Source organism: Sporosarcina luteola (assembly GCF_023715535.1).
Lineage (GTDB): Bacteria > Bacillota > Bacilli > Bacillales_A > Planococcaceae > Sporosarcina > Sporosarcina luteola_B.
Window position 1 is genome coordinate 1 of record NZ_JAMBOI010000004.1, and the last position, 57,671, is coordinate 57,671.

A 57,671-nucleotide genomic window follows, 5' to 3' on the forward strand; every position below is an offset into this window, starting at 1 on the left:
GTGATGCACCGTGGTCGTTGGAGTCAGACTAACGGATGGGCTCAATGGCACCATAGTTGATCGACCTTCTTCGCCAGCCATACAAAACTATACCCGTTCTGAAACAATTTTCATCCTCTGTGGTGCAACGTTTTTTGCTGCATGGATGGCTAACGGGTAGCTTTATTTGAAGATCGTTAAGCTACTTAACGGTTATTTTCTTGTTCAACTAACGGTGCAGTTTAGTACAAGAAGGGGTTATAACCTTCCTTGTTGAACAGTTGGATTTCGTATATGTGCAACTGGAAGATATGTAGTCAAACTTTAAAGCGAAAGGGAAGACAATACTATGGTAGATATTAAATCAATGAAAGAACGAAAGAAATTAAGGTTAGAAATTTTGGAAGAACTGTATAATCTTCATTTTTTTTCTCCTACACAAAATAATTGTTTGATTGTCAAAACGAATGAGTTATACGGGGAAAGAAATAGCGAAAAACACTTAGCTTATCATTATCTTTTGACATCTGGTCTAATTCATATAGAAATTTCAGGTGATAGTTCAGCTGTAAGTATTACATCTAAAGGTATTGATTATGTAGAATCTATTTATGAACAAAAATAACATTACAAAATAGATTTTAGACGCTAAAATGTGTTTATTTGACTAACGGGTGCTTTAGTTGAAGAAGATTTTTGCTACTCTAGGTGTACTATTATAAAATAGAAGGAATATAAAAGCTGTGATGGGGTGTGTACATTGGCTGAGATAATACCTTTCAAGACAAAGCAGCAGATTGAAACTTTGAAGGCGAAAAAGACTATCCGTGAATGGGAAAATTAATTAGAGTGGGAAGATGCTAACTGGCATAATGTAATAAATAAAGATGAAGACAAGGTCGATTTATCGAAGGAAGAGATTGACTGGCTAAATGACTGGTTGCAGAAGAACGATGAGTAGTTCAAGATACGAAGAGAAATTCTGAAGGATTTATTTAAACGCAACACAAATACAACACAAGATATTTAAAAATGCTGTAACATCAACGTATTTTGGCAGATATACACGTCTGCCTGGGACGTTGCTAAATGCGGTCTAAACCTCATGATATCAAGCCTTCTAGCGAAGTTTTAGAGCGGTCTATGAGCAGTCAAATTGCGAATTACAGACGCATACTAGCTACTTTCGTTAGGAGGTTTTTTGTGTTGAAAAACCGAGAAAGGGTTTAGGTAGACGGCTACCATTATCTCAGTAGAGCTTCTTGATATGAAGTGTAGTTTTGAAAATATGAAGGATTTTCACCTTTCACGGCGAATATTTTCGAGAAGGGGGATGCTTATGATAATCTATGATTTGGGGAATATTACCGACTGGTTAACTTCAATCGGAACAATTGGCGCGGTTATCGTTGCTTTGTATTTGGCGAGAAGAGACGATAAGCCACGCGCTAAGGTTAAATCGACAATGAGTTATGGGGTCAGCCATAACGGAGGTATTTCTAGATATCCATTATTCATAAACTTGGAGATTGTTAATATCGGTAAAATTCCAATTCACTTATCGGAATGCACAATACAAATGAGTAAATTTAATAATAAGAGAATGGCATTTCCAGATGGTAGTCAGAATGTAAAAATATTATTGAACCCCGGAGAATTTTATGAGCACAAGTTAGCTTATGAACCAATTTACAATTACCTCAAAAGTGAAGGTATCAAGAAGTTGAAAACTTACATGTTTTTTAAAAGTTCTCTTGGTAAGGTCTATAAAACAAAAATTATTTTACGTTCATAGCGCTTTTTTAGAATCGCTTTTTCTATTCCTGAAAATTAAAGGGGCAAGTGGTGATGTGAAGTACCGATTCATTTAAAAAAGAATTTCACCTTGCTTGGCGAATAGTGTCATAGGGGGGATGGAATTGTCAGGGTGGGTAACAGTACTTGTTGGAACATTTGCACCGACTATTGCGTTGGTTGGCTATCTAATGACTGTTTCAACTAATAAAAAACAAAGAATTATGGCATCTATTAGTGCTCAACGAACAGATTGGCTCAACGAGCTAAGGCATGCATTTGTAAAATACAATGCTGCGTGTCTAAGTTACGATTTGATAAGGTTTACTACATCCTTAGGACAAAACGAAGGAGTTAGCGTATGGGACGAATATCAAGCGGTCTTATCCTCTCAAAATCATATAACTTTGTTGCTGAACCCAAAAGAGCAATTTGTTAAAGAATTAATATTTGAGATCAATAAACAAACTGATTTGTTACTCGGGAGAAAAAAGTATGATAAAAGCCAGATTGATCTTACGAAAAAAAGAATAAACGATTTACAACAAATAATTTTGAAAGCCGAGTGGGAAAGAATACGGACTGAAACAAAAAAGGGAAGACAAGTTAAGACTTCAGAAATGGATTTAATCCTTAAGAATACTTCCTTAAGAATTAATAATGAAATATACAAAGAAGTTATTCTGAATGTAGAACAATAGTAATTTAGTTGACGCTATATTAGCGTCTTTTTCTATGCCTGAAAATCAAAGGAGGCTGATGGTGATGTGGAATGCCGAATTGGGAAGAGATCCAGAGAGAATGGGAAGCAACAGAGATAACCTTCAAAGACGCTAGCTGAAAAGCACGGTGTCAAAGAAGGGACATTGAAAAGTCGTCCTAGTCGTGAAGGATGGTTGAGGGATGCAAATATCGCAACTGCAAAAAGCAGAAGGGTTGCAACCAGTGTCAAGGACCATTCCATAGCCAGTAAGAATAAATCATCATCTAATGGCAAGAAAAAGAAGCAAGCAACCGGAGTGGCAACCCGAACCCGAAGAACCAATTTACGAAACGGAACAGGGCAGTAGTCACACATGGATTTTTTTCGAAGTTCGTTCCTGCCGAAACATTAGAAATTATGGACAGCTTGATCGAGCGTGATCCAGCTGATTTAATATAGGTCCAGATACAAATCCAGTATCCGGCAATCATTCGTGCACAGCAAATCATGTTTTTTGAAGATCGCGGCGACATGATAAAAGAGATCGAGAAAACCGAAACACAAAGCTATCATTATGTAGAGTCTGAAAAGCAGAAGTGGGAAATTCGATCCGTTTGGGACAAGCATACAATCTTCATGAATGCGCAAAACCGGAAGATGTCCGAGTTACACAATCAAAATTTCACTCACAAAATTGTAAGTTGAGTTTACAATTAATGCTTCGAAACTAAAACAACGTAAAATCATTTTACACAAATTTTACTCATCGGCAAGCAAGAATGCTGTTAAATCAATGTTTGTACGGGATAATAGAAGTCCTCCTGGGACGTATTTAATAATTTTCGATAAAAAGCGCTGCAACCGTTGTGACTTCAACGTTTGCGGCGCTTTTTATCGTTGTAGCGATCGCTTGGATGAAAACTTAGTGATCGGCAGATTAAAATGATTGAGTATCCTTCAGACTGTAACGTAAAGAGATTATCTTTCACATTACAAAAAGTAAGGAGATATAGAAAATGACTATGGAGAATCTGAAAAAGTTACAAGAAATCAGACTGGCACTTACTGCGAAATATTTTGAACGGGAGAACGAGGTTGAAGGGATTCTTGTCGCGCTGCTTTCGAGACAGCATATGCTCATGATTGGACCTGCGGGAACCGCAAAATCTGCATTATCTGTCGAGCTGGCGAAAATCGTACACGGAACAGAATACTTCCAATGGTTATTAACTAGGTTCAGCACACCTGAAGAAGTTTTTGGTCCGTTGTCGTTGAAAGATCTTGAAATAGGCATCTACAAGCGGAATACAGTTTCTAAAATGCCGGAAGCACATCTTGTTTTCTTGGATGAGATATTTAAAGCCAATTCTGCAATCTTGAACAGCTTGCTGACACTTATAAACGAAAGGATATTTTATAATAGCGGAACGCCGGAAAAGGCACCGTTACTTTCAGTTATTGGGGCTTCTAATGAATATCCTGAAGAAGGGGAAGGGCTGGAAGCTCTATTTGACAGGTTCTTACTACGATTTGAGTTGGATTATATTGCTGATCAAACGAATTTTATTTCGATGATGAAGGGAACTGGTGGGAATCAGGTTATGCCATCCATGACGATGGATGAATTGATTCAACTTCAGTTGTTGACGGATAGTGTTTCAATACCGGATGAAGTGTATGAAACACTCTCGGAAATACGTAATGAACTGCGTAACGAAGGGATACGCCCTTCTGACAGGCGATTTAAACAGTCACTTTCCGTACTTCAAGCGAAGGCGGTGATAAGCCAGAGACAAGTTGTGAATGTATCCGACATCGTCATCCTTGAAAATGTACTTTGGGAAACGGTGGACCAAAAAGATGTAGTGTCTTCCATTATCCGCAATCATTCACAAGATGTCGTTACGCAGGCCCTTCAATCCATACAAGAAGAGGCATACGAAGTGTTTTACACCGTCCTTCAGGATTCTACAACCGAGTATGGAATGGAAGCGACTCACAAGATGAAGGCCTTAGTGGAAGATTTGAAAAAACTCAAAAGTGATTATCATAGTCGGAAAGATGATATCGATGCATTACTTACTAAATTGACTTCGATGGAACATGAAATCTTGAATAACATTTTAGAACCTTGGTATTTTGAAGCTCGAAAGGAACAGAAGGAATCCGCTAGCACCTTCTTTAAAATGTGAATAGGAGTGTTCTACTTGAAGAGTCGTAATAGACGCACTGAAATTCGGTCGGTCCTGAACACGGACGCGTTCGATAAAAGACGTTTCAGAGAGATTTTCGATATGTCTTCAGGTCTTCAAAAGGTAAGAGCTGAAGGTGTACTGCCGATGTTCGATTCATTGCTGGCAGACATTTGGGCTTCGTTGTATAAGATGAAACCTGAGATTATTGAAGAGGGCCTAGACAGTGTTTTTAAGGTTAATAAATCACTCATGGAAAGAATCATGGCGGACGAAAACTTTGCTGCCTATCGAACCACCACCCGATTAGATGATTTGTCGTCAGCGATCGGCACGGTGAAATTCGGAGAGAAGATGAACCAATGGCTGATTGACCAAAAAAAGCAAGACGAAGAATTGGAAGAGCAGATGCAGGAAATTCTTGCGGTGCAAAGGCAACTCCAAAGGCAGGAGTGGCAAGAGGAGACGGGATATGGCAGTCGTGTAATCGAAGAGAAACTTACAGAGTTAATGGATAGATTTGATGAGAAATTGAAACAGATGCTCGAAAGTAATAGTAATAGCTTTTCACAAGCATTGGTTCAAGCGTTGCACGAAACAAAGCAGGTGAAGGAGGGTTTGAAATCATTGTTCAGCGGCACTCGAGCGGGCAGCGGGGATGCAGAACTGAAAAAAGTTCCTCTTCGAGACCAACTATCGCTAGCAGAGAAGATAGCTTCTGATAAAAAAATGAAAGAAATAGCAGACTGGGCTGGTCGATTCAAACAGGCAGCCCGTAAAAAACAAAAGGCCGATTATAACGAGGCGATGGAAAGAAGTGGAGTCACAATAGGTGGCAATATTGAACGGTTGTTGCCGATGGAGCTGGGATTTTACATGCATCCAATAACGAGGAACGACTTTCTTCGTCGGTTTGCAGAAGGTCAGACGATGCTATATGAACAGGAGGGAAAAGAGGTCCTTGGGAAAGGTCCAATCATACTTTGCTTGGATCAGTCGGGTAGTATGCAGCACCTTGATTCTCAAGCCAAAGGGTTTACGTTAGCCCTCATATCAATTGCCAGAAAGCAGAGAAGGGATTTTTGTTTGATTTTATTTTCAACGCGCTTGCAAGTATTTACATATGAAAAGGGGAAAATAAAGGTTTCAGATATGGTGAGTCTGGCACAAACTTTTTTGAGCGGCGGGACAGATTTTTCCTTGCCTCTTGGTAAATCGCTCAATGTTATTAACGATAGCCGTTTTAAAAAAGCTGATGTAGTGTTTGTGACGGATGGTGAAGACAGAATAAAAGGTTCATTCCTTGAAGAGTTCAATCAGAAGAAAAAAGAGAAAGCCTTTAATGTCCTATCCATAATTTTAGGTAGCAGTACAAACACTGCGGAACAGTTTTCCGATAAAGTTGTCATGGTGAAAGATTTTGAAGATGAGGGAAGTTATGCTCATTTGAAATTTAAAGGAGGCGCCTAAAAGAGACAGGGCGTGAACAAATCAAAACCGAATATCAAATTAAATTATTAATATAATATGAATTGTATGGTTGACAATTTATTTATATATGTTTATACTAATTTTCAATCAGTTGAAGTTATAAAAATGATTCTAACAACTACATACATCTCTTATTAAGAGTGGCGGAGGGAATAGGCCCGAAGAAGCCCGGCAACCAACAGATGAATTCATCTGAAAAGGTGCTACATCCTACAGGTGTTTTTAAGCCTGGAAGATAAGAGGAGGAATTTTTGCAGCCCTCTTCTTATGAAGAGGGTTTTTCATATTCATCAAAAGGAAACTAGGTTTTCGTAAATCTAAATCCGACTATACCAATATGAAAAATATCAATTAAGTTATTATGAATTTCAATATAAAAAACGAATTTAGGAGGAAATGGACATGAGGAAATGGATTGCAGGAGTGTTACTGGTAATCGGGGCATTGTTAATGATGACTGCTTGTTCAACAGGTGAAGGGAAGGAAAAGGGAGAGTTGAAGAAAGTAGTACTGGATTATGCATACTACTCACCAACTAGCCTTGCGCTGAAAGAATTTGGTTGGGCTGAAGAAGCGTTCAAGGAACAAGGGATTGAAGTGGAATGGATACTCAGCCATGGAAGCAATAAAGCGCTTGAATTTTTAAATTCGAAGAGCGTTGATTTCGGCTCGACGGCTGGCGCTGCTGCATTAATTGCTAAATCCAACGGTTCACCAATTGAATCGGTCTATATTTACTCAAAGCCTGAATGGACTGCGCTTGTTACAACTGGTGATTCAGACAACACATCAGTCGAACAATTGAAGGGCAAAAAAGTAGCTGCGACGCTAGGAACGGATCCATATATATTCCTTCTTCGTTCGTTGCAGGAAGTTGGGTTGTCATCGAAGGATTTGGAAATTGTGAATTTGCAGCACTCTGATGGAGCAAATGCTCTTCTAACAGGTCAAGTAGAGGCATGGGCAGGGCTAGATCCACATATGGCGAAAGTTGAAATTGACTCTGGCGCAAACTTGTTCTTGCGCGATCATGAAAAAAACACGTACGGAACATTGAATGTCCGATCTGATTTTGCCGAACAACATCCCGAAGCCGTGGAGACAGTGATTGAGGTATACGAAAAAGCGCGTAAGTGGGTCATAGAAAATCCCGAGGAGGCAGCCGACATCCTTGCGAAAGAAGCCGAAATGCAATTGGAAGTAGCGCAAAAGAGTTTAGAGCGCAATGATTTTTCTGATCCGATTCCAGGCTTGATGCAAATCAAAGCACTAACAGCAGCCGGGGAAGTATTGCAATCAGAAAATGTCATTAAAGGCAATGTTGATATTAGCAAAATAGTAAATGAAATGATTGTTGATCGCTATTCAAAAGCAGTGATCGAATGACTAAGGGGGAATAGACATGACGGTCAATATTGACGAGAAAGAATTGTTTGTAACGAAAGGAAAAAAGTCGGTCAAAATTAACATAGAGAGAAAGGTGAGGGGTCTTGCGCTCGGCTTGGTTATTCCTTTCCTTCTTCTGGTCGTTTGGGAAGCGGCTGTCCGTTTCAATTGGCTCGATGCCTATGTCTTTCCCGCTCCGACGACCATCTTGCAGAAGATTATCGAGTTAGCCCAAGAAGGTACACTTTGGGGACATGTCGGAATTACATTCTTTCGTGTCATGATCGGTTTTCTGGCAGGAACAATTGCCGCAGTTGTACTGGGATCCATCGTTGGTTATTTTAAATGGTTTGAACAGTTGATGGACCCATTAATCCAAGCGTTTCGATCGATTCCCTCTCTAGCCTGGGTTCCATTGTTCATCCTGTGGATGGGCATTGGTGAGTCCTCCAAGGTGATGTTAATCGCTGTCGGTGTGTTCTTTCCAATCTATTTGAATATCGTTTCAGGCATTCAAGGCGTCGATCGTAAATTAATAGAAGTCGGCAAGATTTATCATTTCACTCCGTTGCAAATTGTTCGTCGTATCATCTTGCCCGCTTCACTTCCATCATTTCTTGTCGGCTTACGCAGTGGTGTCGGACTAGGTTGGATGTTCATCGTAGCTGCTGAGCTAATGGGTGCCAGTCAAGGGCTTGGGTATTTACTTGTCGTTGGTCAGAATACGTACTCGCCGGAGCTCATTATTGCCAGCATTATTTTATTTGCACTGCTAGGGAAAGCGACTGATTCTCTGTTGAAAGCACTGGAAGCACGTGCATTGAAGTGGCAAGACAATCTTCAAAACCAATTATGAAGGAGGGGTTTCAATGTTGAAAGTGAAAGAGGCGACTAGGACATTCAATAACGGGCTTGCAGGATTTAATAACATATCATTTTCCATTGAGGAAGGGGAAACTGTTGGAATCCTGGGAACGAGTGGTTGTGGAAAGAGTACATTGCTGCGCGTTTTATCGGGACTTGATCAGAATTATGATGGGGCAATTGAAATTAGAGGTGCAGGGGACCAGCCAATCGGGATGATCTTTCAAGAGCCAAGATTGATGCCTTGGCTTACTGTAAAAGAGAATATTTTATTCGGAGCGAAAGATGAGAAGGAGAAACAAGCAACCATCCAGGAGTATTTGAATCTTGTCGGTTTGTCTGACTTCGACGCTCATTATCCGAAAGACTTGTCCGGAGGGATGGCACAGCGAACCGCAATTGCCCGCGCACTTATTGGAGAGCCCGATGTTTTGCTTCTTGATGAACCTTTTAGTGCATTGGATGCCTTCACGAAAATGCAATTGCAAGATTTATTGTTGAAAATCCAACAGAACCGTCTAACAACGATGGTAGTCGTTACACATGACATAGATGAAGCTCTTTACTTATGCGACCGGATTTTTATTCTCGGTGGCCAGCCCGGGACATTGCAAGCGGAATTATCGATTGATGTACCGAAACCGAGAGATAGAGGTGATTCGTTTTTAGCGGGGAAAAAAGCAGAAATCCTAGAGCTTTTACATATCGAGAAGGAGGTTATCTAATATGGCGAATGAGGAAGTGATTTATCCACAGGAAGGAAATTACAATATTACAGCTGAGCTTCCTTCAAGAAAAGACTTCAGATGGGAAAGTATCGAATCAAATTTTAGTTGGTCTGCTACCGGAAAAGTGAATATGGCGTATGAATGTGTGGATCGCCATGTAGTGGAAGGATACGGAGAGAAAGTCGCCCTGCATTATTTTGGAGAAAATGAAGAGTACACAGTAACGTATCGCGAATTGAAAGAGAAAACCGACCTATGGGCTGCTGTCTTGAAAAAGAAAGGGGTGAAAAAAGGAGATTTCGTCTTTATCTTTTTACCTAAACATCCAGATTGTCATATCGCGATGCTCGCTGCCATTAAACTTGGCGCTGTTGTTGGACCGCTATTTGAAGCGTTTATGGAAGATGCAGTGAAGGAGCGGATTGCCGATTGTGAGGGCGCTTATTTAATCGCTTCGCCGGAGTTGATCAAACGCGTGCCGCGTGCAGAATTGCCATCACTGAAAACGGTGTGGGTAACGGCAGAGCCCGAACAATGCCAGAATGATGAAATTTCGTTGTTTGAAGAGGCGCGAGTTGTCGAGGTTGAAGGAAATCTCATCGAGTGGGTGGATTTGGATCATGCGCTTAATATTCATTACACGAGTGGGTCGACAGGTCGGCCGAAAGGAATTATCCATGCTCATCGAGCAATGCTCCAACAATACATTACAGGCCGATGGGTGTTGGATTTGAAAGAAGAGGATGTCTATTGGTGCACGGCACATCCTGGCTGGGTGACGGGGACGGTGTATGGTGTTTTCGCTCCCTTGCTAAACCGAACAACTATTGTAATCCACGGCGGAAGATTCAATGCCGATGAATGGTATTCTGTGTTGGAAAAATCCGGTGTCACTGTTTGGTATAGTGCGCCGACAGCTTTCAGAATGCTGATGGCGGAAGGAGATGAAAAGACATCAACCTATGATTTATCGAAGATCCGGCATGTATTAAGCGTCGGTGAGCCGTTAAATCCCGAAGTGATTCGTTGGGGGATTAAAACGTTGTCAAACAGAATACATGATACATGGTGGATGACAGAAACAGGAGCCCAGCTTATTGTTAATCTACCCTCTGATAAAATAATTCCAGGGTCGATGGGTAGGCCGTTTCCGGGAATTGAAGCGGCAATTCTAGGAGATGAAGGTGAAAAGCTTGCGCCTGGAAAAGTTGGACACCTAGCTTTGAAGGCAAATTGGCCTGCATTAATGCGGGAAGTGTGGAAAGACCCAGCTAAGTATTCGACATACTTTCCGTTTGAAGGATGGTATATATCTGGTGATTTGGCGACAATCGATGACAATGGCTATATCTTTTTCCAAGGCCGAAGTGACGATATGATCAATTCCTCTGGAGAGAGAATCGGTCCGTTTGAAGTGGAGAGTAAATTGATTGAACATCCAGCTGTTGCAGAGGTGGGTGTCATTGGGAAACCGGACGCGGTTAGAGGAGAAATTGTGAAAGCGTTTGTCGTCTTACGGGAAGGCTTTGAAGCAAGTGATGAGCTGCTACAAGAATTACGTCTTTTTGTTCGAAGCGGGCTTGCCGCTCATGCTGCGCCGAGAGAAATTGAATTTCTTGATGAATTGCCGAAGACACCGATAAGTGGAAAAATCCTTCGACGTGAATTGAAAGCAAGGGAACTTCAAGAAGTAAACGTCTAATCAATTTAATAGTAGAGCTCTACAAATAAAAAACTAGAAAAAGATAAATGAGGAGGAAATATAGTCATGAGTAACGAGGAATTGTACAGAAAATCATATTTTAATCGTCTTGGGGAATTAAGTGATCTAGTTCCGGAAGCATTCAAGGCTTTTGCGCAGTTTGACAAACTTGCCCTATCTGAGGGTAAATTAACAAAGAGATTAAAAGAACTAATCGCCATTGCCGTAGCCCATACAACGGGATGTCCGTATTGTATTGAAGTTCATGTGAAAGCAGCGAAAGCAGAAGATGTTACGAAGGAAGAAATGTCGGAAGCGATTCTAGTCGCGACTGCATTAAAAGCAGGATCGGCTCTTGCTCATGGTGTGAATGCATTAAATGCATACGATCAAACTGGCGACGATGAATTATACAAAGCATCCTATTTTACTAGATTAAAGGAACTCTCAACACTGAATGGGGATGTATTTAAGTCGTTTGTTGATTTTGATACGAAATCAATGAAAGAAAGCATCCTAAGTGTAAAAGAGAAGGAATTGATTGCCGTAGCTGTAGCCCACACTACAGGATGTCCGTACTGTATTGACATCCATACGAAGGGTGCAAAGGATGCGAACGCTTCTAAGGAAGAAATAGCAGAATCAATTATGGTAGCAACTACATTAAAAGCAGGTTCAGCGTTGGCTCACAGTGTGAATGCGTTAAATGCATTTGATTCATAACACAGGGTATTCCCTTATAAGTTTAAAAGCGATGCAAACGTTGAAATAGTAACGTTTGCATCGCTTTTTCTTTATTAAATAATACATTTATAAATGATTGAATACCTGTCATGATATAATTTCCAAAGAAGATTATTTCTTATAATAGGAGATAGTATATGATAAATAAGCAATTAACCCAAAAAGAACATAAAATCGATACTGCAGCCTTATTGTTGACGGCTTTATTGACGGCAATTGCGGGGGAGTTTAAACTTATTCCTTTCAATGGAGAGTCTTTTCGTTTTGGTTTAGGGAGCATTGCTTTTTTCCTTCTCCTCCTCATACGTCCAACCGGATCTCTCCCGTTGACAGGGGTGGTGACTGGTTTGACTGTCGTTGTTTTTCGAACAGGTGTTGAAATGACGATGACGTCTGTTTCGTTTTCGGAGAGTTTCCAGCATCATTTACCTATTTTGTTGTATTATGTTGTCTTTGCGATGGGTTTTCATATTATCCCTTTTGACAAGTATCGCGACTCTCCGCTCATGTTAGGGGCTTGGGCTTCATTATTTGAGTTTGTCGGGAACGGTTCGGAAAGCATCATGCGTATAATCATGCTGGACCGGGATGGTCTATTGTTGAAAGACTTGGCGTTGATTGCTGGTGTGGCGATATTGCGCAGCTTTTTCGTTGTTGGCCTCTATAGTTCTATTATGATATCTGAGCAGAAAAAGCGTGTGCGGGAAATGCTCGGAATCGGTTCGAATTTGTATGCAGAGTCGTTATATTTACAGAAGTCGATGAATCATATCGAACAAGTAACGGCCGCCAGCCATGACTTATATCGGAAGTTGAAGCAGAAAAATCTACATGACCTGAGTGTGCAGGCGCTTGCCATTGCGCAAGAAATCCATGAAGTGAAAAAAGACAATCAGCGTATCGTAGCAGGATTGTCTAACATTACAAAAGAAAAGAGCGCTGATTTCTTTCTTTTGTCCAATCTGTTTGAACTTGTTATTACATCGAACCGGAAATATAGCGAGTTATTGAAGAGGACTGTCGATTTCCGATTAACGATGACAGTCGATTATGAAACGGATCAGCATATTCCGCTGTTGGCTTTATTAAATAATGTGACGGCCAATGCAGTTGAATCGATTGCACATAAGGGCGCTGTCGGCATTCACGTATTCGAAGAAGCGGATGATCTGTGCATCACGATCCGGGATACAGGCAAAGGGATTCGTAAAGAAGACATCCCCATACTTTTTGAACCGGGCTATACAACGAAGTTCAATGAGCAGGGCGTGGCGGCAACTGGCATTGGTCTATCCCATGTCCAACAGATTGTTCAGACGCTGCAAGGGGAGATCCATATTGAATCACTAGAAATAGGAACGGCTTTTCAAATACGGATTCCTTCCCATACATTAGTAATGAGGTGATCTATCGTGCGTTATTTTATCGTAGATGATGATTTGGCATGTCGGAAAATGCTTGAACAAATTATCATAGAAGAGGAGCTTGGCTATGTGGCGGGCGAGGCGGAAAATGGGGTGAAATCACTTGTGCCCATCATATCCACACAGCCGGACGTTGTTCTAATCGATTTTCTCATGCCTGAACTAGATGGCATTGAAACAATGGAACAATTGAAAAAGCAGGGATTCAGCGGCCAGTTCATCATGATCTCACAAATCGTCAATAAGGAAATGGTTGGCGAAGCGTATGAAAAAGGTGTGGAGTTCTTTATCCATAAGCCAATTAATCGTGTGGAGGTCCGAAGCATTTTAACGAAGACTAAGGAAAATTATCGGCTTCATCAATCACTGCAAACGATTCGGGAATCGCTAGCGGATATCGGATCGGCTGGCGAACAACCGATCAGACATAGTGTGAGTGAGGTTGTTCGTTCTATTTTAAATGATATGGGGATTGTCGGAGAGGCGGGCAGCGATGATATCGTAGCCATTATGGATTTGCTCATGCAGCAACAAGAGCGGCCTTCGCAGTTACCTCCATTAAAGGAGTTATACGAGGCGGCCGCCAGGAATCTGGAAAATGTTGATGTTACGAAAGAAAGCAAGGCGATGGAGCAGCGGATCCGCAGAACTATCGCAGCGGCAGTCAACAACCTAGCCTCGATGGGAGTAGTCGATTATACATCGCCTCAATTCGAATATTATGCTCCGCGCTATTTTGACTTCCAGGACATTCGCCTACGCATGAGACAAATAGAAGATGACCTCCCAGCTCCTTCTCGATTGAAAATTAATAGTAAGAAGTTCCTTCAAGTGCTCTATATTGAAACGAGCGAAAGGTATAAACGGAAATGAATATTTTTCCTTCAAATAAATAATAAAATATTTTGTCGGATTTTGTCGGATTCGATAAGTCGCCCTTACACTTGAAAAAAGTGAGAAAACGCTTTCATTGGTAGATAAGGGAGGCATATTTATGAAAAAGAAATTTAAATTTCCATTAGCGTATCAAATACTGGTCGGATTAATAGCAGGAATCATCGTTGGTGCGGTCTTTTATGGCAATCCGGCAATAGAGACGTATTTACAGCCGTTAGGTACTATCTTTATTAACATGATTAAGATGATTGTTGTGCCGATTATCGTTTCAACTTTGATCGTAGGTGTTGCAGGGACTGGCGATTTGAAGCAATTAGGAAAACTTGGCGGAAAGACAATGCTTTACTTCCAAGTGGTTTCATTAATCGCTATCCTCGTCGGCTTATCTGCCGCGAATATTTTTAAACCGGGTGAAGGCATTGATATGTCGACTTTGGCAAAAGGCGATATCGACTCCTATGTCCAAACGACTGAAAGTGTACAAAACGAAGGATTTATGGACGTTCTCGTCGGTATCGTGCCGAGCAATATTATCCAAGCGATGGCATCAGCCGATATGCTTGCGGTTATCTTCTTCTCTGTATTGTTCGGATTAGGTGTCGCTTCGATTGGGGAGCGCGGCAAACCCGTGCTGGCCTTCTTCCAAGGCACTGCAGACGCGATGTTCTGGGTGACGAACCTGATTATGAAATTCGCACCGATTGGCGTATTCGGTTTGATCGGTGTGACGGTTTCGAAATTCGGACTGGAATCGCTCGTGCCGCTTGGAAAATTAATGATTCTCGTTTATGCAACGATGATTTTCTTCGTTATCGTGGTACTTGGCGGAATTGCGAAGTTAGTCGGCTCAAGCATCTTCAGCATTATTAAACTGTTGAAAGATGAACTTATTTTGGCTTATTCTACATCAAGTTCTGAAACTGTGCTGCCGAAGCTCATGGAGAAGATGGAGAAATTTGGCTCACCGCGGGACATCGTGTCATTCGTTGTGCCGACGGGCTATTCATTCAACTTGGACGGGTCAACACTTTACCAAGCACTTGCGGCAATCTTCATTGCGCAAATGTATGGCATCGACCTGAGCATCATGGAGCAGGTTACATTAGTGTTAGTTCTGATGATAACTTCTAACGGTATCGCAGGTGTACCGGGCGTTTCATTCGTCGTATTGCTTGCGACGCTCGGCACAGTGGGGATCCCATTGGAAGGACTTGCTTTCATCGCGGGAGTCGACCGACTGCTCGATATGGGTCGAACAGTCGTCAACGTACTTGGAAACGCAATGGCTACGGTTGTTATGTCTAAATGGGAAGGCCGCTTCCGGACTGAAGACATAGGCAAGCATACGCAGGTTAACCCTGTTAGTGATTCGATCTAATTGGACAGGCAGTTCCGCCGCCCCATAATGGGGAGGGGGAGCTGCCTGTTTTATTATGGTTGTAGAAAGTATAGGCGGAATGAAACTTAAGTAAAGCCACAGCCGATTGAGGAGAATGAATGATTTCAGAAAATCCTTTGTGTGCATGTGAAAAGTTACGACTCTTAAAGAATTTTGGAATAGGGACAACTTTACTCGGAATACATTGATTCAGTATGTATGCATACAAGGGGGAGATTCGTATGTATTGGAACGAAGAGTATCAAAGCGGTGGTCCCAACATATCGCCAACGGAGTTTGTGGTGCGGTCATTGGAGGAAATTCAATTCTGGTCACGGATCATGAAAGAACATTCCTTATTTCTAAGGCTAGGGTTTCGATGCGAAGATACTCAGCTCATCGCAGAAGCGAATCATTTTTTTCAGCTATTTGAAAGGATTGAACAACAGTCGCATGCTTTTACGAATCAAACAGACCCCATGACTATCAGAAGGTTTAATTCGGAAGTCCAGATGGCAGCGGCGAATATTTACGCTTTTAAACGGAAGGTGTTAGGGTTGATCCTATCTTGCCAATTGCCCGGTGGGAACAACTTTCCGTTATTGGTAGACCATGTTAGTCGGGAAGCCAATTATTTCAGGAAGCGACTCATTGAGTTGAATGAAGGGAAATTAGTGCCACTTGCAGATTCAATCATCAAAGAGAATGTGTTCTTTTTACGAATTATGGCCGATCATGCAAAATTCATCGGTCATCTACTCGATCCTTCGGAAAGAAAGCTCGTGGACATTGCAAGGAATTTCAGCAATGATTTTGATGAATTGCTGTTCCAAGCTAGAGATTTAGACGGAATGAGACCGTATTCCCAAACCGTTCCATTGTTGGATCAATTCCTTGATCAAAATCGAGTGTCTGTCGTTTCCCTTCGCGATTTCAAAAAGACAGCAAGAGATTTAATTGAGGAATGTAAAATAAAGAGCATTATCCATCCATTATTAGCGGACCATGTTTATCGCGAAGCGGACCATTTCCTAACGATTATCGATTCGTTCGATGCGCATCTTACTGGGGCGAATGCATAAAAAATAAATAAGGAAGGCGTTAAACTTAGAAAGATCAAAGTTTAACGCCTTCCTTATTTTAGTCAAGCAATATAGTTAATTTCTATTATTACAGTAATCAATTACATCCATAAGTAACTGTATATCGGAACGTATTGTATGCTTTAAGCTATCAGGACATCTGTTTACATCACGTTGCAACTTTTGGATTTCCACTTCCAGTAAAAATAATTCTCTCATATTATTCACCTCTCTTCGATTATCATACCCAATTTCATTTTGGTTCAAACTATCTATTAATGTGAGTTTTGTAGGAATTTAAAACTAGTTATAGTATAATTACACGAATGGGCATATTCTATTTTTATTCATTGAGCAAGACTCTTTTACATAACGGTTGTATATAGTGATCACGAAGGAAGGGGGAATATAAATGGATAAACTGTTTGATGGAATCACGGTTGATGTGATTAATACGGTTCTAACTTTTAATCCCGATCCTATCTTCCTGCTAGGTGATAAGGGAGAAATACTTGATGTGAATATGGCGGCAACGGATTTATTCGGCTATACAGCATCCGAATGGGTGGACATTGATTTTCATGAGATAATTGCCCCGAGAAGTATTGGAGACACAGTTAAATCTTTCGCTAAAACATTGAATGGGGACTTTTGTTCATATAGTGTAAGTGCCTATGATAAAGAGGGGAATTTGCTTCATTTGCATGTCAAAAACCTTCCTATATGTGAAGCAGGTCAGCAACCAAACAAATTAATGATTTTCGTGAAAGATGTGACCGAACTAGTCAAAGCAAAGGATGAACTTCGAAAAACAGCGGAAAAGTTAATGTTTTTTTATGAGTCATCTGCCGAGGCAATGGATATTATCGACTTGGACGGAAATGTTGTACAGGTGAATAGAGCCTTCGAAGAAATGTATGGATGGAAGGCAGAAGAAATCGTAGGAAGACCAATGCCGACAATACCAGCTAAACAAAGAGAGCAAGTAAAAAGAGACCGTGCCCGTGTATTAAATAATGAGAGCATCCTTGGGCTCGAAGTGGAATGTTTGAAAAAGGACGGAACAATTATCCCGTTCAGTATAACGCTATCTCCGCTTCATGATGAACATGGTGAAATTATTGCTTTTTCCGGTATTTCTCGTGATATTTCAGAAAGGAAAAAATTTGAAGAGGCCTTGATCCGCAGCGAAGAAAAATACCGTTTAATTGCCGAAAATATGACTGATCTGGTGACAATCATAGATAAAGACGGGGTGATTGTCTATGCATCCCCCTCACTTACGCCTGTCCTAGGGTTTCCTTTGGAGTATTTCGAAGGGAAGAGTGCTATTGATATAGTGCACCCTGAAGACTTGCCGGCAATCCAAGAGCAGTTTTTTTCTTTATACCAATCAAAGGGATCCGCCGAAATGGAATTTAGGTATAGACATAAAACGAAAGAATGGATATGGCTGGAAGCAAAAGGTACGTATTTTGTAGATGAAAAGAACGGTGAAGGTTTTATATTGGTCGTCTCCCGTGTCATCGAAGAAAAAAAGATGATGCGCGATAAATTGACGCAAATGGCTTTTCATGATGAGCTTACAGGATTGCCGAATCGCAGACTTTTTCAGGAGATCATGGGTCAAACTTTAAAGGAAGCAAAGCGAAATAAAGAAAATTGTGCATTACTATACATGGATCTTGATAAATTCAAGTGGGTGAATGATCATTATGGCCATTCTGTCGGTGATGAGTTATTGAAACGACTTTCTAAGAGAGTGAGACGCTCACTTCGGGAGAGTGATGTGTTTGCACGTCTAGGTGGGGATGAATTCCTCGTGCTCCTTCCAGATACCGAAGAGAACGAAGCGATGGCAATCGGAGAACGAGTCCTGGAAAGCTTACAAGAGGCATGGCAAATAAGGGGGAATTCCTTTACAACCACTTCAAGTATAGGCATCGCCATGTTTCCGCAGGACGGAGCTACGATGGACGAGTTGATGACGAATGCGGACAACGCCTTGTACAGGGCGAAGGAAAATGGGCGCAACACATATATAACCTACTCAAGTTGATAGTAAGTTGAAAATAATGGCCTTTCATCAATCCAGAGGAGTGATGAAAGGCCATCCTTGTATTGGCGCTTACTGTTTCAAACGATTGAAATCTTTTTCAATCTACTTCATCTACTTCAATTATTTCGCGCTCATTTACTGGTTGAACAGGACGTTGGTTTTCAGGGAAAGTCTCCTGATAAGCTTGAATTTGTTCTTTTGACATTTCAATTGGATCTTCAAAAACAATCCATTTCACCTTCTCTGTGCAAGGTGGTGTCGTTAATGAGCCGTTGTAAGAATAAGTTGTTTGATCTGAAGGAAGTAAGGCATTTAAATCAATCGTTTCATTTAAGTCAATTTCATTCTCTGTTTCGTTCGTAGGAAGTATATCCCAAATAGCTGCAAGTGTTTCGTTTTCTTTTCCTTCTTTAATCATTAAACCGAGTACTGCAAGTCCACCGTCCGCATCTTGGTGTACTAGATGAAGTTCCATATCCATGGTTTCACCATTGATTTGATGCTCGCTTGGTGTATGGAAGTGGAATTGAGCAAGTTTGTATTCTGTTCCTTCGATGACAATGCTATTGTTTGGTGCTTCAGGATTAGCCTGCAAGGAATGTCCATTATTAATAAATGAAAACTGTGACGGCTTGTATTGAATGTTCAAGCTATCTAGTACTTCACTTGTTTTAACTTGCGAGGATTCGATATTGATTGGTGATTGCTCATTTCCTTTTGCACAGGCTGAGTATCCAGGATCCAAATCCCCCCAATTATCCGGGCCTGTTTCTTCATCGTAGGACCATTGCATGTTCTTTGAATCGTCTGACTCGGTTGTCTCATTTTCTGTTGTGTCAGTGACAGTTGCTTCCTCTTTTTCTGATGTAGCTGTTTCTGTTGTCTCTGTTGCCTGTTCGGAGCATGCTCCCAATAACAAGCCTAACGATACAACTACAAACGGATACAAAAATATTTTTTTCATCTTTGGGAATTCCCACCTTCCTTAATTTTTTTCTACGCTGTTACCAAGAAATACTATACTGAAAAAATCCGTCAAAACAAGACAATAATTACCAAAACGGATGAAATTCCCCAATACAGTTACTTGATACTAAACGTTTGCTAATTAAAAGGAATGGACGTGAGAATTATCCCTTGGTGCTTACTAACCAAGTTCCATTTCATGGTAACAATTAAATCGATAGATTGAAGCTGGTTTGAGGAAAAACATATTGAAAAAATTTCAGACATGAACATATATAACAAGGAGTGAATAATTCATTTCCGGTTGGAAAATGCTATATGGTATAGTGGATGGATGAAAGAAGGTGAATCCAGTGAGACATAGATATGGAAGGCTCATTAAAAAGGATAATATCGTCGTGTTTCCTGGCGCCTTGGAACGCCTGATCGAAAAAGGGCTCGATGCAATCGAAGATACAGACTATGCAGAAGCTGTAGAGGCATTTGGGCAAGCGTATCATTTCGATCCCGACAATACCCGCATATTGGCGCCGTACGCGGTTTCTTTATATGAAACGAAAGATTTTACTTTGGCGAAAGAAGTGGCAACGAAGTTATTACATAGCGGAACGACGGAATATCTGGACGCCATGGAATTATATTTGGCGATCAGCATCCAACTGCAAGATTATGAAGAGGTCGAGATGACGATCGAAACCCTGCTTGATGAAGATATCGTTCCGCCAAACATGCAGAAAAAGTTCAATTACTTACGGGAGTTGAATAGAAGACTATCCTCAAAATACATACGTGAGGAATTGGAACCTCGACAATTGGAAGCGTTCACCATGGAAGAATTCATGGATGGGACAACAGAAACACAACAGGGGATCCTTGCTTTATTTGAAAACAGGGAATTGGACAAGACGACAATAGATCTATTGTCGCAAATTGTCGAAGAGGAAAACTTGCACCCAATCGTTATCACATACGCACTTGTCCTTCTGCGTGAATCAGGTTTTGACGGGGAAGTGACGATCAGGAAGTTTGGCAGGACGAAACGAGTCATACCTGCAGAACTTGAGCTGCCAAGTCAGGATGAGCGTTCCGTCGAAGTGGTCAATCAAATCGGCGAGTTTTTTGAGAAGGATCCCTCACGCATGCAGATGGCTATCGACGCCAGTCTTCGTTACGGGATCATGGCCTACCCATTCTGCTGGGACGGATATACAACTTCCGAGGTTGCGGATGCTTATAAGCAATACATAGAAAGCATGTTCACGGGAGAGCCGGTCGATACAACGGAGCTGAATTCTTGGATCAGAACTGTTGACCAACAGACGGATAAGTGATGTGCAGTAAATCTGTTGAAAGATCGAAAGACTATGATATACTGTAAGGGTTGTAAATAGCGTATAAACGTGAGAAAATATACTTGTCATAATGATTCGGAGGGTATTTAAATGTCTGTTAAATGGGAAAAAGAAGAAGGCAATAAAGGAACACTCACAGTTGAAGTTCCTGCTGAGACAGTGGATGCAGCACTTGACGAGGCTTTCAAGAAAGTAGTGAAGAAAGTTCAAGCGCCTGGATTCCGTAAAGGGAAAATGCCCCGTAAAATGTTTGAAAGAATGTACGGCGTAGAATCGCTTTATAACGATGCGCTTGACATTATCCTGCCTGAAGCGTATTCAAATGCGCTTGATGAAGCGGATGTAGAGCCGATCGCACAACCGGAAATCGAAATCGATGAGATGGAAAAAGGCAAAACGCTTGTATTCAAAGCACATGTTACATTAAAGCCTGAAGTTAAACTTGGCGACTACAAAGGTCTTGAAGTGACGCGTCAGGAAACTGAAGTGACGGATGAAGAGATCGAAGCACAATTGAAGGATCGTCAAACAGCATTGGCTGAAATGGTCGTGAAGGAAGACGGCGCTGTTGAAAACGGCGACACAGTCAACCTCGATTTCGAAGGATTCGTTGATGGCGAAGCTTTCGAAGGCGGCAAAGCTGAAGGGTACGATCTCGAAATCGGTTCTGGTTCATTCATCCCAGGATTCGAAGAGCAAGTTATCGGTATGAAACAAGGCGAAGAAAAAGATGTCGAGGTTTCATTCCCTGAAGAGTACCACGCTGCTGAATTAGCTGGCAAACCGGCTGTATTCAAAGTGAAAGTGCATGAAATCAAGTCTAAGGAAGTTCCTGAGCTTGACGATGAGCTTGCAAAGGAAATCGATGAAAGTGTCGAAAGCCTTGAAGAGCTTCGTACTAAAATGAAAGAGCAAACAGCTCAAGAGAAGAAAACTGCATCTGAAACAGCAATGCGTGACGATCTTGTAGAAGCTGCAGCACGCAACGCTGAAATTGATATTCCTGAAGTTATGGTCGATTCCGAAGTGGATCGCATGATGGATGAATTCGGTCAACGCCTCCAAATGCAAGGGATGAACCTTGAATTGTATTTCCAATTCTCAGGGCAGGATGAAGCTGCATTACGTGCGCAAATGAGAGACGACGCACTCAGCCGCGTTCGCGTTTCCTTGACACTTGAAGCAATCGGAGCTGCTGAGGGCCTTGAAGTGACTGAAGAAGAAATCAACGCAGAACTAGAGAAGATGTCTGCGCAATTCGGTATGGACGCCGATCAAATCAAACAGACATTGGGCGGGACGAAAGTTCTTGAAAACGACTTGCGTTTCAACAAGACTGTTGAATTGCTAGTTGAAAATGCAAAAGTCTCTGAATAATTGTCGATGAAAAATACAAGGCGCGGGTTTCCGTGCCTTGTTTTTCATAGGTAAGGATTTGTGGGCAACTATAGAGGATAAGTTCTAAATAGTTGATAAAACCGGGGGAATCTTGTAAGATTGTCACTTGAATAGGGGTGAGCTTGATGTTCAAATTTAATGACGAAAAAGATAATTTAAGTTGTTCTTTTTGTGGTAAAACCCAAGACCAGGTGAGAAAGCTTGTTGCCGGTCAAGGTGTTTATATTTGTGATGAGTGTGTTGAACTTTGTGCGGAAATCGTCGAGGAGGAAGTTGGACTTGATGAGCACTTCGAGCTGAAGGATGTTCCGAAACCACGCGAAATCCAAGGTATTTTGGATGAATATATTATTGGTCAGGACCGCGCGAAAAAGTCATTGGCCGTTGCAGTTTACAACCACTACAAACGGATCAATACGAATAGTAAGGTCGACGATGTAGAAATCGCTAAATCGAATATCGTTCTCATCGGACCTACAGGCAGCGGTAAAACGTTGCTGGCACAAACATTGGCACGTATCCTTGATGTTCCTTTCGCGATTGCGGATGCAACTTCTTTGACGGAAGCCGGCTATGTCGGTGAGGACGTTGAAAATATATTACTGAAATTGATCCAAGCTGCTGATTTTGACATCGAACGTGCAGAAAAAGGGATCATCTACATTGATGAAATCGATAAAGTTGCCCGTAAGTCGGAAAATGCATCAATTACACGTGATGTATCCGGTGAAGGTGTGCAACAAGCCCTCTTGAAGATTTTGGAAGGCACTGTTGCAAGCGTCCCACCACAAGGCGGCCGCAAGCATCCGCACCAGGAGTTCCTACAAATTGATACGACAAATATCCTATTCATCGTCGGCGGTGCCTTCGATGGGATGGAAGAAATCATTAAACGCCGTACAGGGCAGAAGGTGATTGGTTTCGGATCGAATACCGAAGAGGAATCACGTGACGAAGCAACATTACTTTCTAAATTGATCCCTGAGGATTTACAGCGTTTTGGATTAATTCCAGAATTCATCGGTCGTTTGCCAGTTATCGCAACTCTGGAGCAGTTGGATGAAGCTACTCTGTATCAAATACTGACAAAACCCAAAAATGCCATTGTAAAGCAATACCAGAAGATGGTCGAATTGGATGGCGTTGCATTGCGTTTTGAGGATGATGCACTGATTGAAATCGCAAAGGAAGCGATTGATCGGAAGACAGGTGCCCGTGGATTGCGGTCGATTATCGAAAACATCATGTTGGATATCATGTATGAACTTCCGTCACTTGATGAAGTCACCGAATGCATCATTACGAAAGATTCCGTCCTGAAAAAATCAAGTCCAATCCTTTATCGAGAAGATGGTACCCAGATGGAGCTCGATCAAGAGAAGAATACGGCCTGATAAATGGAGGGGTAAAGCTGACTCCGACGATGCGAATCATTCGCTCATCGGTTGTCGGCTTTTTCCACCTTATAGAAAAATGACTAATGGACATACATAACTTATGGAGGTGACTTCCGCATGCCGAATCGAAAAAAGCTGAATGTGCCTTTATTGCCTTTGCGGGGGATGTTAGTGTACCCGACGATGGTTCTACATATTGACGTCGGGAGAGAGCGCTCCGTATTTGCGGTCGAACATGCCATTGCAAATGACAATCTCATCATGCTTGCTTCACAAAGAGAGACAAGTGTTGAAAATCCGGATGCCGATGATTTATATCGGGTCGGTCTTTTAGCTCATGTGAAGTCATTGACGGAATTGAACAATGGAACATATCGACTCAATATCGAAGGAATCGAACGGGCAGAATGGTCCAATTATGAAGAGGCGGACCTTTACCCTGTCGTGGATGTGAAGAGACTTCCGGATGACGCGGAATTAGATGCGGAAAGCATTGCACTTATGCGCATTTTACTTCCTTACTTCCAAAACTACACGAATTATTCCGCTAAAATTTCCCAGGAAACATTCGATTCCATTGCATCCATCGAAGAGCCGGGAAGGTTTGCAGACATGATCGCTTCCCATCTGCCATTGAAGCTGTCTGCCAAACAGGAAATACTTGAAATTACGGATGTTAAGAAAAGATTGGAATTCCTTATCAATAAACTTCACGACGAGCAGGCAATCCTCGAATTGGAGCGGAAGATCAATACCCGTGTAAAAGAAGCGATGGAACGGACACAGAAAGAATTTTATCTACGCGAACAGATGAAGGCGATCCAGAAAGAGCTTGGTGATAAAGACGGGAAAAGCATCGAAGTTGTTGAGTTGACGAAAAAGATCGAAGAGGCGGGAATGCCTGAAAACGTTAGACTGGCTGCATTCCGTGAACTGGATCGTTATGAGAAGGCTCATTCCGCTTCCGCTGAAAGTGGCGTGATCCGGAATTATATCGATTGGCTTGTCGCATTGCCATGGTCGAAAGCCTCGAAGGATCAATTGGATATCAATAGATCAGAGGAAATATTGAACCGCGACCATGAGGGACTCGAATCGGTGAAGGAACGTATATTGGAATACCTTGCCGTCCGTCAAATGACAAACTCATTGCGCGGACCGATCCTTTGCCTTGATGGACCTCCAGGAGTCGGGAAGACTTCTTTGGCACGTTCCATCGCAGAATCATTAGGGCGCAAATTTGTCCGGATTTCCCTCGGAGGAGTTCGAGATGAATCCGAAATTAGAGGGCACCGCCGTACATATGTCGGTGCTATGCCAGGACGGATTATTCAAGGCATGAAAAAGGCGGGGAAGATCAATCCTGTCTTCCTGCTTGACGAAGTCGATAAGATGTCCAACGACTTTAGAGGGGACCCGTCATCTGCCATGCTGGAGGTTCTTGATCCTGAGCAGAACGCGACCTTCAGCGACCACTATATAGAAGAGCCATATGATTTATCGGATGTCCTATTCGTAGCAACTTCCAATGATTTAAGCTCCATCCCCGGTCCGTTGAGGGATCGCATGGAGATCATTTCGATTCCGGGTTACACGGAATTGGAGAAGCAGACCATTGCCAAGAACCATCTCATTCCGAAGCAGCTGAAGGAGCATGGTTTGACAAAGTCACAAGTCCGTTTCAATGACGAAGCGATTCAGAATATCGTCCGCTATTATACACGGGAAGCCGGTGTCCGTGGGTTGGAAAGGGAAATCGCCAGGATTTGCAGAAGGGCTGCAAAGCAAATCGTAACCGGTGAAAGGAAAAGTGTCACTGTCAGCGCGAAGACGCTTGAAACCCTTTTGGGCAAGCGGAAGTTCAGCTATGGGCAAGCAGAGAAGAAAAACCAGGTCGGCGTCGCAACCGGATTGGCATATACAACGGTTGGAGGAGATACACTCCAAATTGAGGTTTCATTGTCACCGGGCAAAGGTAAACTGATACTGACGGGCAAGTTGGGTGATGTTATGAAAGAATCAGCACAAACGGCATTGTCCTATGTCAGATCCAAGGCAGTGGATTTTCATATCAACCCGAATTTCCATGAATCGTGCGACATTCACATTCATGTTCCTGAAGGGGCAGTTCCGAAAGACGGACCTTCCGCGGGTGTGACGATTGCGACCGCTCTCGTATCTGCATTGACGAAGCGGCCGATCCGGCGTGAAGTCGGCATGACAGGTGAAATTACACTCCGAGGCAGAGTGCTGCCGATCGGTGGCGTCAAGGAAAAATCTTTAAGTGCACATCGTGCGGGCTTGACGACAATCATCTTGCCGATTGCAAATGAACGAGATATTGAAGATATACCAGAAAGTGTACGGAGTGAGCTGACATTCAAGCTTGTCTCAGATGCTGAAGAGGTATTGGCGTACGCATTGGAGGAGGCTTCCGAATGAAAATAAATCAAGTTGAAATGATCATGAGTGCGGTAAGACCCGAGCAATACCCGGATGATGGTTATCCGGAATTTGCATTGGCCGGCCGTTCGAATGTTGGGAAATCTTCGTTCATCAATAAAATGATTGGACGTAAAAGTTTAGCCCGAACGTCCTCGAAACCGGGCAAGACCCAAACGTTGAATTTCTATAAAATCGAAGAGAAATTGTTCTTCGTCGATGTCCCCGGTTATGGCTACGCGAAAGTGTCCAAATCGGAACGGGAAGCATGGGGGAAAATGATCGAGAGATATTTAACAGGGCGTGAACAATTGAGGGCTGTTGTCCTCATTGTCGATCTTAGACATCCCCCAAGCGTAGATGATTGTGTCATGTATGACTTTCTTGGCCATTACGACATTCCCACAATCGTTATTGCAACGAAAGCGGATAAAATCCCTAAAGGCAAATGGGAGAAGCATAAAAAAGTCGTGAGAAACGAATTGAATATGCGCGCTGGAGATCCATTAGTCCTGTTTTCCTCTGAAAAAGGCATGGGGATCGATGAAGCATGGCGTGAGATTGAGAATAGAATGTAATCATTATCCGGATGAAGTATTCATCCGGATTTTCGATTAAGTGGATAAGAAACACATTAGAATTAATACAAAAACAGGGAACGGACCTTTGCTGGTTCAAGAGTTAGTCACAAAATCATCCGTTAGATGCAGCGCAATATGTTATAATCGTATATGTGAAAAAGAACGGGAGAGGTGTGAACACCTTATGTATACAATCGTGGTCGGTGTCAACCACCGAACAGCTCCAGTAGAAATCAGGGAAAAATTATCTTTTGTAGAGGCTGAATTGCCAAAGGCCATGCAAGCTTTGCAAAAAGAGAAAAGCATTTTGGAAAATGTTATCATTTCTACTTGCAATCGTACTGAAATATACGCTGTTGCTGATCAGCTCCATACGGGCCGCTATTACGTAAAACGATTTTTAGCTGATTGGTTCGACATGGAACTTGAGGAATTATCTCCTCATTTGCTTATCTATGAAAACGATGCAGCGATCGAACATCTGATGCGTGTATCAGCGGGTATCGATTCAATGGTGCTGGGCGAAACTCAAATTTTAGGACAAGTCCGTAACAGTTTCCTGGAAGGGCAAAACATCGGGACGACTGGAACAGTCTTTAATGAGCTATTCAAAAAGGCGATTACACTCGCGAAGAAGGCACATTCAGAAACTGCCATCGCCGACAATGCCGTTTCCGTATCCTACGCAGCAGTGGAGCTCGGAAAGAAAATCTTTGGTTCATTGAATGAAAAGCATATAGCCATACTTGGAGCAGGGAAGATGGGCGAATTGGCCATTAAGAACTTGCATGGCAGCGGTGCCGGCAAAGTGACTGTCGTCAATCGTACGCTCTCCAAGGCGGAAGAGATGGCGGAGCAATTCGGGGGCGTCGCTAAACCGATGCAGGAATTGCAATGCACGCTATTGGAAGCAGATGTATTAATCAGCTCCACTGGTGCAACTGATTTTGTCATTGATTTCGAATTGATGAAATACGTCGAGAAGCTCCGGAAAGGAAAGCCGATTTTCATGGTGGATATTGCCGTGCCCCGGGATTTGGATCCGCGAATCGGTGATTTGCCGAATGTCTTCCTCTACGACATTGATGATCTGCAAGGAATCGTCGAAGCGAATTTGGCGGAACGTAAACGTGCCGCTGAAGAAATCGGTTTGATGATTGAAGAGGAGATTGTTGAATTCAAGGAATGGATTGCAACGCTTGGTGTTGTGCCGGTCATTTCCGCGCTACGCGAAAAGGCGCTCCATATCCAGGCTGAGACGATGGCCAGCATTGAAAATAAAATGCCGAACCTCACCGCACGTGAAAAGAAATTATTGAATAAGCATACAAAGTCAATTGTCAACCAAATGCTGAAGGAACCGATCCTGCAAGCGAAAGAGTTGGCGTTGGATGGACAGGCTGCTGAAAAGCTAGCCCTATTCAAGCAAATATTCGGATTGGTGGAAGAAGACGAGGAAGAAGAAATCGTCCATACACAAGCCAAATCCCTTGGTACTGCTACACACAAATTAGCCGAGACGTAATCCGGGGCTATAGATCCATGCGAAAGGCAGAGGTTGCATCATGGCCGAAATGACTATGGCGAGATTCCACGAAGTAATCGTCGTCCTGTATGCGGTGAGCCTCGTATTTTATTTCATCGATTATTTGAATAACAATAAAATCGCCCATCGCAGCGCTTTTTCGATTTTGTCGGTCGTCTATTTGATGCAGAGCGGCTTACTTATCGCACGGGTGATTGACACACAGCGATTCCCGGTCCTTTCCCTTTACGAAGGGATCTATTTCTATGCTTGGCTGCTCATTTCGTTATCGATGATCCTCCAAGTGTTTACAAAGGTCGGGTTCGCTGTCTTCTTTTTAAATGTAATTGGATTCATCTTCATGACAATTCATACATTCACGCCGGTGCAGATCGAAAAATCTCCGGTTGGTGAATCTCTCATTTCGGAATTGCTCTTCATACATATCACCTTTGCGATACTATCGTATGCAGCATTTGCAATGTCCTTCGTTTTCGCCATCCTTTATTTGCTTGTCTATAAAGTGTTGAAGAAGAAGAAGTGGACAAAGCAATTCGGACGCCTTCCGTCTCTCCAACAAACGTTATCTGGGATGAAAGCTTCGATTTATACTGGCATACCAGTACTGTTCATCAGCCTCGTGCTAGGAATTCAATGGGCAGTTGTTGCACTTGATGAATGGGCGATTTCCGATATGAAGATCATCGGGTCTTTCCTCGTTATTATCCTTTATAGTTTAGTATTGTTTTTACAAAGAAGAGGAAGACTGACAGCAAACGATTTTGCGTGGGCGAACGTCTTCGCTTTTCTTTTTGTTATCATCAACTTTTTTCTTGGAAGCAGATTATCGCAATTCCATTTTTGGATTTGACGTTTAGGCAGTAAAATGGGAGGAAGATCGTATTGAGAAAAATCATTGTAGGCTCAAGAAGGAGCAAGCTCGCATTAACACAGACGAATTGGTTTATCGACCAAATGAAGGCAGCGGGCGCGCCTTTTGAATTTGAAGTGAAGGAAATTGTTACGAAAGGTGACAAAATCCTCGATGTGATGCTTTCGAAGGTAGGAGGCAAAGGACTATTCGTCAAAGAGATCCAACAAGCACTTTTTGATAAAGAGATTGACTTCGCTGTCCATAGCATGAAGGATATGCCTGCTGTTTTACCTGAAGGGCTTACGATCGGTTGTATGCCGCCACGCGTTGATGCCCGTGACGCTTTCATCTCCAAAGGGCATGTGAAGTTCATGGATCTTCCGGTCGGTGCTGTCGTTGGTACTTCGAGTTTACGTCGCAGCTCCCAGTTGATCATGCTCCGTCCAGATATTGAAATCAAATGGATTCGCGGCAATATCGATACACGATTGCAGAAGATGCAAGACGGGGAATACGATGCGATCCTTTTGGCTGCCGCAGGTTTGAAGCGTATGGGTTGGAGCGATGATGTAGTAACTGAGTATATGTCAATCGAAGACTGCATCCCGGCTATCGGCCAAGGAGCGCTTGCAATCGAATGTAGAACTGATGATGCAGAACTGCTCGCTGAACTGAAAAAAATGTCCGATGAGAAGACGTGGCTGGAAGTCGAAGCGGAGCGTACATTCCTTGCAGAAATGGATGGCTCCTGCCAAGTACCAATTGCAGGAATTGCCGAATATGACGGCGAAGAGATCGAATTTACAGGATTCGTTGCTTCCCCGGACGCGAAGCAAGTGTTCAAGAAGACGGTGCGCGGTTCTGATCCGGTTGCGGTCGGCAAATCTGTAGCATCCACTTTACGTGCAGAAGGAGCATCAGAAGTAATCGAGAAAGTGAAGGCGGAAATGGATGCCTGAATTGGCTCCGTTGAAAGGGGAAACTGTCATTTTCACGGGCACCCCGAAATCGCTTGAAGTTTTTGATCTCGTCAAACAGTACGGTGGCATCCCTTACTCGATGCCGCTCATCCAGGTGAATGAAATCGTGGATCCCGCCGATGAGAATGAATTGAAGCGTTGTAAAGAATTTGATTGGTTGATATTCACGAGCCAAACTGCTGTAAGATCATTCCATTTGAAAATGGAACGTCTCAATATGACAACTCAACAGATTCCCTCCAAAATAGCTGCTGTCGGTACACAGACCGCCGCAGCATTGGAGAAGATCGGCTTCACTGTTGAATTCATCCCGTCCATCTTCAGCGCCGACGTGTTTGTAAAACAATTCAAACCAACGGAAGACCGGAAGCTTCGGGTCTTGTTCCTTAGAGGGAATCTAGCCGGCAGCCTCATCCGTGAGGAACTGCCTTTTCAAGTGGAGGAATGGACGATTTATGAAACGGGTCCCCAGCCTGATTCAGTATCCTCAATTATTGAGCTGCTGAAAACTGGAGGGAGTACGACTGTTTTATTCGCCAGTCCATCTGCAGTCCGTGTATTTGAAGAAGGCGCAGTACCGATTGTCGGTTGGGATGGCTATACAATTGGAGCAATCGGACATGTCACCGAAAAGGCGTTGATCGAGGCAGGCGCCGTGGTGGACGTGAAGCCTGAAATTTATACTCTTAAGGAACTCGTCAATGCATTGGCGAGACGAAAGGAAGAAATCCAATGACTCAACTACAATTCCGACGTAACCGCCGTCTGCGCAACTCGGCGACAATACGCTCGATGGTAAGGGAAACAATCTTGCAGAAAGAGGATTTCATTTATCCACTCTTCATCATTGAAGGGGAAAATGTGAAAAATGAAATCAGCTCGATGCCAGGCATTTATCAATTGTCACTTGATCGATTGTTGGAGGAAGTGGAAGAAGTCGTTTCATTAGGCATCCCTTCCGTCATCCTCTTTGGGATTCCTGCAGAGAAAGATGCGACTGGCACAGGAGCTTTTAACGACGAAGGGATTGTCCAGCGTGCTACCCGTTTAATCAAAGAGAAGTACCCGGACCTCGTTGTCATCGCAGACACTTGCTTATGCGAATATACCGACCATGGTCATTGCGGCGTCGTTCATGGATCCGATATATTGAACGACCCTTCACTTGAACTGTTGGCGAAAACTGCGGTCAGCCAAGCGAAAGCGGGCGCTGACATCATCGCGCCATCAAACATGATGGACGGCTTCGTAGTTGCCATAAGACAAGCGCTTGATGAAGAGGGCTTTGAAAATGTTCCGATCATGTCCTACGCGGTCAAATATTCTTCCGCATATTACGGACCGTTCCGCGATGCTGCTGAATCGGCTCCTCAGTTCGGAGATCGGAAAACGTATCAAATGGATCCTGCCAATCGGATGGAAGCACTTCGCGAGGCGGAGTCTGATGTCATGGAAGGCGCGGATTTCCTGATTGTCAAGCCGGCTTTGTCGTACTTGGATATCATGCGTGACGTGAAGAACAATGTCCTCCTTCCTGTCGTCGCTTACAATGTGAGCGGTGAATATTCGATGGTGAAGGCAGCGGCACAAAATGGCTGGATCAATGAAAAAGAAATTGTGTTGGAAACGTTGACAAGTATGAAACGCGCAGGTGCGGATCTCATCATGACATACCATGCAAAAGACGCTGCGCGTTGGCTGGAGGGAAAATGAATGGGTAAAAGCTATGAAAAATCAAAGCAAGCATTTGCGGAAGCGGTAAAATTGATGCCTGGCGGCGTTAACTCTCCTGTCCGTGCATTCAAATCGGTCAATATGGATCCGATTTTCATGGAAAGCGGAAAAGGACCGATCATCAAGGACATCGATGGCAATGAATATATCGACTATGTACTTTCATGGGGACCGCTGATTTTAGGACATGCCGATCCTGATGTTGTAGAGGGCATTAAGAAAGTGGCTGAAACAGGTACAAGTTTCGGGGCGCCAACTTTACTGGAAAATGAACTCGCAAAAATCGTCATCGATCGAGTGCCGTCCATCGAGGTTGTTCGGATGGTTTCTTCGGGAACGGAAGCGACGATGAGCGCATTGCGTTTAGCTCGCGGGTATACAGGACGCAACAAGATTTTGAAGTTTGAAGGATGCTACCACGGCCACGGCGATTCGTTGCTTATTAAAGCGGGATCTGGCGTCGCTACGCTAGGTCTGCCGGATAGTCCAGGAGTTCCTGAAGGAATTGCGAAGAACACGATTACAGTAGCTTACAACGACATGGATGGCGTCCGTGCTGCATTCGAACAATTCGGGGACGACTTGGCAGGTGTCATCGTTGAACCGGTTGCAGGAAACATGGGTGTTGTTCCTCCGGAGCCGGGCTTCCTTGAAGGTTTGCGCGAAATCACTGAGAAGAACGGCACTTTGCTCATTTTCGATGAAGTGATGACGGGCTTCCGTGTTGATTACACTTGCGCGCAAGGCTATTTCGGAATCACTCCGGATCTTACTTGCCTAGGCAAAGTGATCGGCGGCGGTCTTCCTGTCGGAGCATATGGCGGTAAACGTGAAATCATGGAAAATGTCGCACCTGCAGGAACTGTCTACCAAGCGGGGACGTTGTCCGGAAATCCGATGGCGATGACAGCGGGCATCGAGACGTTGAAGAAATTGACGCCTGCTTCATACGACCATTTCAAGATACTTGGCGATCAGCTGGAGGCAGGCTTCCGTGAAGCGGCGACGAAATACAATATCCCGCATACTGTGAACCGTGCAGGATCCATGATCGGTTTCTTCTTCACGAATGAAAAAGTGACCAATTACGACCAAGCAAAGACGTCTGACTTGAAACTGTTCGCGGAATACTTCCGCTTGATGGCGGAAGAAGGCATCTTCCTGCCGCCATCCCAGTTCGAAGGCATGTTCCTGTCCTCTTCCCATACAGAAGAGCATATCGAACAGACCGTCCAAGCATTCCACAAAGTATTCGCCCAATTGGCGCGATAATTATTTTAGCTGTCCGTTGTCGGATTTCTCGACAACGGGTGGCTTTTTTATTTGCAAATAATGGAGCCATTCCATAATATAAGCTTCACTTTCTTCTACCTTTCCTGTTCGCTGCATATAATGGCAAGTGAATGAAACAAGGGGAGGGAAACGGAATGAAAAAGTTACAATGGAATATGGAAGAGGTTTTTTATTTCCCGGAGAATGTCGGTGTCCCGAAGGATGCACGCCTCGTTAAAGTGAAAGCTGGGTTCACGGAGAAGCGATCCGAAGATGCAGTCCGGCTTTCCGGTGTCTATCACATCGCCGCCAAGGTCGAATTCACAGAAGGACAGCGTAGTGAGTCAATCCCTACAGATGCAATCTTCGTCGACGATGTAGAGTTGGAAGGGAAAACGGGTTACTTCGAATACGCTGTGCCTCTTAATATCGATCTGCCGCCGGAAGTAGATCGCCCGTTGCATATCGAAGCGACTGATGTCAAATCCACATTCGACGGACAAGGTTCCTTTACGGTCGCTTGGAATGTAAACTGCACGTATGCACAGGAAACTGCCGAGGAAGTTGCAAGCAAAGAAACTGCCAGTAAAGAAACTGCAAGCAAAGAAACTGCAAAAAAAGAAACGGAAATCGCTGAAGAGAAGTCGGAAACGGCTGCAGTTCAGGATGCTCCAAGAGAAAAGGTCGTTGCGGGCAAGCAGGAGCAGGCACAAGCAGCACAAATGACCGAATCCAGACAGACTTTTGTTGCACAAAATCGTACAGCTGCAGCGCCTGTCCAAGAACCGCAAGCAGCTGCAATGCATGACAGCAGTATATGGAATGCAAAAGAAGATATACTGTCATACATTGCAACGTTGCCGGATGAGTGGACGACGACGCGATTCCGCTCAAATGATATCTTTGTAAAGGAGGAAAGCTAAACCTCCGAGAGCACATAATAGGAGGAAATCACCGGTTGTAGGGACGATCAATAGCCTGATCAACTGAAAAATGGCAATCGGAATGATGATCCCTTTGCAATAAAACCTTGTCTTCCGTAACCATGGGGGCAATAAATAAGGATTATATCCTTTTCTCATACTACCTTCCTTTCCTAATTTACTTGACGAAGTCTCTTCCAATCGCATACAATGGTTATAACTATATAATGATGCAGTGATCGGGAGAGTACGCGATTTTCATTTATCCAAGAGAGGGTTCCAACGGTGGGAGGGCCTATGAATGAATTGCCGAAAGTCACCCGGGAGCAGTTTCCGTGAATTTCGAGTAGCGGAAGCCGGTTTGAAACCGTTATTTATTATTGAGGCGCAAACGCTTTTTGGTTTGCGCGAATAAAGGTGGTACCACGGATAACTCCTTCGTCCTTTTTGACGAATGGAGTTTTTTTGTATTCACTTTTATTCACTTAGCTGTTTTTGCAACTAAAGAGGAGGAGTTCAAATGTCAACAGAAAATTTATCAATGCCGACGAAATATGAGCCGCAGTCGATTGAAGCAGGCCGTTATGAATGGTGGCTGAAAGGGAAGTACTTCGAAGCGCAGCCTGAAAGCGGGAAAGAGCCGTATACGATCGTCATTCCGCCGCCGAACGTAACAGGCAAGCTCCATTTAGGGCATGCTTGGGATACGACGCTGCAAGATATTCTTATCCGGATGAAGCGTATGCAAGGCTACGATGCTTTGTGGCTGCCAGGAATGGACCATGCAGGTATTGCAACACAGGCGAGGGTTGAAGAAAAGCTTCGGGAAGAAGGGAAATCCCGCTATGATCTTGGCCGTGAAAAATTCCTTCAGGAAACGTGGAAATGGAAAGATGAATACGCTGGCCATATCCGGGCGCAATGGGCGAAACTAGGTCTTGCTCTCGATTATTCCAGGGAACGTTTCACGTTGGATGAAGGATTGTCAAAAGCAGTCCGCGAAGTATTCGTCAAGCTTTACGAAAAAGACTATATTTACCGTGGCGAGTATATTATCAACTGGGATCCGGCAACGAAAACGGCACTTTCGGACATCGAAGTAATCCATAAGGATGTTCAGGGTGCATTCTATCATATGCGCTATCCACTGGCAGACGGAACGGGCAGCATTGAAATTGCTACGACGCGTCCTGAAACAATGCTTGGCGATACTGCTGTAGCCGTTCACCCGGAAGACGAACGCTACAAGCATCTGATCGGCAAAACGGTAAAGTTGCCGATTGTCGGACGTGAAATCCCAATCATCGCAGATGATTATGTCGATATGGAATTCGGTAGCGGTGCGGTGAAGATCACTCCGGCACATGATCCGAATGACTTTGAAATCGGGAATCGCCACGACTTGCCTCGCGTGCTTGTCATGAATGAAGACGGCAGCATGAACCAACTGGCAGGCAAGTACGAAGGGATGGACCGCTTCGAATGCCGAAAAGCGATCGTCAAAGACTTACAGGAACTTGGTGTTCTATTCAAAATTGAAGACCACTTGCACTCCGTAGGCCATTCAGAGCGCAGCGGAGCAGTCGTTGAGCCGTATTTGTCAACGCAATGGTTCGTTAAAATGGCGCCGCTTGCAGAAGAGGCGATCAAGCTCCAGCAATCCGAAGGGAAAGTCAATTTCGTTCCGGAGCGCTTTGAAAAGACATATTTGAACTGGATGGAAAATATCCATGACTGGTGCATTTCCCGTCAACTTTGGTGGGGGCATCGCATTCCTGCTTGGTATCATAAAGAGACTGGCGAAATCTACGTTGGCCATGAAGCTCCACAAGATATCGAGAACTGGAATCAAGAGGAAGATGTCCTTGACACATGGTTTTCGTCCGCATTATGGCCGTTCTCAACAATGGGCTGGCCGGATCTTGATAATGAAGAGTTCAAGCGCTACTATCCGACGGATGCGCTCGTAACTGGCTACGACATCATTTTCTTCTGGGTTTCCCGGATGATTTTCCAAGGGCTCGAATTCACGGATCAACGTCCATTTAAAGATGTGCTCATCCACGGTCTTGTCCGAGCGGAGGATGGCCGCAAAATGTCGAAATCCCTAGGCAACGGAATCGACCCTATGGAAGTGATCGACAAATACGGTGCAGATGCATTGCGCTATTTCTTATCTACTGGATCCTCGCCAGGTCAGGATCTTCGTTATTCAACGGAAAAAGTTGAAGCGATCTGGAACTTTGCGAATAAAATCTGGAATGCATCCCGATTCGCTTTAATGAATATGGATGGCATGACGTATGATGAGATCGATCTCTCAGGAGAAAAATCCGTTGCGGATGCTTGGATCCTTACACGGTTGAATGAAACGATCGAACAAGTGACGAAGCTTGCAGAGAGATATGAATTCGGTGAAGTCGGCCGTGCGCTTTACAATTTCATCTGGGATGACTTCTGTGACTGGTATATTGAAATGGCGAAATTGCCGTTGTACGGTGAAGACGAAGCGGCGAAGAAGACGACTCGTTCGGTTCTCGCTTACGTTCTTGACAACACGATGCGCCTCTTGCATCCGTTGATGCCGTTCATTACGGAGGAAATCTGGCAGAACCTTCCGCATGAAGGGGAGTCGATCACGGTCGCGGCTTGGCCAGTAGCTGACCCTGCATTGACGGATAAGGAAAAAGCGTCTGATATGAAGCTTCTCGTCGACCTCATTCACGCAGTCCGCAATATTCGTGCTGAAGTGAATACGCCGATGAGCAAAAAAGTGCCACTTTATATTGCGGCGAAAGACGAAGCGACTGTTTCCATTCTGGAAGCGAACCGCAGCTATATCGAACGTTTCTGTAATCCGGAAACACTCGAAATCGGAGTTGGCATTTCAGCGCCGGGCAAATCGATGTCAGCGGTTATCACCGGTGCAGAACTATTCCTTCCGCTTGAAGGATTGCTCAATATCGATGAAGAAATAGAGCGGTTGAAGAAAGAATTGGCGAAATGGGAAGGTGAAGTGAAACGCGTCCAAGGAAAACTTTCCAACGAGCGATTCATCTCAAAGGCGCCTGAAGCAGTAGTCGAGGAAGAACGCGCGAAAGAGAAGGACTACTTGGAGAAGAAATCCGCAGTTGAACGCAGGATTGAAGAATTGAAAGAGATCTAATGCAATATGAAAAGAGTTGGTCCTCCAGAAATGGAGTTGACCAACTCTTTTTTGTTAAATAAAGTTAGAACGCGCTCATAAACTCGTGCAAATGCTCATAAATTCACGCAGACGCTCATAAACTCATGCAAACGCTCATAAACTCGCGCAAGCGCTCATAAATCGCGTTAAGCGCTCATAAACTCGCCTAGGCGCTCATAAACGTGCGAAAACGCTCATAAACCCTCATTAACCCTCTAACTTCTTCTTTACATACTCCAGCAATTTCTCCGCAACCGAAAAATCATGCGTCACATACAGCGAACGGGCGCCTACCGGATCTTCGATTTCATTCAACAGCCAACCGCCATCAGGCAATAAAAGAAAATCGATGCCGATATAATCGCTCTTTAAAGCTTTTGCAAGTTTACGGACTTCATTTTCCTGTAAAGGCGATAGTGAATACTTCTCCACAGAGCCGCCGAGAGTATAATTCGATTTGAAGGAATCACTTCCAGTCCGTTTAACTGCACCCAACACTTCCTCTCCAAGTATGAAAACTCGGACGTCCGTTGCGCTGGACTCGATATACGGCTGGGCAATCAATCGTCTGTCTGCGAACTTTGAGATAACCTCTTGTGCTACATCCATCGTTTGGCAAAGGAATACTTCACTTCCGCCGTGGCCATCAGTTGTTTTCAGAACAACTGGCAGGGGAGGAAGGTCTAGTATTGACTTGACCTTTGTCGCTGGTACAACTGAAACGCCTAACAGAGTCGCAAGCTCGAATGTCTTCAATTTATCATTGGCAATCCTGTTCACTTCCGACCGGTTGATTACCCGGAATCCCGCTGATTCCCACCTTTCCGCAAGCATTGGGTTGCGATCGCGGAATATAATGAAATCCGCATCTTCCAAAGGCTCTTCCTCGTCAACAAGCAGCGTCAACGAACTATCCATTGCGGCTGCATGCTTCATCAAATCATCAATAAATCCTCGATTACGCTCCGCCTCAGTTGAAGAATAATAAAGATGCCCCTTCATCTCAATTTATCTAGAATATAGCTGATCATCCTATCCGCAACGTTAATGCCCGTCACGTTATAAATATTGCGGATATGAGCCGCTGCATTCACTTCACAGACGAGCGGCGCTTCATTTTCACCGAATAAAAGATCCACCCCTGCAAATTCTGCACCGACCGCTTCGGCTGCCCGAATAGCCAATTCCTCTTGCTCCTTACTCAACTCAATGACACTCGCCACACCGCCGTTTGTAATATTCGCCCGGAAATCCGTCTCTGAAAAACGATGCATCGCCGCTACAACTTCACCGCCAACAATATTCACTCGGATATCACGTCCTCTGCTCGTCGCGATAAACTGTTGGAATACATAATCGACGCCGCGCAATTCATCCACCTTCGCATAGAAATCTTCTTCCGTTTCAATCAAATATACTTTCATCCCGAATGAGCCATGCCCTTCTTTAATAATCATCGGCAAACCAAGTTTTTCAAGCACCTTTTCATAATAGCCCGAGCCTTCAATCGTGAAATTCGGATACACTTTCGGTGCGATGATCGTTTCCGGCATCGCGATATTGCGCATTGCAAGTTGTATGTATTGCTTTGCTTTATTATCACAAGTCTCAATAACTTCGGGGTCATTGAAGACAGGGATGCCTGCGTTCTTCAAGAATGTCGCCAGCAAGATATCCTTGTCCAGGAAGACAACAAAGTCAGGGCGCTCCTCCAGCTTTTCGTTCAATGCCATATGCACTTCATAATTTTTCTTGAGTATTCCCTCGATACCTGCACGAATAGCGGCGTCTTTCAAAAGCTCCGCCTGATCACGGAATTTATCACTCGTCAAACTTCCATTATAGATGACCCAACATTTTTGCATTTCGTTCCCTCCGGCCGTGATATACTACTCCTATGCTGATTTTACCATAAGGAGCGAATGTTTTGATTCCAAAATTAGATGTATATAAAGAACGATTTGACATAAATAGTGATGATGAAATAAAGCCGGGACTCGATTGCATCCGTGCTGCCCTTCGGAAAGTCGGAAATCCGGAAAAGGGGTTGCGGGTCATCCATGTGGCGGGCACGAACGGCAAAGGCTCCACCATCGCTTATATGGAATCCATCTTGAAAGAGCATGGATTTTCGACAGGCGTCTTTTCATCTCCGGCATTGGTCGATGTGCATGACCAAATCCGTATGAATGGCATGCCAATCAGCCCGGAAGAAATGGACAAGACTTTCATGACGATGAAAGAAGCGGGGCTTAGCGGCATGTTAACCGATTTTGAATTGTTGACAGTTGCGGCCTTCATTACATTTGAACGGCTGTCTCCGGATTATGTCTTGCTTGAATGCGGAATGGGAGGCAGTTTGGACAGTACGAATGTCGTTATGCCGCTCGTCTCTGTCATCCCTTCGATCGCATTGGATCACGTCGGGTTTCTTGGGGAGACGATTGAGGAAGTTGCTGGCCATAAGGCGGGGATCATTAAAGAGGATACGCCCGTAGTTGTAGGACCCCTGACAAATGAGGCAATGGAAGTGATCCGAATGAAAGTACAAGAGACAAAAAGCGAATTGCTTATATATGGGGAAGCCTTCGACCTATTACATGGCGAGTTCATTGGAGAGTCATTTCAGGTGTCAATTAAGGAACGTAGGATGAAAGGCCCTCATCAGGCGATAAATGCGGCAATCGCAATCGAGGCATTGCTGCACGCGAAAATCTCTCTGAATGAGGAATTTGTTGCGAAAGGTGTTGCAGCTGCATCATTGCCTTACCGATTCCAGGAAATCAATGATGGTGTCTTTATCGACGGGGCACATAACCCGGCTGCTGCCAAAGCACTCACCGAGACGATCAAGTCTGAATTCCCCGGTGAAAAAGTAGACTTTATCATTGGTATGTTGAAAACGAAAGACATTAAAAACACGCTTGATGAATTGATTCCTGTCGCCGCTTCCTTCACTTTCGTCACTTTTCCCCATCCGCAAGCTGCCTCAGGAGAGGAATTAATGTCCAGTTGTCAGTATAATAGAAAAAGGGTGACAAAACAAATAGATGATACTATAATACTAAGTAGGAGAAATGATAGGAAGATAATAGTCTCAGGGTCCCTCTATTTGATTAGCAGTCTTTTGGACTAGTGAATTCATCGAGGCTAGATCGCTTTCAATTTGGACAACTCCCTATTATTTCATATAAAGTAAATATGGATCTTTAAAAGGGGGGCATGAAGGGTGTCTGAAAAAAAGTGGTCTACACTCAGTCTATTTATCATTTGGTTGCTCATCGTTCCCCCCGGAATCAGTTATTTTCTTATAACTCAAATGCCTGAAAGCATCAATGTTGTCTATTTGGCCCTTTTTATTCTATTTGGAGTGCTGACAGCTCTTTTTCCGATTAAGCGGGATGGAAAACCGATCACGTTAGTCATGTGGGCGACGTTGCCGGCCTTCCTCATGTATGGAATTGCAATTGAAATGATTGTTATGCAACTCTCTATTATTGCCACACTCTTTGTGTCCAAGAGGTATCAAAAGCAATCACACCGATTTTTCCTAAACTCCATAATGATGTTCATTTTATCCCTTGTAGCTGCCGCCGCCTTCTATGTAGTCGGTGTGCAACCCGGCTCAATGGACTTCTGGCCGCTTCTGATGGGTGTCGCAGTATATAGGTTGGTCCATACGACTACGAATTTCGGTTTGTTGAATATGTATTTTGAAGCAAAAGGAACGAAAAAAACTTACACGATAAAAGACATTATCTTCGAGTACGCGACATTCATAATTATATTGCCATTGGCTCTTACCTTCTATTTGACACTTAATATGGTCGGCATCGCTTCTTTTTTACTATTAGGGTTTCCTTATTTCATGACAATTGCTATTATTCGTCTGCATAGCCGCTCCGAAAGTATTAATGAGTATATAAAAATAGCAGGGCAAATTGGAAGTGACCTTTCCGTCATGACGGATGAAGAGTCAGTTTCCACAGAATTTATCAAGAAGACGAGTGAGTTATTCAGAGCCGATTATGTCTTTCTCTTCACGAATCATGATCAATGGCTAGAGCTGGAAAAATGGTATGAAAGAAATCGGTTTGTCAAAAGATCTTTCCAGACAATCCCGATCGGTGAAGGCATTGCAGGGAAGATATTGGAGACGAAGGAGCCGGTCATCTACTCGAAGCGTAAAGACTGGGAACAACAAGCAACGGTTTCGGCTCCTGATGACATGGAAAGCGTTCTTTGCATCCCATTGGCCCATAACAATGAAACGAAAGGAATCCTCCTCTTAGGTTCCAATCGGAAAGCCGCATTCGGGGATCATCAGTTGAAGATTTTGGATTTGCTCGGGTCGTATTATATTGTAGCTCTCGAAAAAGCAAGCTACGTACAAGAGGCATTGCAACGTAGTGAAAGATGTGCATTGACGAAACTATATAATTACCGGTATTTGGAAGAAAGATTGCACTTTGAAATGAATCGTATGAGCATGGGGGATATCGATGATTTATCTGTCATTATGCTTGATATCGATCATTTTAAAAAAGTGAATGATACTTTCGGCCACCAGAGCGGAAACGATATCTTATACGGTCTGGCAAGAATTCTAGAGAAAGCACTGCCGGATTATGGAACGATCGGACGGTATGGGGGCGAGGAGTTTGTCTATTTATTGCCGGACTTCTCAAAAGCAGAGGCAGTCGCATTTGCAGAACGTCTCCGATTGCTCATCAGGCAGCATGTCTTTACAATCATCCCCGATTTAGGTGATGACAAGTATCCGGTGAAAGTGTCCATCACATCCAGTGTCGGAGTAGCGAATGCACCAAACGACACCGATGAAGCGATGAATTTATTGCGCAATGCAGATCGAGCTTTATACATCGGGGCGAAGCAAGCGGGAAGAGACCGGGTTGCTGAATATGTAAGATGACAGAGGAGGGAATAGGAATTGATAGTGACAGCTCATCAAAAAAGAACGATCTATATTCTGTGGCTTCTTATCGTTCCTATAATTTTTTACATTGCCCTCAACTTCTTTCCGGCGGCATCATACGATTATGTAGATATGGTCATCTATTTAAGCATTTTAATTGCAACATTGATGACTTCAATAGCATTGGACAATGTAAGTATTACATTGGAAAGATGGGTCATTTTCTCAATCTTTTTTCAATACGGTATTGTGGCTGAAATGATATTCATGCAAATAGCGATTTTTGTTTTGCTTTACACTTTGAAGTCTCCGACGCCAAAAGGTTTTCGGTTAGGATTTAACTCAATCAATTTTGCTGTAGTTTCCGTACTAAGTGGCTCCATATTTTACGCTATCGGAGGATCACTTCAAGAGATGTCATTAGGTTCATTCTTGCTCTCAGGTTTCCTTTATGCATCCGCATATTCATTGATTAATTGTACAATCATCTATATCTATTTAAGATGGCTGAAAGCCGAAACTTCACGAATAATAAAAATAGCATGGTGGGATTATGTTTCCACAATACTCCTCCTACCGTTTGCTATTACGTTTTGTCTTCTTATGCAGCAATTTGGCAGTAAAGCATTTTTGCTGATTGGCGTTCCATTTATAATTGTCCTGCTCGTGTCAAGCAACTATATGAAGTCGAACAAGTTGAATGAAGTCTTATCCTCATCCACGGTAATCGGCCATCAGCTGGCGGAAAGATTACGAGTCGAGGATGTGTTCCTCACATTCATTGATAAAATCAAAGATGTTATCACTTACGACAGCGCCTATATCGTTGATTTAAGGATGGGTGAAAACCTCGTTATGCTCGCACATAAAGAAGGCGAATTTTGTAACGGTGAGGCGAACAGATTTTCATTTCCACAAAAGAAGTCCGAAGGGGATGGCTTGGACGTGGAATCGACAAAGTTGTTTTTGAATAAAAAGAGTATCAGCTCGCTCGTAGGATATACATTCGACCCCGCCGTTGAAAGTGTTATGACGGCTCCAATTAAGAGGAACCAAAAGACGGAAGCCTTCCTGATCCTGACTTCCAATCAACGGTATGCATTTGAAGAAATGCAAGTGAAGATTGTGGATCTCTTGACCGGCTATTTTGCAACCGCAGTCGAAAAAGCAAGATATTATGAGCGGACCGTGGAAAAAAGTGTACGATGCGGATTGACAGGGCTTTACAATTTCCGTTATTTAGAATCAAAGCTGGATGAAGAAGTTATCCGTTACCACACTGGCGAAATCTCCACCATGTCCGCAATCATTCTCGATATCGACCACTTCAAGTCTGTCAACGATACGTACGGCCACCAAAGCGGAAATGATCTGCTTTGTACATTCGCGGCACTCTTAAGAAGCTACCAAACATCTGAAATGACATTGGCCAGGTACGGCGGCGAAGAGTTCGTAATGATCCTGCCGAATTATGAAAAAGATGAAGCTGTGGATCTTGCTGAGACAATTCGAAAAGAAGTGGAAGAATCCAATTTCAGGATCATACCGGATTTATCCGAGGACCGTGAACCGACAATCGTCAACATGACAGTGAGCGTTGGAGTCGCAACAATGCCGATGGACGCAAAAGACGGAAAAGAATTGCTGCGCAATGCAGATAGGGCGCTATATATCGGCGGCAAACAGGCAGGCCGCAACCGGGTAGGGGTTTATGAAGAAGAAAAAGAGAATGTGGTAAGTTGAAGACCGGCGGATGTCGGTCTTTTTCTATGATTTTTTACTATTTTTATTGACTAGTTGATTAGTTCAGACAGATTTTGTATGCTGTAAGTAATAGAACCATAAAAAGGTAGGCGATGTTTCCAATGAGAGGCCATGAGGTTAATGAAAAAGGGATGACCCTTGTCGAAATCCTGGCTGCCCTCGTCATATTGGGCATCGTCTTTGTTGGGTTTATGTCGATTTTTCCGCAGATGACTAATTTTAATGAGAAGACTGAGATGAAGTTGAAATCTATGAATGAGGCTAGAGTGTTATTAGATAGTTTTCAAAAATCATATACATCAAATGAATTCAAATCTGCTTTCACATCAGAAAAAGGATATTCTCTTATAAATAAAAAGGAATGGGTTCGGACCGATGGACGAATTGAATATCGTATTAAAAAAGACGCCACTTTAGAAGCGGGAGATGCAAAAGGTGAGAAGAGCCTACATGAAATTCATATTTCAATTCAGAAGGACGGCAAAGTTATCAGTAAGACGTTCGGCTATATTGAGGTCGTCAACTGAGAAAATAGCTAAAGTGCCGGCCCGTCAATTGGGAATGACGTTAGTAGAGGTGCTTGCTGTTCTTCTGCTGACTTCACTTGTCATGATATCGATTTGGACAACGGTACTTACGAGTATGAAATATAATATTACGGAAACTAAAAAGTTAAGGATACAGGAAGAGGCCAATTATATAATTGCTGAAATGCAAAGGATTCATAGGCAGTGTGATCATTATGAAATTGAAATAGAAGACACGAAAATAGCGATGAAAAATTGTGAGGGACCCATAAATGGTAAGGTAATAAGCGAACGATTCAATTTCCGAGGAACATCCTATTGGGAAGGCAAAGTCGATGCAAAAAGAGAAAACGCAAATGTTGATTTTAATTTATTCATAAAAGACCTTGAGAATGAAAAGCTAAATGTTGAGCTTAATACGAGAATAACACGATATAAAGTACAGTAAGTGAATGGGGGAATTACCTATGAAATATCGTAATGAACAAGGATACGCTCTACTTTTAGTCTTGTTCTTAATCGTATTCATAATTACAATCACCGCTGTCTTTTTACGAGGTTCAGTTAGTAATGCCAAGCAAGAACAGCTAACTGATGTTAGCCACTTGAAAGTGGTAGCAGCGGAGGCAGGGGTCGATTATTATAAGAATTACCTTTCAAATTTTTACTTTTCAATTGTGCCGGACCTGGAAAGATTCATCCAGGAAGATATAAAAAAGCAGCTTAACAACCTCAATAATAAAGCTAAAGTTATTGACTATAATATAACCAGAAAAAATACAACAAAAGAATTAGAGAGGATTTTTAATAAAGAAATTTTGGGGAGTTCAAAAGGAAAGAATATCGAACAATATAGTTTTGAAGTAGAAGCTACTTCTGTCACAGGGTTCCCCGAAACGTATACCGTTATTGTGGAAGGGATTTCAGTCGGTAGAAAAAATGGAACTGGGAAAGTGATTTCATTTGAGCAGTTATTTAATATACCCGACCTAAGCGGATCATCGAATTCAAGTGGGGGTGGGATGGGATCCACTCCTAATATGCATAAACTTTATCCGGATAATGTAGGGGCTACTGATTGTGAAATTAATAAGAAGTTATCAAAGGTGACATGTAAAGGTGCTAAAAATGGCGGGTATGATAGTGTGTATAACTCAACTGTTTATTTTTCGGATGGATTTGTTGGTCCTAATGGAAATTTTGACGTGAGATACTCTAAATTATATAGCAAAGGTGCTTTAGAAGTTCATGTATTCAATAATCTGAATGAGTCAGACCTAATTATAGATGGCAGTTTTAAGGTGAAGCAAAACATGAATAATATTAATAACTCTTCGATTAAAGTTAACGGAGCATTGGACATTAATAGTAACGTGCAGAATATGACTAAATCTACAATGATAATTAGAGGAGCTGCCCATTTTAAGGGGCACTTGGATCTTCACAACTCACTTGTTTGCGTTAGTGACTCATCTAAAGTAGAAGGAAATTTAACTGTTGGACAAGGGAGTAAACTAATTCACATGGAACACTTTATAGTTAGTGGGAAAAAGGAAATACACGGAGAGATGATTCAAGTAAACAGTGAGAATGAGGTTTGGGAACAATGTAAATTAGGAAATAGTAACTCGGTTGGATGGACAAGTCCAATCATAGAAGATGTAAACTATGAATAATTTGGGGTCTATAATGAAATTAGATGGATGAGATAAGTACATGAAAGAAGGTGTTCAAAGTGAATAGAAAGATAGTTACTATTATTATAGCGTCCTTATTCCTTTTGTTTATAATATCAGGTGTCGCTTTGGCATCGGATTTCCGCTTCAACAAACATTACGCTGAGTACACATTCATTGGCCCTTTCAACATATCCAACAAGAATGCAAAACAAGCAAAATCAAAATTAGCATCGAACCTATCAGAACTTCAGACCAAATTAGAAGTAAACTTAATCTATCAAGACTTCCAATTCCCACTTCCACCTGAAACAATCAAATTCGATATCGATATGACCCTTGCTAACACGAATTCTGGTGAGGACAATCCAATTATCGCAACTGTTTCCCGTGAAGGATTGCAAACCGTTCTGAGCCAGGAACTTCCCAAGATTCAGCTCTCGGAAAACGCAATCAATTCGGTCGCTACAGGCATTGAAGAGGAATTACAAACAGGGATCATGCCTATAAATGTCCATATAACTGATTATCTTGGAGCCGGTGAGGTACAGAATGAAATTCTCACATCATCCGAATATAGCATTGACAGTATCTCGCCTGCTTTATCAAAAGCGATTCATGCATTGGACCAATCAGTTATAGGACCATTTGAATCTTTTTCCATGTCGGAGGTATTGACAAGTCCTGAAATCGGACCGCTTATTGATGAGGAAATGACATTGCTTTCATCCATTTTATATAGCGCAGTTCTCCAAACAAATTTCCAAGTCGATGAGCGGAATGTCGGTACAGTTGTGTCTTCAACTATTCAACCCGGTTTCGAAGCGGCAATGAACCAGACATTAGGTCTCGACCTAAAGTTTACGAACTCGAACAAGACGGATTTCACCATCCGGGCAGCCTGGTCATCTGGCACGATACACGTTTCGATTGAAGGCAGGCCGTTCTATTACACTTATGAACCTAGAGTTTCTAAATTAGAAACATATAAACCGAAGACTGTGCGTCAATACAGCACGTTTATCGATGATGGACAGGTCGTTGTTTCACACGAAGGCAAAGAAGGCATCGAAGCGATTGTAACACGCACGCTGTCTGTTGACGGAAAAGTTATTGATACGGAGAATATTTCCGAGGACTTTTATGCACCAATCCATCGGGTTGAAATTCATCCACTGTCTAAAGATAAAGGATCTGCAACAGAAGACCCAATAGAGGCAGATAGTACTACTGACGAGGTAGTAGCCCCCCCACTTAATAACGAGACACAAACAAATCTAGATACTAAAACATATAATCCGGGAAAAGTGGAATCGAAAAACACCAATGCTGTTGATAAAACCAACACCAATGAGTCGACTGAAGAGGAAGTCATTTACGATAAAAGTGGCCTTCCGATATCAGGAAAATGACCGAGGCAGACAAGTGAAAGAGGGATGTAAATGGCGACAACACGAAAACGACTGGGCGATTTGCTTGTTGAATCTGGACTCGTTACAGACGCCCAGCTCCAAACTGCATTGGAGGAAAAACCTAGAGATCAAAAACTCGGGGACGCACTTCTCCAAAGAGGTTATATAACCGAACAACAATTAATTGAAGTGCTCGAATTTCAGTTAGGGATTCCTCACGTCAATCTATTCAGATACCCATTTGACCCCAAGCTGTTCAACGTTGTTCCGAAAGAATTTGCGAAAAGAAATTTGCTCGTACCATTGAAAGCTGACGGAGACAGGCTGTTTGTAGCAATGTCTGACCCCATGGATTATTTAGCCGTCGACGACTTGCGGTTGTCAACAGGATTCCATATTGAAACAGCTATCGCTTCTAAGGATGATATTTTACGAACAATATCGAAGTATTACGAAGATGAATTGCTGGAAGACTTTTTCATTGAACAACCAGAAGAAACAAGGGAGCAGCAAGATGAACTGACCGATCTTGATTCCCCGATCGTCCGTCTTGTAAATCAGTTATTGTCGTCTGCCATTACGCAGAAGGCGAGCGACATCCATATAGACCCCCAGGAGCATCAAGTCGTCATCCGGTTCCGGGTCGATGGGATGCTGAAGACGGAACGGTATTTGCCGAAACATATGCAAGCCATGCTCACAGCACGAATTAAAATCATGTCGAGCCTTGATATTACGGAGCATCGAGTGCCGCAAGATGGGCGGATCAAAGCGACAATCGATTTCCGTCCGATCGATCTGCGGGTTTCTACATTGCCTACCGTATTCGGCGAAAAAGTCGTCATGCGGATTTTGGATTTGAGCAGCTCGCTGAACGATTTAATGAAATTGGGCTTCAGCCAAGTCAATATGGAGCGATTCATGAAGGAGATCGAGCGTCCGAACGGAATCGTTCTCATTTCCGGGCCGACCGGGTCGGGTAAATCATCCACTCTTTATGCTGCGTTGAATAAATTGAACAAAGAAGAAGTAAATATTATAACCGTTGAAGATCCGGTTGAATATCAACTGGAAGGCATCAATCAGATTCAAGTGAATTCCGCGGTCGGTCTAACATTTGCGAACGGATTGCGCTCAATCCTTAGGCAAGATCCCGATATTGTCATGGTAGGTGAAATCCGTGACCGTGAAACGGTGGAAATTGCAATTCGTGCTTCATTGACAGGTCATCTTGTTCTTAGCACGATTCATACGAATGATTCCATCGCGTCGATTACGCGATTGATCGATATGGGCGTCGAGCCGTTTCTTGTAACTGCGTCCGTGAATGCAATCATTGCACAACGGCTCATTCGTCGGGTTTGCCGGGATTGCGGACGGGAAATGGTTGCATCAAACCGGGAGAAGGAGATTTTTGCAAAACGCGGTATGGAAATTGAAACGATTGTCCGTGGGCCAGGCTGCGCAGCTTGCAATATGACCGGATACCGGGGTAGGGTAGCAATTCACGAAGTGCTCGTTATCAACGACGAAATGCGCGAAGTGATCAATAACCATGGCACGCCTGCAATGCTGAGAGAAATCGCGATGCGGAACGACACTGTGTTTTTGATTGATGATGGATTGGAGAAAGTGAAGCAGGGCATCACTACTACGGAAGAAGTTTTACGTGTTTCACTTATCGAATAGGGGTATAGCTATGAATGAACCAATAAATTCAATATTAGAAAAAGCATTTGAATTAGAAGCGTCTGACATCCATTTGACAGTCGGCGTGCCTCCTGTTTTCCGGATACATGGAGAATTGAAACGTTATGGGGAAGTGTCCATGGATGATGAATTTACTGAGGAAGCGGCCAAATCGACTATTCCGGAAAAGTTATTCGGGGCATTTCTGGAGAAGGGCCAGATTGATTATTCATATGAATTGAAGGGAATCGCACGTTTCCGTGTCAATGCGTTTCAGCAGCGCAGTTCAATTTCGCTTGCCTTTCGGACAATCCCGACGATCATTCCATCTATTGATGAACTGCAAGTGCCCGGGATCTTAAAGTCGTTGGCTGAAACTCCCCAAGGTCTTATTTTGGTTACAGGTCCTACAGGTTCGGGGAAATCGACAACGCTTGCAGCGATGATCCGTTATTTGAATGAGACGTCTCGCAAACACATTATCACTCTAGAAGATCCCATTGAATATGTTCACTCCCATCAAGCTTCCATCATCGACCAACGGGAAGTCGGCTTCGACACAAGCACTTTTGCAGATGGATTGCGTGCATCTTTACGGCAGGACCCCGATGTAATTCTAGTAGGGGAGATGCGGGATCTTGAGACGATTTCAACTGCCATCACTGCGGCTGAAACGGGGCATCTTGTTCTGGCGACGCTTCATACTTGGAGCGCTGCTTCGACGATCGACAGAATCATAGACGTCTTTCCGCACGGACAGCAATCCCAAATCCGTGTTCAGTTGGCTGGCGTATTGACAGCTGTTTTGTCGCAACGTCTGTTTCCTACTGTTGACCGGAAAGGGAGGAGAGTAGCAACCGAATTGATGATCAACAATTCCGCGATTTCAAACTTGATACGCTCGGAAAAGGTCCATCAAATACCTAATGTCATTCAGACGAATCGATCAATGGGAATGCATATGATGGACACTTCGGTCAGGCAGCTTCTTGACCGAGGGCTCATTTCATATGAATCGGCAGTGCCGTATATCGAAGGTGATGATTGATGGCTAGGTTCAAATATGATGGCCGTGATGCAAATTCAAAAAGATCCGGCGTCATTGTTGCTGCGAATAAACGGGAAGCTGCGTTGAAATTGAAGAACCAAGGAATCCGGGTAACCAATTTGACCGAGCAGGCCGAAACGGTTCTCACGAAAGAGATCCATCTTGGAAAACCGATAAAGCGGACCCAATTCATCATGTTCCTTCGCCAATTTTCGACATTGCTTCGGGCAGGAGTCACGATTGTGGAGTCGATTCGAATACTTTCTTTGCAGGTCGAATCGAAGCCATTCCAAAAGATTTTAGTATCGGTAGGGGATGATCTGCGGGGAGGCGGTTCGCTATCCGATACGTTAATGAAGCACCCGAAAGCGTTCGAGCCATTAGTCATTAACATGATAAAAGCCGGAGAAATGTCAGGTACAGTCGATGATTCGCTGGACAGGCTTGCGGAGCATTACGAAAAAGCGCATATGACTAAACAGAAGGTTATATCTGCAATGTCTTACCCAATTGTAGTTGGTATCGTTGCAATTGGCGTCGTCATTTTCCTGTTGTCCTTCGTCGTCCCGATGTTCGTGGATCTGTTCGCAAGTGTTGGTGGCGAACTTCCATTGTTGACACAATTCGTTTTGAAGGCCAGTAATTTCATGGTGGCATATTGGTATCTTTTCATTCTAGCTGTGTCTGCATTAGTAGTTGGCATAGTCATGATGCGTAACAATAAGGAAGGTAAATACTTGCTGGACTCTTTTCTGTTACGACTTCCCATCTTCGGCGATCTAATGAAGAAATCAGCGCTAGCCACATTGACGAGGACGCTCAGTTCCTTATTTGCGAGTTCAGTTCCGATTTTGCAGGCATTGTCGATGACGGAAAAGATTGTAGAAAACGAAGTTATTTCTCGGGTCGTTGGCGAATCAAGACAATCATTGGAACGAGGCGGATCATTGACAGAGCCGATGGCCGACCATTGGGCGTTTCCACCCCTCATTCCCCATATGATCTCAATCGGGGAGCAGACCGGGTCGCTTGATGCGATGCTTGGAAAAGTGGCTGACTTCTATGAAAAAGAAGTCGATGCCTCGACGGATCGACTAAAAGCATTGATTGAGCCATTAATGATAGTCCTTTTGGCGGGTTTAGTCGGAACTATAGTACTGTCGATTCTATTGCCGATGTTCAGTTTGTTCACGGAAATAGATAATATGTAACGAATTTTGTCGAAAAATAAATATTTACTTAAAAATCCAGTTTGATAGTTTCATTTCAACTAGTAGTTTGGTATTCTTAACTTGAAATTGGAAATTAGGGAGAATAGGGAGGAATAATGATGAAAAAGTTATTACAAAAACGTTTAAGAAATGAAAAAGGGTTAACACTCGTCGAGCTTTTGGCGGTAATTGTAATTTTGGGGATTATTGCAGCCATAGCTGTGCCCGCGATTGGCGGAATTATCGAAAGTTCAAGGATAAAAGCTCAGTTTTCAGATGGCCAAAATGTTCTCTCGGCGGCCAATCTATACTTTATAGAAAATCCTGGGGCCGACCCAGTTACTATTGAAGAATTAGTCGATGGGGATTACTTAGACAATGCAGGAAGCTTCGATGCAGATAATGATGGTACAGTCACATATAAAAAGGGAGGAAATGAATTGGACGCTACTACCAAGACTGAAAAAGGTAAAAAAGTGAACTTTACTGCGGCGACAATTTCTAATATTAACGAGGCAGATGCCAAAGAAGGAAATTCTCCTTCAGTTACATTTGTAGATTAATTATCTACCCTTTCATTTTTCACTCTGTTGTATATTTTTAGTTATAGAAAACTTAAAATTTCTAATTGTGATTTTCCCCAAAATACATTGTTAATCTTTTGATAATTAAAGTTTATTTTGAGATTAACTTAGGAGCTAGCAAAATGTCTTTCTTCTCACGCCGCAAACAGCCGGCAACACTCACAATTGAAGATGATGCCGTCCGTTTTGTCCGTTTGAAGTCGCAAGATCCGCTTGTCATCGATGTTGCGGAGGAAGTTGCGCTTCCGCCGAATACGGTCGTCGAGGGGAAGATTGTCGATGCGGAAGCACTGGTGGTCATTTTGGAAGGGCATTTGAAGGAGTGGGGCATTGCGAAGCGCGATGTCCAGTTCCTTGCTCCTGATACATATGTGATGATTCGGAAGGTTCCTTATCCGGAAGATGTTCAGTCGGATGAATTGAAAGGGCATTTCTTCATTGAAATAGGTTCGACAATTTATTTGCCATTTGATGATCCGGTTTTTGACGTAGTTCCTTGCAGTTTGAATGAAGGAACGAAGGAAGCTATCTTAATCGCATCGAAGGAAAGCATTTTGGACAAGTACGAAGATGTGCTCAAAGCGGTGAGACTGAATCCCGTCGTTGCAGACATTGGACCACTTGCACTGTATCGCCTTGCTTACAAGGTGTACCAATTTGGCGGACATGAGCATGTTCTCATCGCTGATTTGCATGACGGTGTACTCACGGTATCAATTTTCCATAAACATTACCCGCTCTTCATGCGGCCTGTCGATCTGTCGCAATCCGCGGATCTTTCGATTGTTGCGGATGCTCATGTGGATCCCCATTCGATCACACCTACTACAATTGTGATGGAACTCGAGAAGCTGATGAACTTTTATCGATATAATTTACATAACGGAAGTGCTTCTATTACACATCTGCTCGTCAATGGCGAATACGGTGATATGGAAAAATTATTGTCTGCTATACGCGAGCGGTTTTCTATCGAAGCGGAGCGTTTGCTGAAAAGACCTTTGGAACTTCAAGATGGACAACAATTGCCCGCAACCTTCAATCGGACGATCGGGTTGGCATTGAAAGAGGTGTAGTTCATGCTCGTTGATATTAATCTATTGCCTGAAAAGGAGAGGGAGCGGTCGACGCTCCTCATTGCTGCACTTGTTGTTTTAGGTGCGGCTATTCTTTTTTGGGCGACTCTTTTTGTCTTATCCCTCTCCCTATCGAAAGAGACTGCCCGGGTGGAAACACAGATTGCTTCCTTGCATGCTACCCAGGAGACGATCCGGGAGAATATGCAGCCTTCGTCACATGCAGGTGATCGGGAGATACTTGCCTCTACCGTTGAATGGGCGGAAGCGTATCGGTACGATACATTGCCTTTATTGCGTGAAATGATCGCTTTATTGCCGGAGCGGGGCTTTTTTGTTTCGTTCGAATTTACAGCTCCTCATGAGTCGACAGTCGTTGTCCAATTTGATGATAAGTCAGATGCTGCCTATTATTTAACGAGGATCAAATCATCGACAGTCGTGTCGTCAGCGACAATGGAGTCGTTGGTGGCTGAAAGTCTTGATGAAGAAAGTCATTTGGAGACGCTACCCCGTTTTGCAGCGACTTATCATATTGAATACGTGGATGAACGCGGTGTTGTTGTCGAAATCGAAGAAACGATAGAAACTGATGGACAGGAGGATGACTCCGATGAGTAATTTGACAAAACGCCAAAAGGAGATGGGGCTCCTAGTGTTGTCGATTTTATTTCTGCTTATCCTTGCTGCGTATTCGTATTTCCAAATTTATGCACCCTCCAAAGAGTCAAATGAACGCGCTGCACAGACGTTGGCGAATGAACGGGATATCCTGTTTGCGTTGCAACGTCAAGAGGCGCAGCAAAGTAATACAGGGACATCCAACTCGCGTCCATTGCAGCAGAAGCTTCCAGTTAAGCCGCTAGAAGATCTGATCCTCCTGCAAGTTCAGAAGGCGGAAGTGAAGTCGGATGCCTTCGTCCATGAAGTGAATTTTTCCCTGGAAGAACCGATCATTGAAAATGCGCCTGAACAAGTTCAAAATGTGCTGCAGGCTGTCATTACAGAAGTGCACTTGGCAGCGGATGCGTATATGCAAATCGACCGGTTCATCGAAGAAATCGAATCGATGGAGCGCATCTTCATTATGGACCGTATAGAGTTCACAGCTCCTGATGAAGTGAGGACGATCGAACAAGAGGATGGTCCGATAGAATTAATTGTCACGTTCCATGCGTTATTCCGGCCGGATTTAGGGAATCTTGAAGATGAAGCGCCGAAAGTGGATGCTCCGTTACCGGCTGGTAAACAGGACCCGACGCCGATCAACAAAATGCCTGGACTAGGTGATAGTGAATGAACATTGTTTGGATATTTTTATTTTTCGTGTACGGCATCATTTTCGGTTCCTTCTTCAACGTCGTAGGTCTCCGTGTGCCGAAAAAGGAATCGATCATTGCTCCGCCATCCCATTGCACGAAATGCCATCGGAAGTTGCGTCTGCTTGATTTGATTCCTGTATTCTCCTATGTCGCTCTTCGCGGAAAATGCAGGGGATGCGGACAGAAGATCAGCCCAATGTATCCTTTTATGGAATTCTTAACTGGTGTTTTATTTGCATTTTCGTATTACCATATCGGTTTTACATATGAATTGATCATCGCGTTGCTTTTCGTCTCATTGCTGGTCATCATCACTGTATCCGATTACGCGTATATGCTAATCCCCGACAAAGTGCTTTTGCCGTTCGCCATCGCGCTTTTGTTCCTTCGGTGGCCAATCCCTACAACGCCGTGGTGGGATAGCTTGCTTGGGGCCGCAGTCGGTTTTACCGTGCTGTATCTTATTGCCGTCGTGTCGAAAGGTGGAATGGGCGGAGGAGATATCAAGTTGTTCTTCGTCATCGGGCTAGTGCTTGGGACGGTGAATACACTATTGACGTTGTTCCTCGCTTCGTTGATTGGTTCTGTCGTCGGTCTTTATGTATTGAAGAAAACCGGAAAAGGCAGGAAGACGCCTGTCGCATTCGGACCTTCCATTGCGGCGGCAGCCGTCATTTCGTATTTCTTCGGAGCAGACCTTGTCGAATGGTATCAGCATTTATTCATTTAAGTCGATAAATTTCTTGGAACAAGACGACATACGTCTTGTTCTTTTTCATGTCAAATTTGATACGGTTACTAAAAACGGGGTGGTCTGGCATGAACTTCAAGAAGAAATATTCGAAAGTGACAGTCGCGATGGCGATGCTGCACGGCGTCATCATTGGCATTGCAGCCGTGGCAATCGTAGGTTTCATAATTGTCGGTACGAATGGACAAGGGAAAGAAAAGGCGGGAGAAAAGGAAGTACTGGTGACTGATCCGCCTGCATCCGGTGAAACGACTCCTACTTCCGGTCCTGCAATTTCGCCGGAAGAAGCCCCTCTCCAACTGTTCGCTAAACAGCATGGTGTGTTTTCTAGCGTACAGTCGGCGCAGGAATTTGTGGCGCAGGATGTAAGTCTCGCAAAGGCAGCCGTACTAGAAATCGGGGGGCAGTTCTATGTGTGGAGCGCTGTTGGCATGCAGGAAGAGGAAATTGACGTGAGCGAATATGAGATGACGTTTAAAAAGCCGTTTTTCGCTGATATATCGTCTTGTTCCTCTGTCGGCGCTGGTAAATTAAGAAGCGCTCTGTCTGAAACCGAATTCTCCAAAATTAAAGTTTTAACAACTGTTGCGGAAGGTGAAGCGGATGATGAGAAAATTGCTGATTTCCGTAAGAATTTACTAGCATTGACAGTCTTCACATCTGATTTGCGTATTGTACGACTCCACCTGCTTTCCCAGTATTCTCATAAAAACGGCTGTGTGAAAATCAATTTTTAATGCGGGAAAACGGGACAAACTCTCGTTTTTGTCGATTTGTGAAAATTCCCATTATACTCCTTCTCTAGTATGATAAAGAAGAAGGAGGTTGCTTATATGGAATTCATTACAAAAGGGCGGATTATCCTGGCTTCAGGCTCACCGAGAAGGCAGGAGCTGCTCAGAAACCTTGGCATCCAGTTCGATACCATGCCAAGCGATGTCGAAGAAGTCGTAGAATTAGTGGAAGGGGACTTCGCGGATTATGTCCAGAAGCTCGCTGTCAAAAAGGCGTCTGCGGTGTCGGAACAGCGATCGGATGCTATTGTCATCGCGGCTGACACGATTGTCGTCTTTGAAGGGGAGATTTATCCCAAACCGTCATCGAAAGAACAAGCCGAAAGCTTCCTGAGGAAGTTTTCCGGAAATACCCATTCAGTTTTCACGGGTGTCAGCATTCTCGGAAACGGAATATCGAAAGCGTTTTCAGTCGAGACGAGAGTGACGTTCAAGGAACTGGACGATCAGCTTCTCAAGTCGTATGTGAACTCCGGCGATCCTATGGATAAGGCAGGAGGATATGGCATCCAAACCGCGGGAGCGCTCCTCGTCGAAAAAATTGATGGGGATTATCTCAATGTCGTCGGTTTGCCTTTATCGAAGCTGGTGGGGATATTGCGTGAAGAAGACATCGTCGTGTTGAAGGAGGCTGAATGGTACGTTGACAGCTGATGTGAAAAATCAGATGATGATCCGGGATGTACATATCGCGGATAGACCCCGTGAAAGGCTTATCCGTCAAGGTGCAGGCAGCCTGTCGAATCAGGAGCTTATTGCCATCCTGCTGCGGACTGGGACGAAGGAAGAGTCGGTTCTGATGCTTGCCAACAGGATTTTGAAATCATTTGATAAAATCCAGGACCTGAGGGATGCGAACGTAGAAGAAATGATGTCTGTCAAAGGTGTAGGACAAGCGAAAGCCGTCCAAATACTTGCCGCCGTGGAAATCGGCAAGAGAATCGCCCGCAAGCATTCGGAAGGCCGCTATGTCATCAAATCACCGGAAGACGCGGCGGCTTACTTGATGACGGATATGTCTTCCCTCGTTCAGGAACATTTTGTCGTCCTGTTCCTGAACGTGAAAAATGAAGTGCTGCACAAACAGACAATCTTCATCGGCAGCTTGAATTCATCCATCGTTCATCCCAGGGAAATCTTCCGCGAAGCGGTGAAACGCTCTGCAGCCTCCATAATTTGTGCGCATAACCATCCTTCCGGCAATCCGTCGCCTTCGCCGGAGGACATTGAGGTGACGAATAGACTTGTCGAAGCGGGTTCGATTATCGGAATCGAGTTGCTCGACCATCTCATAATCGGAGATCATCGTTTCATTAGTCTTAAGGAAAAAGGGTATATGAGTTAGCAATTAACTCCTAAATTGGAAATGCATTTATGTAAAATAAGTAGTGGAAAGAGGCGCCTGACCCTACAGCATGAAGGGGTTCCAGGGGCTTCTTGAAGCTGCGTGGAGAAGGAAGGCGATAGCATCAAAATCCAGTCTATTGCTATTGACACTGTGAATTTGTTCTCCAATCCGTTATAATGTGGTGTATGATTTCAAGAAGACCATAATTATGCGGTCGAATAGAAAGGAAGAACAGATTTGTTTGGATTTGGATCAAGAGATGTCGGGATTGACCTCGGCACAGCAAATACATTAGTTTTCATTAAAGGAAAAGGGATTGTTCTTAGAGAGCCGTCCGTCGTAGCGAAAAATACAGTGACGAATGAAATCGTGGCAGTCGGATCATCGGCTAAAAATATGATTGGGCGTACGCCTGGTTCCATCGTAGCGACTCGGCCGATGAAAGACGGCGTCATTGCGGATTTTGAAATTACAACAGC

Annotated in this window: 50 protein-coding genes, 1 pseudogene, 1 riboswitch and 1 other annotated feature (1 of these 53 running past the window's edge); of the genes and pseudogenes, 48 read left to right on the forward strand and 3 right to left on the reverse strand. The window is 43.5% G+C overall.

What is annotated here, in order from left to right:
- Nucleotides 1-328 precede the first annotated feature (328 nt).
- The 15 genes from M3191_RS09310 (at nt 329) to M3191_RS09380 (ending at nt 18,423) form a co-directional block, all read left to right on the forward strand.
- Nucleotides 329-604 carry a hypothetical protein gene (locus M3191_RS09310; protein ID WP_251700129.1) on the forward strand — a complete coding sequence of 92 codons (276 nt, stop codon included), beginning with the start codon at nt 329-331 and terminating at the stop codon, nt 602-604.
- A gap of 714 nt (nt 605-1,318) precedes the next feature.
- Entirely contained in the window at nt 1,319-1,774 is a 456-nt protein-coding gene (locus tag M3191_RS09315; protein WP_251700130.1) for a hypothetical protein, read from the forward strand.
- A gap of 124 nt (nt 1,775-1,898) precedes the next feature.
- Entirely contained in the window at nt 1,899-2,474 is a 576-nt protein-coding gene (locus tag M3191_RS09320) for a hypothetical protein (RefSeq protein WP_251700131.1), read from the forward strand.
- Between the two features lie 1,018 nt (nt 2,475-3,492).
- Entirely contained in the window at nt 3,493-4,668 is a 1,176-nt protein-coding gene (locus M3191_RS09325; protein WP_251700132.1) for an AAA family ATPase, read from the forward strand.
- A 15-nt stretch (nt 4,669-4,683) separates the two neighbouring features.
- On the forward strand, nt 4,684-6,138 hold the full coding sequence (locus tag M3191_RS09330) for a VWA domain-containing protein (RefSeq protein ID WP_251700133.1): 1,455 nt from the start codon (nt 4,684-4,686) through the stop codon (nt 6,136-6,138).
- A 149-nt stretch (nt 6,139-6,287) separates the two neighbouring features.
- Nucleotides 6,288-6,401, forward strand: a riboswitch (SAM riboswitch).
- Nucleotides 6,402-6,561: 160 nt separating this feature from the next.
- Nucleotides 6,562-7,545 (forward strand): aliphatic sulfonate ABC transporter substrate-binding protein, encoded by a 984-nt coding sequence (locus M3191_RS09335; protein WP_251700134.1) that lies wholly within the window; start codon nt 6,562-6,564, stop codon nt 7,543-7,545.
- 16 nt (nt 7,546-7,561) lie between these two features.
- Nucleotides 7,562-8,401 carry an ABC transporter permease gene (locus M3191_RS09340; protein ID WP_251700135.1) on the forward strand — a complete coding sequence of 280 codons (840 nt, stop codon included), beginning with the start codon at nt 7,562-7,564 and terminating at the stop codon, nt 8,399-8,401.
- A gap of 13 nt (nt 8,402-8,414) precedes the next feature.
- A complete protein-coding gene (locus tag M3191_RS09345; RefSeq protein ID WP_251700136.1) occupies nt 8,415-9,134 on the forward strand; it encodes an ABC transporter ATP-binding protein in 720 nt (239 codons plus the stop codon).
- A gap of 1 nt (nt 9,135) precedes the next feature.
- Nucleotides 9,136-10,839 carry an acetate--CoA ligase gene (gene acsA, locus M3191_RS09350; protein WP_251700137.1) on the forward strand — a complete coding sequence of 568 codons (1,704 nt, stop codon included), beginning with the start codon at nt 9,136-9,138 and terminating at the stop codon, nt 10,837-10,839.
- Between the two features lie 66 nt (nt 10,840-10,905).
- Nucleotides 10,906-11,562: a carboxymuconolactone decarboxylase family protein gene (locus M3191_RS09355; protein WP_251700138.1), complete on the forward strand. Its 657-nt coding sequence runs from the start codon at nt 10,906-10,908 to the stop codon at nt 11,560-11,562.
- Nucleotides 11,563-11,720: 158 nt separating this feature from the next.
- Nucleotides 11,721-12,989 (forward strand): sensor histidine kinase, encoded by a 1,269-nt coding sequence (locus M3191_RS09360; RefSeq protein ID WP_251700139.1) that lies wholly within the window; start codon nt 11,721-11,723, stop codon nt 12,987-12,989.
- 6 nt (nt 12,990-12,995) lie between these two features.
- On the forward strand, nt 12,996-13,880 hold the full coding sequence (locus M3191_RS09365; RefSeq protein WP_251700140.1) for a response regulator: 885 nt from the start codon (nt 12,996-12,998) through the stop codon (nt 13,878-13,880).
- 121 nt (nt 13,881-14,001) lie between these two features.
- On the forward strand, nt 14,002-15,282 hold the full coding sequence (locus M3191_RS09370; RefSeq protein ID WP_251700141.1) for a cation:dicarboxylate symporter family transporter: 1,281 nt from the start codon (nt 14,002-14,004) through the stop codon (nt 15,280-15,282).
- A 242-nt stretch (nt 15,283-15,524) separates the two neighbouring features.
- On the forward strand, nt 15,525-16,364 hold the full coding sequence (locus tag M3191_RS09375; RefSeq protein WP_251700142.1) for a DUF2935 domain-containing protein: 840 nt from the start codon (nt 15,525-15,527) through the stop codon (nt 16,362-16,364).
- Nucleotides 16,365-16,776: 412 nt separating this feature from the next.
- Nucleotides 16,777-18,423, forward strand: coding sequence for a sensor domain-containing protein (locus tag M3191_RS09380; protein WP_251700143.1), 1,647 nt, complete (start codon nt 16,777-16,779; stop codon nt 18,421-18,423).
- A gap of 97 nt (nt 18,424-18,520) precedes the next feature.
- On the opposite strand, the gene M3191_RS09385 is transcribed toward M3191_RS09380, so the two are convergent.
- Nucleotides 18,521-19,387 carry a carbonic anhydrase gene (locus M3191_RS09385; protein WP_251700144.1) on the reverse strand — a complete coding sequence of 289 codons (867 nt, stop codon included), beginning with the start codon at nt 19,385-19,387 and terminating at the stop codon, nt 18,521-18,523.
- A gap of 355 nt (nt 19,388-19,742) precedes the next feature.
- On the opposite strand from M3191_RS09385, the gene M3191_RS09390 reads away from it, so the two are divergent.
- From M3191_RS09390 to M3191_RS09455, 13 genes are all read left to right on the forward strand, one after another.
- Nucleotides 19,743-20,720 (forward strand): DUF3196 family protein, encoded by a 978-nt coding sequence (locus M3191_RS09390; RefSeq protein WP_251700145.1) that lies wholly within the window; start codon nt 19,743-19,745, stop codon nt 20,718-20,720.
- Nucleotides 20,721-20,831: 111 nt separating this feature from the next.
- The gene (gene tig / locus M3191_RS09395) at nt 20,832-22,118 is read left to right on the forward strand and encodes a trigger factor (RefSeq protein WP_251700146.1); all 1,287 of its coding nucleotides are present in this window, start codon (nt 20,832-20,834) and stop codon (nt 22,116-22,118) included.
- Nucleotides 22,119-22,264: 146 nt separating this feature from the next.
- Nucleotides 22,265-23,533, forward strand: a complete 1,269-nt coding sequence (clpX, locus tag M3191_RS09400; protein WP_251694259.1) for an ATP-dependent protease ATP-binding subunit ClpX — start codon at nt 22,265-22,267, stop codon at nt 23,531-23,533.
- A gap of 120 nt (nt 23,534-23,653) precedes the next feature.
- The gene (lon, locus tag M3191_RS09405; RefSeq protein WP_251700147.1) at nt 23,654-25,978 is read left to right on the forward strand and encodes an endopeptidase La; all 2,325 of its coding nucleotides are present in this window, start codon (nt 23,654-23,656) and stop codon (nt 25,976-25,978) included.
- A complete protein-coding gene (gene yihA / locus M3191_RS09410) occupies nt 25,975-26,556 on the forward strand; it encodes a ribosome biogenesis GTP-binding protein YihA/YsxC (protein WP_251700148.1) in 582 nt (193 codons plus the stop codon). The genes lon and yihA overlap by 4 nt, the downstream gene beginning before the upstream one ends.
- A 187-nt stretch (nt 26,557-26,743) precedes the next feature.
- Nucleotides 26,744-28,084 (forward strand): glutamyl-tRNA reductase, encoded by a 1,341-nt coding sequence (hemA, locus tag M3191_RS09415; RefSeq protein ID WP_251700149.1) that lies wholly within the window; start codon nt 26,744-26,746, stop codon nt 28,082-28,084.
- Nucleotides 28,085-28,124: 40 nt separating this feature from the next.
- Nucleotides 28,125-28,955, forward strand: coding sequence for a cytochrome c biogenesis protein CcsA (gene ccsA / locus M3191_RS09420; RefSeq protein WP_251700150.1), 831 nt, complete (start codon nt 28,125-28,127; stop codon nt 28,953-28,955).
- Nucleotides 28,956-28,987: 32 nt separating this feature from the next.
- The gene (gene hemC, locus M3191_RS09425) at nt 28,988-29,917 is read left to right on the forward strand and encodes a hydroxymethylbilane synthase (protein ID WP_251700151.1); all 930 of its coding nucleotides are present in this window, start codon (nt 28,988-28,990) and stop codon (nt 29,915-29,917) included.
- A complete protein-coding gene (locus M3191_RS09430) occupies nt 29,910-30,674 on the forward strand; it encodes a uroporphyrinogen-III synthase (RefSeq protein ID WP_251700152.1) in 765 nt (254 codons plus the stop codon). The genes hemC and M3191_RS09430 overlap by 8 nt, the downstream gene beginning before the upstream one ends.
- Nucleotides 30,671-31,651: a porphobilinogen synthase gene (gene hemB, locus M3191_RS09435; RefSeq protein ID WP_251700153.1), complete on the forward strand. Its 981-nt coding sequence runs from the start codon at nt 30,671-30,673 to the stop codon at nt 31,649-31,651. Before M3191_RS09430 ends, hemB begins: the two co-directional genes overlap by 4 nt.
- Nucleotides 31,652-32,944 carry a glutamate-1-semialdehyde 2,1-aminomutase gene (hemL, locus tag M3191_RS09440; protein ID WP_251700154.1) on the forward strand — a complete coding sequence of 431 codons (1,293 nt, stop codon included), beginning with the start codon at nt 31,652-31,654 and terminating at the stop codon, nt 32,942-32,944.
- Nucleotides 32,945-33,099: 155 nt separating this feature from the next.
- A complete protein-coding gene (locus tag M3191_RS09445) occupies nt 33,100-33,867 on the forward strand; it encodes a hypothetical protein (protein WP_251700155.1) in 768 nt (255 codons plus the stop codon).
- A gap of 226 nt (nt 33,868-34,093) precedes the next feature.
- Nucleotides 34,094-34,316, forward strand: a binding site (T-box leader).
- 71 nt (nt 34,317-34,387) lie between these two features.
- Nucleotides 34,388-37,033 carry a valine--tRNA ligase gene (locus M3191_RS09455; RefSeq protein WP_251700156.1) on the forward strand — a complete coding sequence of 882 codons (2,646 nt, stop codon included), beginning with the start codon at nt 34,388-34,390 and terminating at the stop codon, nt 37,031-37,033.
- Between the two features lie 228 nt (nt 37,034-37,261).
- On the opposite strand, the gene M3191_RS09460 is transcribed toward M3191_RS09455, so the two are convergent.
- Both M3191_RS09460 and M3191_RS09465 read right to left on the reverse strand, forming a co-directional pair.
- Entirely contained in the window at nt 37,262-38,056 is a 795-nt protein-coding gene (locus M3191_RS09460; RefSeq protein ID WP_251700157.1) for an ATP-grasp domain-containing protein, read from the reverse strand.
- Nucleotides 38,053-38,919: an ATP-grasp domain-containing protein gene (locus tag M3191_RS09465; RefSeq protein ID WP_251700158.1), complete on the reverse strand. Its 867-nt coding sequence runs from the start codon at nt 38,917-38,919 to the stop codon at nt 38,053-38,055. The genes M3191_RS09460 and M3191_RS09465 overlap by 4 nt, the downstream gene beginning before the upstream one ends.
- Before the next feature lie 62 nt (nt 38,920-38,981).
- Between M3191_RS09465 and M3191_RS09470 the strand changes: the two genes are divergently transcribed.
- From M3191_RS09470 to M3191_RS09560, 20 genes and pseudogenes are all read left to right on the forward strand, one after another.
- Nucleotides 38,982-40,190: a bifunctional folylpolyglutamate synthase/dihydrofolate synthase gene (locus M3191_RS09470; protein ID WP_251700159.1), complete on the forward strand. Its 1,209-nt coding sequence runs from the start codon at nt 38,982-38,984 to the stop codon at nt 40,188-40,190.
- A gap of 93 nt (nt 40,191-40,283) precedes the next feature.
- Nucleotides 40,284-41,987 carry a sensor domain-containing diguanylate cyclase gene (locus M3191_RS18680; protein ID WP_251700160.1) on the forward strand — a complete coding sequence of 568 codons (1,704 nt, stop codon included), beginning with the start codon at nt 40,284-40,286 and terminating at the stop codon, nt 41,985-41,987.
- A gap of 24 nt (nt 41,988-42,011) precedes the next feature.
- On the forward strand, nt 42,012-43,733 hold the full coding sequence (locus tag M3191_RS09480) for a diguanylate cyclase (protein ID WP_251700513.1): 1,722 nt from the start codon (nt 42,012-42,014) through the stop codon (nt 43,731-43,733).
- Between the two features lie 122 nt (nt 43,734-43,855).
- Nucleotides 43,856-44,281, forward strand: coding sequence for a PulJ/GspJ family protein (locus M3191_RS09485; RefSeq protein ID WP_251700161.1), 426 nt, complete (start codon nt 43,856-43,858; stop codon nt 44,279-44,281).
- Nucleotides 44,205-44,366 (forward strand): annotated as a pseudogene (locus tag M3191_RS18685) (prepilin-type N-terminal cleavage/methylation domain-containing protein); the annotation flags it as partial. The gene M3191_RS09485 and the pseudogene M3191_RS18685, both read left to right, overlap by 77 nt.
- A gap of 30 nt (nt 44,367-44,396) precedes the next feature.
- The gene (locus M3191_RS09490) at nt 44,397-44,729 is read left to right on the forward strand and encodes a hypothetical protein (protein ID WP_251700162.1); all 333 of its coding nucleotides are present in this window, start codon (nt 44,397-44,399) and stop codon (nt 44,727-44,729) included.
- A gap of 19 nt (nt 44,730-44,748) precedes the next feature.
- Nucleotides 44,749-45,957 carry a hypothetical protein gene (locus M3191_RS09495; protein ID WP_251700163.1) on the forward strand — a complete coding sequence of 403 codons (1,209 nt, stop codon included), beginning with the start codon at nt 44,749-44,751 and terminating at the stop codon, nt 45,955-45,957.
- Between the two features lie 59 nt (nt 45,958-46,016).
- Nucleotides 46,017-47,369 carry a VanW family protein gene (locus M3191_RS18690; RefSeq protein ID WP_251700164.1) on the forward strand — a complete coding sequence of 451 codons (1,353 nt, stop codon included), beginning with the start codon at nt 46,017-46,019 and terminating at the stop codon, nt 47,367-47,369.
- Between the two features lie 30 nt (nt 47,370-47,399).
- Nucleotides 47,400-49,058 (forward strand): GspE/PulE family protein, encoded by a 1,659-nt coding sequence (locus M3191_RS09505; protein WP_251700165.1) that lies wholly within the window; start codon nt 47,400-47,402, stop codon nt 49,056-49,058.
- Between the two features lie 10 nt (nt 49,059-49,068).
- The gene (locus M3191_RS09510; RefSeq protein ID WP_251700166.1) at nt 49,069-50,106 is read left to right on the forward strand and encodes a type IV pilus twitching motility protein PilT; all 1,038 of its coding nucleotides are present in this window, start codon (nt 49,069-49,071) and stop codon (nt 50,104-50,106) included.
- Nucleotides 50,106-51,317 (forward strand): type II secretion system F family protein, encoded by a 1,212-nt coding sequence (locus M3191_RS09515; protein WP_251700167.1) that lies wholly within the window; start codon nt 50,106-50,108, stop codon nt 51,315-51,317. Before M3191_RS09510 ends, M3191_RS09515 begins: the two co-directional genes overlap by 1 nt.
- Nucleotides 51,318-51,436: 119 nt before the next feature.
- Complete coding sequence (locus M3191_RS09520; RefSeq protein ID WP_251700168.1) at nt 51,437-51,880, forward strand: competence type IV pilus major pilin ComGC; 444 nt, start codon at nt 51,437-51,439, stop codon at nt 51,878-51,880.
- A 143-nt stretch (nt 51,881-52,023) separates the two neighbouring features.
- Nucleotides 52,024-52,977, forward strand: a complete 954-nt coding sequence (pilM, locus tag M3191_RS09525; protein ID WP_251700169.1) for a type IV pilus biogenesis protein PilM — start codon at nt 52,024-52,026, stop codon at nt 52,975-52,977.
- A 3-nt stretch (nt 52,978-52,980) separates the two neighbouring features.
- Nucleotides 52,981-53,598: a fimbrial assembly protein gene (locus M3191_RS09530; protein ID WP_251700170.1), complete on the forward strand. Its 618-nt coding sequence runs from the start codon at nt 52,981-52,983 to the stop codon at nt 53,596-53,598.
- Nucleotides 53,591-54,277 carry a pilus assembly protein PilO gene (locus M3191_RS09535; protein ID WP_251700171.1) on the forward strand — a complete coding sequence of 229 codons (687 nt, stop codon included), beginning with the start codon at nt 53,591-53,593 and terminating at the stop codon, nt 54,275-54,277. The genes M3191_RS09530 and M3191_RS09535 overlap by 8 nt, the downstream gene beginning before the upstream one ends.
- Nucleotides 54,274-55,029 (forward strand): prepilin peptidase, encoded by a 756-nt coding sequence (locus tag M3191_RS09540; protein ID WP_251700172.1) that lies wholly within the window; start codon nt 54,274-54,276, stop codon nt 55,027-55,029. Before M3191_RS09535 ends, M3191_RS09540 begins: the two co-directional genes overlap by 4 nt.
- 89 nt (nt 55,030-55,118) lie before the next feature.
- A complete protein-coding gene (locus tag M3191_RS09545; RefSeq protein WP_251700173.1) occupies nt 55,119-55,787 on the forward strand; it encodes a hypothetical protein in 669 nt (222 codons plus the stop codon).
- A 96-nt stretch (nt 55,788-55,883) separates the two neighbouring features.
- Nucleotides 55,884-56,498, forward strand: coding sequence for a Maf family protein (locus M3191_RS09550; RefSeq protein ID WP_251700174.1), 615 nt, complete (start codon nt 55,884-55,886; stop codon nt 56,496-56,498).
- A gap of 13 nt (nt 56,499-56,511) precedes the next feature.
- On the forward strand, nt 56,512-57,189 hold the full coding sequence (gene radC / locus M3191_RS09555; protein WP_251700514.1) for a RadC family protein: 678 nt from the start codon (nt 56,512-56,514) through the stop codon (nt 57,187-57,189).
- Nucleotides 57,190-57,429: 240 nt separating this feature from the next.
- Nucleotides 57,430-57,671, forward strand: partial view of a rod shape-determining protein gene (locus tag M3191_RS09560; protein WP_251700175.1) — the 5' end (the start) only. It continues 775 nt past the right edge of the window; the window shows 242 of its 1,017 coding nt (coding positions 1-242); the start codon lies at nt 57,430-57,432; its stop codon lies beyond the right edge, outside the window.

Excerpts from the sequence above, each read along its gene's own strand:
- tig (WP_251700146.1), top strand. The coding sequence starts at position 20,832 with ATGTCTGTTAAATGGGAAAAAGAAGAAGGCAATAAAGGAACACTCACA.
- M3191_RS09335 (WP_251700134.1), top strand. The coding sequence starts at position 6,562 with ATGAGGAAATGGATTGCAGGAGTGTTACTGGTAATCGGGGCATTGTTA.
- hemA (WP_251700149.1), top strand. The coding sequence starts at position 26,744 with ATGTATACAATCGTGGTCGGTGTCAACCACCGAACAGCTCCAGTAGAA.
- yihA (WP_251700148.1), top strand. The coding sequence starts at position 25,975 with ATGAAAATAAATCAAGTTGAAATGATCATGAGTGCGGTAAGACCCGAG.
- M3191_RS09485 (WP_251700161.1), top strand. The coding sequence starts at position 43,856 with ATGAGAGGCCATGAGGTTAATGAAAAAGGGATGACCCTTGTCGAAATC.
- M3191_RS09520 (WP_251700168.1), top strand. The coding sequence starts at position 51,437 with ATGAAAAAGTTATTACAAAAACGTTTAAGAAATGAAAAAGGGTTAACA.
- M3191_RS09550 (WP_251700174.1), top strand. The coding sequence starts at position 55,884 with ATGGAATTCATTACAAAAGGGCGGATTATCCTGGCTTCAGGCTCACCG.
- M3191_RS09345 (WP_251700136.1), top strand. The coding sequence starts at position 8,415 with ATGTTGAAAGTGAAAGAGGCGACTAGGACATTCAATAACGGGCTTGCA.
- hemB (WP_251700153.1), top strand. The coding sequence starts at position 30,671 with ATGACTCAACTACAATTCCGACGTAACCGCCGTCTGCGCAACTCGGCG.
- M3191_RS09490 (WP_251700162.1), top strand. The coding sequence starts at position 44,397 with ATGAAATATAATATTACGGAAACTAAAAAGTTAAGGATACAGGAAGAG.
- M3191_RS09310 (WP_251700129.1), top strand. The coding sequence starts at position 329 with ATGGTAGATATTAAATCAATGAAAGAACGAAAGAAATTAAGGTTAGAA.
- M3191_RS09505 (WP_251700165.1), top strand. The coding sequence starts at position 47,400 with ATGGCGACAACACGAAAACGACTGGGCGATTTGCTTGTTGAATCTGGA.
- M3191_RS09445 (WP_251700155.1), top strand. The coding sequence starts at position 33,100 with ATGAAAAAGTTACAATGGAATATGGAAGAGGTTTTTTATTTCCCGGAG.
- radC (WP_251700514.1), top strand. The coding sequence starts at position 56,512 with ATGATGATCCGGGATGTACATATCGCGGATAGACCCCGTGAAAGGCTT.
- M3191_RS09370 (WP_251700141.1), top strand. The coding sequence starts at position 14,002 with ATGAAAAAGAAATTTAAATTTCCATTAGCGTATCAAATACTGGTCGGA.
- M3191_RS09510 (WP_251700166.1), top strand. The coding sequence starts at position 49,069 with ATGAATGAACCAATAAATTCAATATTAGAAAAAGCATTTGAATTAGAA.
- M3191_RS09540 (WP_251700172.1), top strand. The coding sequence starts at position 54,274 with ATGAACATTGTTTGGATATTTTTATTTTTCGTGTACGGCATCATTTTC.
- clpX (WP_251694259.1), top strand. The coding sequence starts at position 22,265 with ATGTTCAAATTTAATGACGAAAAAGATAATTTAAGTTGTTCTTTTTGT.
- M3191_RS09535 (WP_251700171.1), top strand. The coding sequence starts at position 53,591 with ATGAGTAATTTGACAAAACGCCAAAAGGAGATGGGGCTCCTAGTGTTG.
- M3191_RS09455 (WP_251700156.1), top strand. The coding sequence starts at position 34,388 with ATGTCAACAGAAAATTTATCAATGCCGACGAAATATGAGCCGCAGTCG.
- M3191_RS09315 (WP_251700130.1), top strand. The coding sequence starts at position 1,319 with ATGATAATCTATGATTTGGGGAATATTACCGACTGGTTAACTTCAATC.
- acsA (WP_251700137.1), top strand. The coding sequence starts at position 9,136 with ATGGCGAATGAGGAAGTGATTTATCCACAGGAAGGAAATTACAATATT.
- ccsA (WP_251700150.1), top strand. The coding sequence starts at position 28,125 with ATGGCCGAAATGACTATGGCGAGATTCCACGAAGTAATCGTCGTCCTG.
- M3191_RS09430 (WP_251700152.1), top strand. The coding sequence starts at position 29,910 with ATGCCTGAATTGGCTCCGTTGAAAGGGGAAACTGTCATTTTCACGGGC.
- lon (WP_251700147.1), top strand. The coding sequence starts at position 23,654 with ATGCCGAATCGAAAAAAGCTGAATGTGCCTTTATTGCCTTTGCGGGGG.
- M3191_RS09530 (WP_251700170.1), top strand. The coding sequence starts at position 52,981 with ATGCTCGTTGATATTAATCTATTGCCTGAAAAGGAGAGGGAGCGGTCG.
- pilM (WP_251700169.1), top strand. The coding sequence starts at position 52,024 with ATGTCTTTCTTCTCACGCCGCAAACAGCCGGCAACACTCACAATTGAA.
- M3191_RS09385 (WP_251700144.1), bottom strand. The coding sequence starts at position 19,387 with ATGAAAAAAATATTTTTGTATCCGTTTGTAGTTGTATCGTTAGGCTTG.
- M3191_RS09460 (WP_251700157.1), bottom strand. The coding sequence starts at position 38,056 with ATGAAGGGGCATCTTTATTATTCTTCAACTGAGGCGGAGCGTAATCGA.
- M3191_RS09360 (WP_251700139.1), top strand. The coding sequence starts at position 11,721 with ATGATAAATAAGCAATTAACCCAAAAAGAACATAAAATCGATACTGCA.
- M3191_RS09380 (WP_251700143.1), top strand. The coding sequence starts at position 16,777 with ATGGATAAACTGTTTGATGGAATCACGGTTGATGTGATTAATACGGTT.
- M3191_RS09340 (WP_251700135.1), top strand. The coding sequence starts at position 7,562 with ATGACGGTCAATATTGACGAGAAAGAATTGTTTGTAACGAAAGGAAAA.
- hemL (WP_251700154.1), top strand. The coding sequence starts at position 31,652 with ATGGGTAAAAGCTATGAAAAATCAAAGCAAGCATTTGCGGAAGCGGTA.
- M3191_RS09515 (WP_251700167.1), top strand. The coding sequence starts at position 50,106 with ATGGCTAGGTTCAAATATGATGGCCGTGATGCAAATTCAAAAAGATCC.
- M3191_RS09465 (WP_251700158.1), bottom strand. The coding sequence starts at position 38,919 with ATGCAAAAATGTTGGGTCATCTATAATGGAAGTTTGACGAGTGATAAA.
- M3191_RS09355 (WP_251700138.1), top strand. The coding sequence starts at position 10,906 with ATGAGTAACGAGGAATTGTACAGAAAATCATATTTTAATCGTCTTGGG.
- M3191_RS09495 (WP_251700163.1), top strand. The coding sequence starts at position 44,749 with ATGAAATATCGTAATGAACAAGGATACGCTCTACTTTTAGTCTTGTTC.
- M3191_RS09325 (WP_251700132.1), top strand. The coding sequence starts at position 3,493 with ATGACTATGGAGAATCTGAAAAAGTTACAAGAAATCAGACTGGCACTT.
- M3191_RS09375 (WP_251700142.1), top strand. The coding sequence starts at position 15,525 with ATGTATTGGAACGAAGAGTATCAAAGCGGTGGTCCCAACATATCGCCA.
- M3191_RS09545 (WP_251700173.1), top strand. The coding sequence starts at position 55,119 with ATGAACTTCAAGAAGAAATATTCGAAAGTGACAGTCGCGATGGCGATG.